At 63.3% G+C, this 53548-nt stretch carries 62 protein-coding genes and 1 pseudogene (1 of these 63 cut by a window edge); 39 read left to right on the top strand and 24 right to left on the bottom strand.

Annotated features, from left to right (window positions below):
- Positions 1 to 1004 carry the 3' portion of a 3-deoxy-7-phosphoheptulonate synthase gene (locus tag HDE76_RS08715; RefSeq protein WP_184506780.1) on the top strand. The gene continues 85 nt to the left of window position 1, outside the view, so only the last 1004 of its 1089 coding nucleotides appear in the window; its start codon lies off the left edge, out of view; the stop codon is at positions 1002 to 1004.
- 97 nt (positions 1005 to 1101) lie between these two features.
- On the opposite strand, the gene HDE76_RS08710 is transcribed toward HDE76_RS08715, so the two are convergent.
- The gene (locus HDE76_RS08710; RefSeq protein WP_184506778.1) at positions 1102 to 1524 is read right to left on the bottom strand and encodes an OsmC family protein; all 423 of its coding nucleotides are present in this window, start codon (positions 1522 to 1524) and stop codon (positions 1102 to 1104) included.
- 150 nt (positions 1525 to 1674) lie between these two features.
- Here HDE76_RS08710 and HDE76_RS08705 point away from each other — a divergent pair, with 150 nt between their 5' ends.
- From HDE76_RS08705 to HDE76_RS08675, 7 genes are all read left to right on the top strand, one after another.
- Entirely contained in the window at positions 1675 to 1962 is a 288-nt protein-coding gene (locus HDE76_RS08705; RefSeq protein ID WP_184506777.1) for a GNAT family N-acetyltransferase, read from the top strand.
- A gap of 313 nt (positions 1963 to 2275) precedes the next feature.
- Positions 2276 to 2878 (top strand): DUF1345 domain-containing protein, encoded by a 603-nt coding sequence (locus HDE76_RS08700; protein ID WP_255457765.1) that lies wholly within the window; start codon positions 2276 to 2278, stop codon positions 2876 to 2878.
- A 121-nt stretch (positions 2879 to 2999) separates the two neighbouring features.
- Complete coding sequence (locus HDE76_RS08695) at positions 3000 to 3296, top strand: pentapeptide MXKDX repeat protein (protein WP_184507680.1); 297 nt, start codon at positions 3000 to 3002, stop codon at positions 3294 to 3296.
- Between the two features lie 111 nt (positions 3297 to 3407).
- A complete protein-coding gene (locus HDE76_RS08690) occupies positions 3408 to 4502 on the top strand; it encodes a nitronate monooxygenase (RefSeq protein ID WP_343205697.1) in 1095 nt (364 codons plus the stop codon).
- Positions 4503 to 4576: 74 nt separating this feature from the next.
- A complete protein-coding gene (gene rsfS / locus HDE76_RS08685) occupies positions 4577 to 4963 on the top strand; it encodes a ribosome silencing factor (protein ID WP_179479612.1) in 387 nt (128 codons plus the stop codon).
- A 12-nt stretch (positions 4964 to 4975) separates the two neighbouring features.
- On the top strand, positions 4976 to 5446 hold the full coding sequence (rlmH, locus tag HDE76_RS08680) for a 23S rRNA (pseudouridine(1915)-N(3))-methyltransferase RlmH (RefSeq protein WP_179479614.1): 471 nt from the start codon (positions 4976 to 4978) through the stop codon (positions 5444 to 5446).
- 134 nt (positions 5447 to 5580) lie between these two features.
- Positions 5581 to 6150: a Maf family protein gene (locus HDE76_RS08675; protein WP_184506771.1), complete on the top strand. Its 570-nt coding sequence runs from the start codon at positions 5581 to 5583 to the stop codon at positions 6148 to 6150.
- Between the two features lie 23 nt (positions 6151 to 6173).
- On the opposite strand, the gene HDE76_RS08670 is transcribed toward HDE76_RS08675, so the two are convergent.
- Positions 6174 to 6995, bottom strand: coding sequence for a CPBP family intramembrane glutamic endopeptidase (locus HDE76_RS08670; protein WP_184506769.1), 822 nt, complete (start codon positions 6993 to 6995; stop codon positions 6174 to 6176).
- A gap of 31 nt (positions 6996 to 7026) precedes the next feature.
- A complete protein-coding gene (locus HDE76_RS08665; RefSeq protein ID WP_184506768.1) occupies positions 7027 to 7422 on the bottom strand; it encodes an MAPEG family protein in 396 nt (131 codons plus the stop codon).
- A gap of 122 nt (positions 7423 to 7544) precedes the next feature.
- Between HDE76_RS08665 and HDE76_RS08660 the strand changes: the two genes are divergently transcribed.
- Both HDE76_RS08660 and HDE76_RS08655 read left to right on the top strand, forming a co-directional pair.
- A complete protein-coding gene (locus HDE76_RS08660) occupies positions 7545 to 8402 on the top strand; it encodes a neutral zinc metallopeptidase (RefSeq protein WP_184506766.1) in 858 nt (285 codons plus the stop codon).
- A 70-nt stretch (positions 8403 to 8472) separates the two neighbouring features.
- The gene (locus HDE76_RS08655) at positions 8473 to 8847 is read left to right on the top strand and encodes a YkgJ family cysteine cluster protein (protein ID WP_179479622.1); all 375 of its coding nucleotides are present in this window, start codon (positions 8473 to 8475) and stop codon (positions 8845 to 8847) included.
- A 27-nt stretch (positions 8848 to 8874) separates the two neighbouring features.
- Here HDE76_RS08655 and HDE76_RS08650 read toward each other — a convergent pair whose 3' ends face one another.
- Positions 8875 to 9657, bottom strand: coding sequence for a class III extradiol ring-cleavage dioxygenase (locus tag HDE76_RS08650; protein ID WP_184506765.1), 783 nt, complete (start codon positions 9655 to 9657; stop codon positions 8875 to 8877).
- A gap of 178 nt (positions 9658 to 9835) precedes the next feature.
- Entirely contained in the window at positions 9836 to 11815 is a 1980-nt protein-coding gene (locus HDE76_RS08645) for a DEAD/DEAH box helicase (protein ID WP_184506763.1), read from the bottom strand.
- 153 nt (positions 11816 to 11968) lie between these two features.
- On the opposite strand from HDE76_RS08645, the gene HDE76_RS08640 reads away from it, so the two are divergent.
- From HDE76_RS08640 to HDE76_RS08630, 3 genes are read left to right on the top strand one after another with little or no spacing between them, the layout of a single operon-like run.
- Positions 11969 to 12226 (top strand): hypothetical protein, encoded by a 258-nt coding sequence (locus tag HDE76_RS08640; protein ID WP_255481514.1) that lies wholly within the window; start codon positions 11969 to 11971, stop codon positions 12224 to 12226.
- A gap of 5 nt (positions 12227 to 12231) precedes the next feature.
- Positions 12232 to 13080, top strand: a complete 849-nt coding sequence (gene fghA / locus HDE76_RS08635; RefSeq protein WP_184506761.1) for an S-formylglutathione hydrolase — start codon at positions 12232 to 12234, stop codon at positions 13078 to 13080.
- A complete protein-coding gene (locus HDE76_RS08630; RefSeq protein WP_179479630.1) occupies positions 13077 to 13631 on the top strand; it encodes a GNAT family N-acetyltransferase in 555 nt (184 codons plus the stop codon). The genes fghA and HDE76_RS08630 overlap by 4 nt, the downstream gene beginning before the upstream one ends.
- A gap of 76 nt (positions 13632 to 13707) precedes the next feature.
- Here HDE76_RS08630 and HDE76_RS08625 read toward each other — a convergent pair whose 3' ends face one another.
- Complete coding sequence (locus HDE76_RS08625; RefSeq protein ID WP_179479632.1) at positions 13708 to 15036, bottom strand: DEAD/DEAH box helicase; 1329 nt, start codon at positions 15034 to 15036, stop codon at positions 13708 to 13710.
- 300 nt (positions 15037 to 15336) lie between these two features.
- Between HDE76_RS08625 and HDE76_RS08620 the strand changes: the two genes are divergently transcribed.
- Positions 15337 to 16569 carry an MFS transporter gene (locus tag HDE76_RS08620; protein ID WP_184507678.1) on the top strand — a complete coding sequence of 411 codons (1233 nt, stop codon included), beginning with the start codon at positions 15337 to 15339 and terminating at the stop codon, positions 16567 to 16569.
- A gap of 36 nt (positions 16570 to 16605) precedes the next feature.
- Complete coding sequence (locus HDE76_RS08615; RefSeq protein ID WP_184506759.1) at positions 16606 to 17091, top strand: peptidylprolyl isomerase; 486 nt, start codon at positions 16606 to 16608, stop codon at positions 17089 to 17091.
- A gap of 69 nt (positions 17092 to 17160) precedes the next feature.
- Here HDE76_RS08615 and HDE76_RS08610 read toward each other — a convergent pair whose 3' ends face one another.
- From HDE76_RS08610 to HDE76_RS08595, 4 genes are all read right to left on the bottom strand, one after another.
- Positions 17161 to 17736, bottom strand: a complete 576-nt coding sequence (locus HDE76_RS08610) for a C40 family peptidase (RefSeq protein ID WP_179479636.1) — start codon at positions 17734 to 17736, stop codon at positions 17161 to 17163.
- A gap of 61 nt (positions 17737 to 17797) precedes the next feature.
- Positions 17798 to 19054: a M56 family metallopeptidase gene (locus tag HDE76_RS08605; protein ID WP_184506757.1), complete on the bottom strand. Its 1257-nt coding sequence runs from the start codon at positions 19052 to 19054 to the stop codon at positions 17798 to 17800.
- Positions 19051 to 19443, bottom strand: coding sequence for a BlaI/MecI/CopY family transcriptional regulator (locus HDE76_RS08600; protein WP_179479640.1), 393 nt, complete (start codon positions 19441 to 19443; stop codon positions 19051 to 19053). Before HDE76_RS08600 ends, HDE76_RS08605 begins: the two co-directional genes overlap by 4 nt.
- A gap of 129 nt (positions 19444 to 19572) precedes the next feature.
- Positions 19573 to 20901, bottom strand: a complete 1329-nt coding sequence (locus tag HDE76_RS08595) for a hypothetical protein (RefSeq protein WP_184507675.1) — start codon at positions 20899 to 20901, stop codon at positions 19573 to 19575.
- A 96-nt stretch (positions 20902 to 20997) separates the two neighbouring features.
- Here HDE76_RS08595 and HDE76_RS08590 point away from each other — a divergent pair, with 96 nt between their 5' ends.
- From HDE76_RS08590 to HDE76_RS08575, 4 genes are all read left to right on the top strand, one after another.
- Positions 20998 to 22257 (top strand): FAD-dependent oxidoreductase, encoded by a 1260-nt coding sequence (locus tag HDE76_RS08590; RefSeq protein ID WP_184506756.1) that lies wholly within the window; start codon positions 20998 to 21000, stop codon positions 22255 to 22257.
- Positions 22258 to 22351: 94 nt separating this feature from the next.
- Positions 22352 to 23701: a glutathione-disulfide reductase gene (gene gorA / locus HDE76_RS08585; RefSeq protein ID WP_184506754.1), complete on the top strand. Its 1350-nt coding sequence runs from the start codon at positions 22352 to 22354 to the stop codon at positions 23699 to 23701.
- Positions 23702 to 23754: 53 nt separating this feature from the next.
- Positions 23755 to 24534: an N-formylglutamate deformylase gene (hutG, locus tag HDE76_RS08580; RefSeq protein WP_184506752.1), complete on the top strand. Its 780-nt coding sequence runs from the start codon at positions 23755 to 23757 to the stop codon at positions 24532 to 24534.
- A 185-nt stretch (positions 24535 to 24719) separates the two neighbouring features.
- Positions 24720 to 24917: a hypothetical protein gene (locus HDE76_RS08575; RefSeq protein WP_218862292.1), complete on the top strand. Its 198-nt coding sequence runs from the start codon at positions 24720 to 24722 to the stop codon at positions 24915 to 24917.
- Positions 24918 to 25070: 153 nt separating this feature from the next.
- On the opposite strand, the gene can is transcribed toward HDE76_RS08575, so the two are convergent.
- The 6 genes from can to asnS are packed head-to-tail and all read right to left on the bottom strand — an operon-like array spanning position 25071 to position 30018.
- Positions 25071 to 25742 (bottom strand): carbonate dehydratase, encoded by a 672-nt coding sequence (gene can, locus HDE76_RS08570; protein ID WP_255481512.1) that lies wholly within the window; start codon positions 25740 to 25742, stop codon positions 25071 to 25073.
- Positions 25743 to 25798: 56 nt separating this feature from the next.
- A complete protein-coding gene (gene nei, locus HDE76_RS08565; RefSeq protein ID WP_184506749.1) occupies positions 25799 to 26590 on the bottom strand; it encodes an endonuclease VIII in 792 nt (263 codons plus the stop codon).
- A gap of 6 nt (positions 26591 to 26596) precedes the next feature.
- A complete protein-coding gene (locus HDE76_RS08560; RefSeq protein WP_184506747.1) occupies positions 26597 to 27388 on the bottom strand; it encodes an SDR family oxidoreductase in 792 nt (263 codons plus the stop codon).
- A 19-nt stretch (positions 27389 to 27407) separates the two neighbouring features.
- Positions 27408 to 27719: a hypothetical protein gene (locus HDE76_RS08555; protein WP_184506745.1), complete on the bottom strand. Its 312-nt coding sequence runs from the start codon at positions 27717 to 27719 to the stop codon at positions 27408 to 27410.
- A complete protein-coding gene (locus HDE76_RS08550; protein WP_179479657.1) occupies positions 27716 to 28588 on the bottom strand; it encodes a MalM family protein in 873 nt (290 codons plus the stop codon). Before HDE76_RS08550 ends, HDE76_RS08555 begins: the two co-directional genes overlap by 4 nt.
- Before the next feature lie 14 nt (positions 28589 to 28602).
- Positions 28603 to 30018 (bottom strand): asparagine--tRNA ligase, encoded by a 1416-nt coding sequence (gene asnS / locus HDE76_RS08545; RefSeq protein ID WP_184506743.1) that lies wholly within the window; start codon positions 30016 to 30018, stop codon positions 28603 to 28605.
- A 210-nt stretch (positions 30019 to 30228) separates the two neighbouring features.
- Here asnS and HDE76_RS08540 point away from each other — a divergent pair, with 210 nt between their 5' ends.
- The 7 genes from HDE76_RS08540 to radA all read left to right on the top strand — a co-directional run bounded on the left by HDE76_RS08540 (position 30229) and on the right by radA (position 36482).
- A complete protein-coding gene (locus tag HDE76_RS08540; RefSeq protein WP_179479661.1) occupies positions 30229 to 30555 on the top strand; it encodes an iron-sulfur cluster assembly accessory protein in 327 nt (108 codons plus the stop codon).
- A 254-nt stretch (positions 30556 to 30809) separates the two neighbouring features.
- Complete coding sequence (gene rpsF / locus HDE76_RS08535) at positions 30810 to 31220, top strand: 30S ribosomal protein S6 (protein WP_179479663.1); 411 nt, start codon at positions 30810 to 30812, stop codon at positions 31218 to 31220.
- A 15-nt stretch (positions 31221 to 31235) separates the two neighbouring features.
- Positions 31236 to 31466 (top strand): 30S ribosomal protein S18, encoded by a 231-nt coding sequence (rpsR, locus tag HDE76_RS08530; RefSeq protein WP_007081973.1) that lies wholly within the window; start codon positions 31236 to 31238, stop codon positions 31464 to 31466.
- Positions 31467 to 31601: 135 nt separating this feature from the next.
- Positions 31602 to 32051, top strand: coding sequence for a 50S ribosomal protein L9 (gene rplI, locus HDE76_RS08525; protein WP_179479665.1), 450 nt, complete (start codon positions 31602 to 31604; stop codon positions 32049 to 32051).
- Positions 32052 to 32288: 237 nt separating this feature from the next.
- Positions 32289 to 33683, top strand: a complete 1395-nt coding sequence (locus tag HDE76_RS08520; RefSeq protein WP_179479667.1) for a replicative DNA helicase — start codon at positions 32289 to 32291, stop codon at positions 33681 to 33683.
- 214 nt (positions 33684 to 33897) lie between these two features.
- Positions 33898 to 34986 (top strand): alanine racemase, encoded by a 1089-nt coding sequence (alr, locus tag HDE76_RS08515; RefSeq protein WP_184506741.1) that lies wholly within the window; start codon positions 33898 to 33900, stop codon positions 34984 to 34986.
- Between the two features lie 110 nt (positions 34987 to 35096).
- The gene (gene radA, locus HDE76_RS08510; protein WP_184506739.1) at positions 35097 to 36482 is read left to right on the top strand and encodes a DNA repair protein RadA; all 1386 of its coding nucleotides are present in this window, start codon (positions 35097 to 35099) and stop codon (positions 36480 to 36482) included.
- Here the strand turns inward: radA and ccsA are convergent, their stop codons facing one another.
- Complete coding sequence (gene ccsA / locus HDE76_RS08505; protein ID WP_184506737.1) at positions 36483 to 37286, bottom strand: cytochrome c biogenesis protein CcsA; 804 nt, start codon at positions 37284 to 37286, stop codon at positions 36483 to 36485.
- A 96-nt stretch (positions 37287 to 37382) separates the two neighbouring features.
- On the opposite strand from ccsA, the gene ffh reads away from it, so the two are divergent.
- From ffh to rplS, 5 genes are all read left to right on the top strand, one after another.
- The gene (ffh, locus tag HDE76_RS08500; protein WP_179479681.1) at positions 37383 to 38777 is read left to right on the top strand and encodes a signal recognition particle protein; all 1395 of its coding nucleotides are present in this window, start codon (positions 37383 to 37385) and stop codon (positions 38775 to 38777) included.
- A gap of 245 nt (positions 38778 to 39022) precedes the next feature.
- Positions 39023 to 39277, top strand: coding sequence for a 30S ribosomal protein S16 (gene rpsP, locus HDE76_RS08495; RefSeq protein ID WP_179479683.1), 255 nt, complete (start codon positions 39023 to 39025; stop codon positions 39275 to 39277).
- A 2-nt stretch (positions 39278 to 39279) separates the two neighbouring features.
- A complete protein-coding gene (rimM, locus tag HDE76_RS08490; RefSeq protein WP_179479685.1) occupies positions 39280 to 39795 on the top strand; it encodes a ribosome maturation factor RimM in 516 nt (171 codons plus the stop codon).
- 61 nt (positions 39796 to 39856) lie between these two features.
- On the top strand, positions 39857 to 40606 hold the full coding sequence (gene trmD, locus HDE76_RS08485) for a tRNA (guanosine(37)-N1)-methyltransferase TrmD (protein WP_184506735.1): 750 nt from the start codon (positions 39857 to 39859) through the stop codon (positions 40604 to 40606).
- 71 nt (positions 40607 to 40677) lie between these two features.
- On the top strand, positions 40678 to 41088 hold the full coding sequence (gene rplS, locus HDE76_RS08480; protein WP_179479689.1) for a 50S ribosomal protein L19: 411 nt from the start codon (positions 40678 to 40680) through the stop codon (positions 41086 to 41088).
- A 99-nt stretch (positions 41089 to 41187) separates the two neighbouring features.
- Here the strand turns inward: rplS and HDE76_RS08475 are convergent, their stop codons facing one another.
- Complete coding sequence (locus HDE76_RS08475) at positions 41188 to 43266, bottom strand: EAL domain-containing protein (RefSeq protein ID WP_184506733.1); 2079 nt, start codon at positions 43264 to 43266, stop codon at positions 41188 to 41190.
- 145 nt (positions 43267 to 43411) lie between these two features.
- Positions 43412 to 44434, bottom strand: a complete 1023-nt coding sequence (epmB, locus tag HDE76_RS08470; RefSeq protein WP_184506731.1) for an EF-P beta-lysylation protein EpmB — start codon at positions 44432 to 44434, stop codon at positions 43412 to 43414.
- Between the two features lie 98 nt (positions 44435 to 44532).
- On the opposite strand from epmB, the gene efp reads away from it, so the two are divergent.
- The 7 genes from efp (at position 44533) to folE2 (ending at position 50269) form a co-directional block, all read left to right on the top strand.
- Entirely contained in the window at positions 44533 to 45111 is a 579-nt protein-coding gene (gene efp, locus HDE76_RS08465) for an elongation factor P (RefSeq protein ID WP_179479695.1), read from the top strand.
- 119 nt (positions 45112 to 45230) lie between these two features.
- Complete coding sequence (locus HDE76_RS08460) at positions 45231 to 46562, top strand: TRZ/ATZ family hydrolase (RefSeq protein ID WP_179479697.1); 1332 nt, start codon at positions 45231 to 45233, stop codon at positions 46560 to 46562.
- Positions 46563 to 46585: 23 nt separating this feature from the next.
- Entirely contained in the window at positions 46586 to 46840 is a 255-nt protein-coding gene (locus HDE76_RS08455; protein WP_184506729.1) for a YciI family protein, read from the top strand.
- Between the two features lie 26 nt (positions 46841 to 46866).
- Positions 46867 to 47589 carry a bifunctional 2-polyprenyl-6-hydroxyphenol methylase/3-demethylubiquinol 3-O-methyltransferase UbiG gene (ubiG, locus tag HDE76_RS08450; protein ID WP_255481511.1) on the top strand — a complete coding sequence of 241 codons (723 nt, stop codon included), beginning with the start codon at positions 46867 to 46869 and terminating at the stop codon, positions 47587 to 47589.
- Positions 47586 to 48272, top strand: a complete 687-nt coding sequence (gene gph, locus HDE76_RS08445; RefSeq protein ID WP_179479708.1) for a phosphoglycolate phosphatase — start codon at positions 47586 to 47588, stop codon at positions 48270 to 48272. Before ubiG ends, gph begins: the two co-directional genes overlap by 4 nt.
- Before the next feature lies 1 nt (position 48273).
- The gene (locus tag HDE76_RS08440; protein ID WP_184506727.1) at positions 48274 to 49128 is read left to right on the top strand and encodes a squalene/phytoene synthase family protein; all 855 of its coding nucleotides are present in this window, start codon (positions 48274 to 48276) and stop codon (positions 49126 to 49128) included.
- A 193-nt stretch (positions 49129 to 49321) separates the two neighbouring features.
- Complete coding sequence (folE2, locus tag HDE76_RS08435) at positions 49322 to 50269, top strand: GTP cyclohydrolase FolE2 (protein ID WP_184506725.1); 948 nt, start codon at positions 49322 to 49324, stop codon at positions 50267 to 50269.
- Between the two features lie 26 nt (positions 50270 to 50295).
- Here folE2 and HDE76_RS08430 read toward each other — a convergent pair whose 3' ends face one another.
- The 4 genes from HDE76_RS08430 to HDE76_RS20570 all read right to left on the bottom strand — a co-directional run bounded on the left by HDE76_RS08430 (position 50296) and on the right by HDE76_RS20570 (position 52144).
- Positions 50296 to 51141, bottom strand: coding sequence for a M23 family metallopeptidase (locus HDE76_RS08430; protein WP_179479714.1), 846 nt, complete (start codon positions 51139 to 51141; stop codon positions 50296 to 50298).
- Positions 51131 to 51403, bottom strand: coding sequence for a membrane protein insertion efficiency factor YidD (yidD, locus tag HDE76_RS08425; protein ID WP_179479716.1), 273 nt, complete (start codon positions 51401 to 51403; stop codon positions 51131 to 51133). The genes HDE76_RS08430 and yidD overlap by 11 nt, the downstream gene beginning before the upstream one ends.
- Before the next feature lie 213 nt (positions 51404 to 51616).
- The gene (locus HDE76_RS20575) at positions 51617 to 51973 is read right to left on the bottom strand and encodes a hypothetical protein (RefSeq protein WP_179479718.1); all 357 of its coding nucleotides are present in this window, start codon (positions 51971 to 51973) and stop codon (positions 51617 to 51619) included.
- Positions 51974 to 51994: 21 nt separating this feature from the next.
- Positions 51995 to 52144, bottom strand: a complete 150-nt coding sequence (locus HDE76_RS20570; protein ID WP_179479719.1) for a hypothetical protein — start codon at positions 52142 to 52144, stop codon at positions 51995 to 51997.
- A gap of 76 nt (positions 52145 to 52220) precedes the next feature.
- Between HDE76_RS20570 and dksA the strand changes: the two genes are divergently transcribed.
- Positions 52221 to 52709 carry an RNA polymerase-binding protein DksA gene (gene dksA, locus HDE76_RS08420; RefSeq protein WP_179479725.1) on the top strand — a complete coding sequence of 163 codons (489 nt, stop codon included), beginning with the start codon at positions 52221 to 52223 and terminating at the stop codon, positions 52707 to 52709.
- A gap of 53 nt (positions 52710 to 52762) precedes the next feature.
- On the opposite strand, the pseudogene HDE76_RS08415 reads toward dksA, so the two are convergent.
- Positions 52763 to 53548, bottom strand: a pseudogene (locus tag HDE76_RS08415) (IS4 family transposase); the annotation flags it as partial.

Genomic DNA, 53548 nt, shown 5'->3' with positions numbered 1-53548 from the left:
GCGACTGCGGCAGCAGCGAGTCGGCCAGCGCCACCGTGGCCGCAACGCGCAGCAAACTGCACGCTATTCTTGCGGGAAAGGACGATCGCCTTGCGGTGGTGATCGGCCCCTGTTCGATCCACGATACCCGCGCAGCGCTCGAATACGCCGAGCTTTTGCGCCAGCAGCGCGAGCTGCATGCCGACACGTTGGAAATCGTGATGCGCGTGTATTTCGAAAAGCCGCGCACCACGGTGGGCTGGAAGGGTCTGATCAACGATCCCGCCTTGGATGGTAGCTTCCGCATCGATCGCGGTCTGAGGCTGGCGCGCGGTCTGCTGATCGGCATCAACGCGATCGGCGTGCCGGCCGGCTGCGAATTTCTCGACATGATCACGCCGCAGTACATCGCCGACATGGTGAGCTGGGGCGCGATCGGCGCGCGCACCACCGAAAGCCAGGTGCATCGCGAGCTGGCGTCGGGGTTGTCCTGCCCGGTGGGCTTCAAGAACGGCACCGACGGCAACGTGAGAATTGCGGCGGACGCGGTGCAGGCGGCGTCGCAACCGCATCATTTCCTGGCCGTGACCAAGGACGGCCGCACCGCGATCGCGGCCACCGCGGGCAACGAGGATTGTCACGTGATCCTGCGCGGCGGCAGCGCGCCGAATTACGACGCCGCCAGCGTCGACGCGGCCTGCGCCGTGTTGGTCAAGGCGGGCCTGACGCCGCGGCTGATGATCGACGCGAGCCACGCCAACAGCAGCAAAAAGCCGGAGAATCAGCCGGCCGTGATCGACGATATCGCCGGCCAGGTCGGCGCAGGCGACACGCGCATACTCGGCGTGATGGTCGAGAGCCATCTCGTGGCCGGCAGGCAGGATATCGAATCAGGCAAGCCGCTGGTCTACGGCCAGAGCATTACCGACGGCTGCATCGACTGGGACAGCTCGGTCGCCGTGCTGCAGCGCCTCGCCGATGCGGTGACCGAGCGCCGTCGTCAGCGCGCCAGACAGGCGGCTTGAGGCCATTGCCGTTTCAGGCAAAAGTGACGCTCGCGCGTAGCGCCACCCTTTGTCACTGCGCGATCAGCCCGGCCGCATCGGATGATGGCGCAAATCGTCATGCCAGCGAAGCGTCCAACGTGATCGTGGCCTTCAACACCTTCGATACCGGGCAGCCTTCCTTGGTGGCCTGCGCGATCTTTGCGAACGCATCGGCGTCGGCGCCTGGGACCTTGGCCTTGCAGGTCAGGTGCACGGCGGTAATCGAAAAGCCATCGCCGTCCTTGTCGAGCGTCACCACGGCCTTGGTGTCGATGCTGTCGGCGGTGAGGTTGGCCTTGCCCAGTTCCAGCGACAGCGCCATCGAATAACAGCCGGCGTGCGCGGCCCCGATCAGCTCTTCCGGATTGGTGCCCGGACCGTCTTCGAAACGCGACTTGAAACCGTACGGTGCGTCGCGCAGCACGCCGGTTTCGGTCGAAATGCTGCCCTGGCCGGTCTTGATGTCCCCGGACCAGTGCGCGGATGCGGATTTCTTCATGCTGTTCTCCTTCGGTTTTGGCAGCGTTGAAAGCCAAGGTTGTCAGACCAATCATGCAGATGGCGCGAAAGAGTGGGCGGTGGAACTTAACGCGATGTTTCGACCGGCCGGACGTATGCTCGAATGCCCACACGCAGCGCAGAGATTTTCATGTCGTACGATATTCAGCATGACCAGAGCGCGCGACGCTTCGAAACAACGGTCGACGGCGAGCACTGCCTGCTCGACTACACCCTGGCCGACGGCGTGGCCAATTGCGTCATGACGATTACGCATACCGAGGTACCCGCTGAAGTTGGCGGCCGTGGCGTGGCGTCGGCGCTGGTGCAGGCGGCGTTGGACGCGGCGCGAAAGCATGGCTGGAAGGTGATACCCGCGTGCTCGTACGCGGATGCGTGGATGAAGCGTCACGCCGGTTACGACGATTTACGCCTCTGACGCGCGCACTGCCGCAGGACCCCGCTATCATCTGGCCGATGCCAGCCATCGGGCTGCAAATGCGGAGGCTTCCCTTGCCTGTATCTTCAGAGGACGTATTTTTTCATCCGGCGAGCCGCTGGTCGATCAGTCTCTCGGCGCGGACTGCGGCATGAGCGCGTCGTCGTCAAAAAACGCAAAGCAGTCGCCGGCGAAGACTGAGTCCGCGGGTGCGAATGGGGCCTCGCCGTCATCGCCAAAAACCGGTGGAGATAGCGGTCACCGGGGAAAGCACCGCTGGCGACCTATCCACTTCTTGCGAGCGCGGCCGCGGATGGTCGTTGCACTGGTCATTTTTCTGCTGACCAGCGGCACGCTGATAGCGACCGGTACACGCTTTTCAAACGCCGTACTGCTGGGCTTCGATCTTGCTGCCATTGTGTTTCTCGGCATCATCGCGCGGATGTTCGCCAAGTCACCGCCGACTCGCATGCGACGACAGGCGCGTGCTCAGGATACCGGTCGCTGGGGCATTCTCTGGAGCGGCATCGCGCTGTCCTCTGTGGTACTGGTCGCGTTGAGCAACGAGCTGCACGCAGCGAAAGGCGGCGGCTTGCCAGCGCTGGTGATCGGTGTGGTCAGCGTGGTGCTGACTTGGCTGTTCTTGAACACGATGTTTGCCATGCACTATGCGCACGGCTTTTACGGCGATTTTGGCGAGAAGCATACCGGCCTGGATTTTCCTGAGACGCCGGAGCCGGACTATTGGGACTTTGCCTATTTTTCACTGGTGATCGGCATGTGTTTTCAGGTGTCGGACGTGCAGATCACCAGCCGATACCTGCGCCGCGTGGTGTTGTTGCACAGCGTCATCGCGTTTTTCTTCAACGTGTTCATTATCGCGATCACGGTGAATATCGTAGCGGGACAAAATTAAGGGAGTAGGGCAGAGGCCTCGAAACACTTTCGCGGGCGAGGTAACCGCCAATGAGCGATCGGCGAATAAGGTTATGGAGACATGACAAATGTCTTCATCCCTCTTACTTAAGGACACTCCCATGAACGTACGTCTTGCAAGCCTCCTTGTCGCCGCCATGACCTGCGGTTTCGCGACCACTTCTGCGTTTGCGCAGGACGCTATGGCGCACAGCTCGAGCTCGGCCATGTCGCACGATGCGATGAAGGGTGACGCCATGAAAGGCGACTCCATGAAACATGATTCGATGAAGCACGACTCGATGAAACACGACTCCATGAAAAAGGGCGATTCGATGAAGCATGACTCCATGTCGCATGACGCGATGAAGTCCGACTCCATGAAGGCTCCCACCAGCGGCAGCAGCGCGGGCCACTGAGCGACCGGCGGATTTGTCGAGGAGGCGCGCGATCACGACGCGCCCTATCGATGACGTACGATATGCACAGTGACGCACTCAACAACCGGGTGTTTTGCGCATAATTGGCCGGTGTTCAATCACCGGCCATCCGCTTTGCATGACTCGTTTGTCCGTAAGCTTGGTATTCAACATTCCCTGATCCAGGCGCCCATGGCCGGTTGTACCACACCGGATCTGGTCGCTGCCGTATCGGGTGCCGGCGCATTGGGGTCGCTTGGGGCGGGTTATCTGGAGCCGCAGTCCATGTTGGATCAGGCGGCGCAGGTTCGGCGCCTTACCGATCGCCCGTATGCCATCGGTTTGTTCGTTCTGCCGGATGAATTCGCTGTCGATATGGCGGCGGTAAGCAAGGCCCGCGAGCAGCTTGATGCGCTGATGGAGCGAGAAGGTTTGGCGGTGCGCACGCGTCTGCCGGCGCGCTGGGCGCCGCGATTTTCAGATCAGTTCGCCGCGCTGTGTGAGGCGCGACCCGCGGCTGCGATTTTCGCGTTTGGTCTGATCGATACCGCGCAGGTACGAGAGCTGAAACAGCGTCACATCACCGTGATCGGCACGGCGACCACGGTGGCCGAAGCGCGCGCCTGGGCCGAGCGCGGCGCCGATGCCGTAAGCCTTCAGGGTGCCGAGGCCGGCGGCCATCGCGGCACGTTTCTGCATGATGCCGATGACGCGATGATCGGCCTTTTCGCGCTGCTGCCCCTGGCGGTGCGCGCGATAAACATTCCCGTCGTTGCCGCGGGCGGGATTATGGACGGTCGCGGCATGCTGGCCGCGGAAATTCTCGGGGCATCTGCCAGCCAGTTGGGAACGGCGTTTCTGGGCTGCCCTGAAAGCTCGGCCGCCGAAGCATGGAAGCAGGATCTTTCGCAGGCCGTAGAGCATCGCGTCACCACCATCCGCAGCTTCTCCGGCCGTGCCGCGCGCGGTTTGCGCAATCGCTATGTAGAGGCGATGGAGCCTGGGGCGTCGAATTTGCCGGCATACCCTGCCCTGAACGCACTCACCGCGCCCCTGCGCCGCGTCGCCGCCGAGGCGGGTCGGGGCGATTTGCTGTCGGAATGGTGCGGGCAGGCGGCAATGCTGGTGCGGCCAATGCCGGCCGCGCAGCTGGTTGGCGTGCTGATGGACGAATACCGGGCCGCCAGGCGCTCCCTGACGGTTTGACCTGCCGCCGGGGCAGGCCGGTTATACTGCGGCCGCGCCATTCCGCGCGGTTATCTGTATCGAGGCTCCCCCTCTTGAGTACTGCCCGTACCAACAAGGCCGTCACCACGGCCACTTTGCGCAAGTCGGTCATCGACGCGCTGGAAGAATTGAAGGCCAAGGACGTCCGCGAAATCGACGTTCGCGGCAAGACCTCCATCGCCGATCTGCTGGTCATCGCTTCCGGTACTTCGGCCCGCCACGTCAAGTCCATCGCCAACGAAGTGACCAAGTTCGCCAAGCAGGCGGGCGTCGCCCCGCTGGGCGTGGAAGGCGAGGTCGAAGGCGAGTGGGTGCTGGTGGATCTGGGCGATGTCATCGTCCACGTGATGCTGCCGCGCATCCGCGAGTTCTACGGCCTCGAGCGCCTGTGGACCGTCGGCGATCACGGTCACGACTTCGACGCCGCGCAAGCCGGCTGAGCAAGCGCTGGCATGCGCGCGCGCCTGATCGCCGTGGGCGAACGCATGCCCGGCTGGGTGGCGGAGGGTTTTGCCGAATACCGCAAGCGCCTCTCGCACGACCTGCCGCTGGAACTGATCGAACTCAAGCCCGGCACGCGCGGCAAGGGTCGAGACGATGCCCGCGCCATGCAGGACGAAGGCGCTGCCATCCTGGCCGCGCTGCCGCGCGACACGCACGTGATCGCTCTCGACGGCCGCGGCAAGACCTGGTCCAGCGAAGAACTCGCCGAACAGCTCGCGCGCTGGCGTATGAGCGGGCGCGACCTGGCTTTTCTTATCGGCGGCCCTGACGGGCACGCGCCCGAGGTGCTGGCGCGCGCCGAGCAGAGCTGGTCGCTCGGGCCGCTGACCCTGCCGCATATGCTGGTGCGTCTGGTCGTGGCCGAGCAGCTGTATCGCGCTACCACGCTGCTTGCCGGGCATCCCTACCATCGGGCCTAAGAGTCTGTTGAATATCTCCTTGTGGCCCGCGCCGGAAGCTATTGGCACTCAGGCCAAGGAAGTGGGCATCGCTGCACTGTCTCGCGCCATCGGCGCCGCTATGCTTGCGGCTCTACCTTTCGCCGGACCCATCAATGCTCTATCTCGCCTCGCAATCACCGCGCCGTCGCCAGTTGCTGGAGCAATTAGGCGCCGATTTCGTCGTGATCGATGTCGAGGTGCCCGAACAGCGAGAGCCCGGCGAATCACCGCAGGATTACGTCAATCGGGTAGCGCTTGAAAAGGCCCGCGCTGGCTTGAAGGCCCTCGGCGGCGCCACCGACGCGTGGGTGCTCGGCGCGGATACCGAAGTCGTGCTCGACGATGAAGTTTTCGGCAAGCCGCGCGATGCCGAGGATGCCGTCGTCATGCTGCGTCGTCTTTCGGGCAAAACCCACGCGGTGATTTCCGCGGTCTGGCTGGTCGAGGCAAATCGCGAACGGTCGGAGACCAGCGTGTCGCAGGTGCGTTTCGCGACGCTGGACGACGCGACCATCGCGGCCTATGTCGCCACCGGCGAGCCGTTCGGCAAGGCCGGCGCGTATGCCATCCAGGGCCGCGGCGCGAGCTTGATCGAGCATCTGGACGGCAGCTATTCCGGCGTGATGGGCCTGCCGGTCTTTGAAACCGCGCGACTGCTGCGCGGCTTTGACGCGTGGCCCTAGTCATCGAGTTCGGGTCGTCCGACTCAGACGGAGCCCGACGCCGCGAACCAGGCCGCGACCGCCAGCAGGTTGTTGACGCCGTGGGCGAGCACCGCCGGCCACAGCGATCCCGCACGCAGGCGTAGCCATGCCAGGGCGCATGCCAGCAGGGCGAGGTCGGGCAGCGCGTACCATTGCCACTGCATGCTGGGCAGGTGAGACACGGCAAACAGCAACGCGCTGATGAGCACGCTCCAGCCGACGCGCCATCGTTTCATCAGTGCCGACAACAGCACGCCGCGAAACAGGATTTCCTCGACCAGCGGACCGAGACTTGTCACCACCACGACCAGCGCCAGCCGCAGCTGCGTCGGCGTGTGCGACCCCAGGCTCTGGATGTCCTGCGTTACCGTGTTGCCGTGCGCCAGCAGCGAGGTCAGCAGGCCGCCCAGCAGCGGTGCGGCCAAGCCGACAGCGATGGCCAGCATGAAGAACACCGGATTCACCGGCAGCACCATGCCCAAACCCGGAGGCCGCGCCATCGGCCACAGCGCATGCCACTTCCGGCGAACCAGCGGTACAACCACCGCGGCCGCCAGGCCCAGCGTCAGCATCACCAGAATCGCCGGCATGCCCGGCTGTTCGAGCATGGCGCGAATTTCCGCGCCGATCGGTTGGCTGCGCCGATCGATTTGCACAAACCCGGTGGCGACGGCCATGAGCAGCGCGATGAGGCCGCCGGCAACGGCCTGCAGCAGAAAATACAGCGCGATCAGGCCGATTGCGGCGGACAGGCCGGGAGGCTCGGCCGGACTAGGCCGTGCCTCAGGCCGCGGGCGCAGCGAATCCGGGGGAAGGGCGGTCATCGAAGAGCGCCGTCGAGCACGGTCGCCTGCCTCAGCCGATCATCATCGCCCGCACGACGCCGATGCCCGCCATCACTACCAGTGCGGCCCAGCCCAGCATGCTCACGACGAAGCCGCCGCCGCGGCTGGTCGGGTCGTTGAGATAGGCCAGCGCGTACCAACTGCGGCCAACCAGCCAGACCAAGCCGGCCACGCCGGCCCACAGCCCGCCGAACCCGTGCGTCGCCGCCAGCCAAAGCACTGGCAGAAACATCACCGTGTTCTCGATAGTGTTCATCTGCACCCGGTAGGCGCGCTCGAAACCGGGGTGCCCGCTGATCGCCGGCGCCTTGATGTCGTATCTGCCGCGCGCCTTGCCGGTAACGAACATGGTGCCGAACAGCAGCAGTACGGTCAGCAGGGTTACCAGGGCGGGCAGCTCGATCATGGTTTCGGCTCGTGGGTTAAAACGCTGACTGTAACCGCAGCGCCTGCGTGGCGCTAACCGTCGCAAGAAGTTATTGTCAGCGCCCTGGATAGCGCGGCGACGCATCGGTCACGGGGTGGCGTATGGATTGGCAGAAGGGCGAGAGCAGCAACAACGTCGAGGTCGACAGCGGAAACGGCGGCGGCCCACGTTTCGGCGGCGGCCGCATGGGCATCGGCGGGATCGTGGTGCTGGCGATCCTGGGCTGGATCTTCTTCAAGAATCCGCTGGCTCTGCTGGATCAGGGCGGTGGCCAGACCGGAGCGCCGACGCAGAGCTCGCAGCCGGCACAGGTCGATCCGCAGCAAGAGGATTTCGTCAGGCGTATTCTCGGCTCGACCGAAAAAACCTGGGGCGATATTTTTGCCGCGCAGGGCAACGCCTATGTCGACCCAAAGCTCAAGCTGTTCAGCGGCGGCGTCGACACCGCTTGCGGCGCGGCATCGACCGCGGTGGGCCCGTTCTACTGCCCGGGCGATCAGAAGGTGTATCTGGATCTCGCGTTTTTCCAGGAGCTGCAGAATCGCTTTCACGCGTCCGGCGATTTCGCCCGCGCCTATGTCATCGCGCACGAAGTCGGCCATCACGTGCAGAAGCTCACCGGCGTGTTCGATCAGGTAGACGCCGCGCGTCGTCGCGGCGCACCGATGGACGGCGCCGATGGACTCTCGGTGCGTCAGGAGCTGCAGGCGGACTGCTATGCCGGCGTGTGGGCCAATCGCACCCAGGCCCGCCTGCAATGGTTGCATCCGGGTGACGTGGAGTCGGCACTCAATGCGGCCAGCCAGATCGGCGACGACACACTGCAGCAACAGGCGCAGGGCCGGGTGGTGCCCGATTCGTTCACGCACGGCACCTCGGCGCAGCGGGTGAAGTGGTTCAAGACTGGCCTCAACAGCGGCGATATGGCTCAGTGCAATACCTTCGCCGGCGAGCCTTAAGGTTGATCTATGCGGCCTAGGCGTATATTCCAGGTCGCTGCTTTGCGCGTTGCCGAGTTTGACTGACCCGATGGACCATCCCTGCCTGTGCTGCGGCGCCTGCTGCGCATTTTTCCGCGTGGCCTTCCACTGGTCCGAAGCGGAGGGCGTGACCGGCGGCAGCGTGCCGCTGGAGTTGACCGAGAAACTCGATCCGCATCGGCTGGCGATGCGCGGCACCAATGCGGCCAAACCGCGCTGCGTCGCCCTGCTTGGCGTGGTGGGCCACGCGGCGCATTGCGGCATCTACGAGCAGCGCCCGTCGGTATGCCGCGAAGTGGAGCCGTCGTGGGAATTTGGCAGGGTGAGCGCACAGTGCGACAAGGCGCGTCTGGGACATGGCTTGCCGCTGCTGACGCCAGCGGACTGGCCAGCCACATCGCACGTGTCGTCGTCGAACGATTGATTTGCTGCGTTTACTCGTCGCGTTGAATCAGTTGAAGCGATAGATATCCATCGCCAGAAAGCCGAGGTCGATGCCTGCATCGATGCGCTGCGCGTGAGCGTTCGGGCCGGCTGCGCCCAGCGCGACGAACAACGGCAGCAGATGCTCGTCGGTGGGATGGGCGCGTTCGGCGCCGGGTGCCTGGCGACGGTAGTCGAGCAGGGCGTCGATATCGCCGACGGCCAGCCGCTGTTCGATCCATTCGATGAAAGGCTGCACGTAAGGCGCCAGCCGCTGCTCGCTATAACCGGCGCCAAAATCATGCAGGTTGTGCGTGATGCTGCCTGAGCCGATGACCAGGATGCCCTCGTCGCGCAGCGACGCCAGGGCGCGGCCGACGGCGTATTGATGGGCCGGCCCTAGCTCAGGCTGAATGGTGATCGGTACCACCGGAATATCGGCGTCCGGATAAAGCAGGCGCAGGGGCACCCAGGCACCGTGATCGAGGCCTCGCGAGGGATCAATCGTGGCGGATAGATCTGCCCGCGCCAGCAGTTCAGCCACCTTTACGGCCAAATCGGGTGCGCCCGGTGCGGGATACCGCAGCGCATAAAGCTCGGCCGGGAAGCCGCGAAAATCGTGGATGGTTTCCGGCATTGCCGCGCCGCCGACCTGCGGCTTGCGCGACAGCCAGTGGGCGCTGGCCATGACGATGGCGCGCGGCTTCGGCAGCAGTGCAGCCAGCTCGACCAACCGCTGGCCGGTAAGCCCCGGCTGTAGAGCAGTCATCGGCGAGCCGTGGGAGATGTAGAGACTGGGCAAGGAGGTCATAACGACAGTATTTCGGTGGGATATACCAAAGATAGGGTCAATCCTGTCATTTGCATGACCAGCGGAGCGCGCTGCGCGGAAACGATGTGTCGCAAGATCGGAACAATCTCAATGCGAGTGCCGCTGACGAAATAAAAAAAGCCGCAGCGTGGGCTGCGGCTTTCGGTCGAGCTTCAGGTTACGGCTTGCGGTGCGGGGGCTTGCCGCCGCCCGGCTTGAAGCTGCCGGGCTTCGGTCCACCGGGTTTGAAACCTGGCTTGCCCGAACCGCCCGGCTTGCGCGCTGGCGGCGCGCTGCTGGATGCCGTGTCGTTGCCGTCCCACTCGTGGATGCGCAGCTGCTGCTGCACCACCCAGACCTTTTTCAGATGCTCGAACACTTCCTTCGGCATGCCGTCCGGCAGATCGATCAGGCTGTAGTGGTCGCGGATACTGAGGCGGCCGATGAACTGGCTTTCCAGCCCGGCTTCGTTGGCGATGGCGCCGATGATGTTACCCGGCTTCACGCCGTGCTCGTGACCGACTTCGACGCGATACGTGCGCTTGCCCTCTTCGGTGGCATGCGCGCGAACCGGCCGGTTGCCGAACTCGCCGCGCGGCGGCGCGCCGTCGTGCGACGCGGACTCGCGCGGCTTGAAGTCGCGCGCGGGACGACTGCTGGCACTGTCGCGATCCGCCGGCGGACGACGCTCGCCGGTCGGCCGGTCGCGCGACGGACGATCCGACGAGGCACGGTCATGTCTGCCGTTATCGTGCGTGGGCCTCTCGCGCGACGAATGCTCGCGCGGCGACGACTCGTACTTTTCGCGCTTCGGCGGCGGCGCCAGCAGCAGTGGCTGATCGCCCTGGGCGATGCGCGCCAGCGCGGCGGCGATTTCGATCGCCGGCACGTTGTGCTCCTGCTCGTACTGCTCTATCAGTTTCTGGAATTCGCCCAGGTCGCCCTGCGCCAGCATGTCGCTGATGCGCTGCTTGAATTTGCCGATACGCACATCGTTGACCACGTCGACCGACGGCAGCTGCATTTGCTCGATCGGCTGGCGCGTGGCGCGCTCGATGGCGCCGAGCATGCCGCGCTCGCGCGGGCTGACGAACAGGATCGCCTCGCCGCTGCGGCCGGCGCGTCCTGTGCGGCCGATGCGATGCACGTAGCTTTCGGTGTCGTAAGGGATGTCGTAATTGAACACATGACTGATGCGGTCCACATCGAGTCCGCGCGCGGCGACGTCGGTAGCGACCAGGATGTCGAGCTTGCCGTCTTTCAGCTGCTGCACGACCCGCTCGCGCTGCGCCTGCGCAATGTCGCCGTTGATCGCGGCGGCCGCCAGGCCACGCGCCTGCAGCTTGCCGGCAAGCTCTTCGGTGGCCTGCTTGGTGCGCGCGAAGATGATCATCGCGTCGAACGGCTCGGCCTCGAGGATGCGCGTCAACGCATCGAGCTTGTGCATGCCGCTGACAAACCAGTAACGCTGGCGAATATTCGGCGCCGTGGTGGTCGAGGACTTGATCGTGACCTCGACCGGATCCTTCAGGTGCTTCTGCGCGATCTTGCGGATCACCGAGGGCATGGTCGCCGAGAACAGCGCGACCTGGCGCTCCGGCGGTGTGGCCTGCAGCACTTTCTCGACGTCGTCGATAAAGCCCATGCGCAGCATTTCATCGGCTTCGTCCAGCACCAGAAAGCGCAGCTCGGACAGATCCAGCGTGCCCTTGTCCAGATGATCGATCACGCGACCCGGCGTACCGACGACGACGTGTACGCCGCGCTTGAGCGAATGCAGCTGCGGGCCGTAGCTCTGGCCGCCGTAAATCGGCAGTACCTGGAAACCGGGAATGTGCGCGGCGTAGCGCTGAAATGCTTCGGCCACCTGGATGGCCAATTCGCGCGTAGGTGCGAGCACCAGCGCCTGCGGCTTGCCGGCGCGCGCATGGATGCGCGACAGGATCGGCAGGGCGAACGCGGCGGTCTTGCCGGTGCCGGTCTGGGCCTGGCCGAGCACGTCGCGGCCTTCCATCAGCGGTGGAATGGTGGCGGCCTGAATCGGCGAGGGCGACTCGTAGCCGACGTCGCTGAGAACTCGGATCACCTCGGGGGGAAGACCGAGAGTGCTGAAACCGGCAGCGGTAGCCGGGGTGGAATCGGGGGACGCGGGGGACATGGGAGCCTTCGATGTCATGCAGAGGGCATGCAAGGGTGTAAGAAGAGCACTATTGTAACAGCCCCGTGCGTCAAGGCCCGCCGCAACATGCGTCCTGACACGGCTTTGTGCTAATCCAGTCGCTCATGATCTGGCCGTTACCCGGGAGAAAGCGTGTCTCATCGACTTAAAGACCGCGTGGCCCTCAGTGCCGGTGTCTTCTCCGATATCGGCGAAACCACCGCCCTTGCGCCCGGACTGCGCGATCACATCGGCCACGCCGAGGTGAAAAAGACGATCAATGCCTGTGCCGACAGCCTGCGCCAGCTGCAGCCGGAAGATGTCGCGCATGCCATCGTGTTCTGCGTCAGTCAGCCAGCGCACGTCAATATCAACGAAATACTGATGCGACCCACCGACCAGGAGCGATAGCCGCCATGAGCACCCTCGAGAAAATCTCCGAACAGCGCAGCTTCGATGGCGTGCAGGGCAGTTACCGGCATACCTCGACAACGTGCGCGGGGCCGATGCGTTTCGCGGTGTACCAGCCGCCGCAGGCCGAAAAAGGGCGTTGCCCGGTGCTGTATTACCTGGCGGGGCTCACCTGTACCGAAGAAACGGCCACGATCAAGGCCGGCGCGCAGCGGCTCGCCTCGGAGCTGGGGCTGATCCTGGTGATGCCCGACACCAGCCCGCGCGGCACAAATATCGACGGCGCAACCGGCGACTGGGAGTTCGGTGAAGGCGCCGGTTTTTATCTGGACGCGACGCAGGCGCCCTGGTCGAAGAATTTTCGGATGTACAGCTACATCGTCGACGAGCTGCCGGCCCTTATCGCGGAAAACTTTCCGATCGATGCTGCACGCAGCAGCATCTTCGGCCATTCGATGGGCGGACATGGTGCCTTGACCATCGCACTGAAAAACCCGCATCGATATCGCTCGGTGTCCGCGTTTGCCCCTATCGTTGCGCCCAGCCAGGTGCCGTGGGGGCTCAAGGCACTGCCGCGCTATCTCGGCGAGGACACGCCGACCTGGGCCGATTACGACGCCTGCGAGTTGGTCCGCAAGCAAACCTTCCCAGGCACCATCCTGATCGATCAGGGCGAGGCCGATCAGTTTCTTGAGGGTCAGCTCAAGCCGGAGCTGTTCGACCAGGCCTGTGCCGAGGCCGGGCAGGAGCTGTTGCTGCGCCGGCAGGCGGGCTACGACCACAGCTACTGGTTTATCTCTACGTTTATGGAAGACCACCTTCGTCATCACGCGGCGGCACTAGCGTTGGCATGACGGCGCTGCCGATTTTGCGGACGCCGCGCTGCTTGATCCGTTTAGCCGTGCCGGCCGATGCACCGCAGCTGCTTGCTTATCGCTTGGAGAACCGCGAGCACTTGAGCCCGTGGGAGCCCATGCGCGAAGCCAGCTACTACACGCTGTCGGAGTGCAGCAGGATTATCGCCGAAGCCGAGGCGGCCGCTCGCGCAGATCGCGGTTATTCATTGCTCTTATTCAACACCGACGCAGTCGAGATAATCGGCAGCATTACTTTGTCCAACGTGGCGCGCGGGCCTTTTCAGGCTTGCATCCTGGGCTATGGTGTCGGCGCTCGATGGCAAGGTTTTGGTTTGATGAAAGAAGCGCTGGAGGCAACGCTGGCCTGGGCGTTCGGTGCTCTGGGCCTGCATCGGGTGATGGCCAATCATCTACCCGACAACGAGCGCAGCGCGCGGTTGCTCGAGCGCCTAGGGTTCGAGCGCGAAGGGTATGCGCGCGCGTACCTGAAGATCGCCGGGTCCTGGCGAGACCATGTGCTCACCGCGAAGATTCGTTCAGAGGACTGAGTCTATCGAGGGATCCCACAAACGAGGATGGCGGCCCGAAGGCCGCCATCTTTGGCATTGCTCAAATCAAATCGGCTCAGGCCTTGGCGGCCGGCCGCTGGTTCGAGCGACGGCGCTGGTTACCGGCGGCATGGTCGCCACGGCCCTGCGGCGCGTAGCCGGTGGGTCGTGCGGAACCGGCCGGCTTGCCCTGCCGCGGCGCGCGTGACTGGCGCTGACCACCGCCACCACCCTGCTTCGGCCGCGGTGCGCCCGCATCCAGTCGCAGCGGTGCGGAAGGCTCGTAGCCGGGCACCGGGTTGATCGCGATGTCCTGCTTCAGCAGCTTGCGGATGTCGTGCAGCAATCCGCTCTCGTCGTGGCTGACCAGCGAAATCGCCAGGCCTTCCATGCCGGCGCGACCGGTGCGGCCGATGCGATGCACATAGTCCTCGGCCACCGACGGCAGATCGAAGTTGATCACGATCGGCAGCTGGTCGATATCGATGCCGCGCGCGGCGATATCGGTCGCCACGAGTACGGTGATGCGGCCGCTCTTGAAATCGCTCAGGGCGCGGGTGCGTGCGTTCTGGCTCTTGTTGCCGTGGATCGCGGCTGAGCGCAGGCCCGAGGCATTGAGAAAGGTGACCAGCTTGTCGGCGCCATGCTTGGTGCGGCTGAACACCAGCGACTGGCGACGGCTGTCGACCGACAGCAGATGCAGCAGCAGGTCACGCTTTTTCGCGGCGTCGACCGGATGCACCTGGTGGCTGACCAGGGTGGTGACGGTGTTAGGTGCGGAGACCGAAATCTCTTTCGGGTTGTGCATGAACTCCATCGCCAGCGCCTTGATCGCCGGAGCGAACGTGGCCGAGAACAGCATCGTGTGACGCTTTTTCGGCAGCGCCACGAGAATGCGCTTCAGCGCAGGCAGGAAGCCCATGTCGAGCATGCGGTCGGCTTCGTCCAGGATCAGCGTCTCGACGCCGGACAGATCCAGCGTGCGCTGCTGCATGTGATCCATCAAACGACCCGGCGTGGCGATGACCACGTCGACGCCGCGGCGCAGCGCGTTGATCTGCGGGCCCATGCTGACACCGCCGAAGATCGTGGTGGCGCTGACCTGGATGTGCTTGCCGTAGTCGCGCAGGTTCTCGTGAACCTGGGCCGCCAGCTCGCGCGTCGGGGTGAGAATGAGCGCACGCGGACGGCGCGTCATGGTCTGGCCGCTGGTCGACAGACGCTGCAGCAGGGGAAGTACAAAGGCGGCAGTCTTGCCGGTACCGGTTTGCGCGGCAGCGAGCAGGTCGTGGCCTTCCAGCGCGGCGGGGATCGCGGCGGCCTGGATCGGGGTGGGTTTGGTGTAGCCGTAATCGGCAAGCGCACGCAACAACGCGGGCGCAAGGCCCAGCGAATCGAAAGACATGAGTAACACTCCTGAGCAACCCGGAGTGTTCATACCGTGTTGCAGACTTGGGGATAGATGCGGCGGCTGCCGCTGAAGTCAGAACGACTTCGCCGCCAAGTATAGCGCGATAACCATCGTTGCGCTTGTTTTTGTTGCAGCGAAGCAAAAGAGTTGCCGGCCAACGTCTGCGCATATCGCCGGCTTGCGCTCGCAGGCTTGCAATGACTTGTGCGAAATCTTCATCTTCGGCGTTGCCAACGAGACGTCCGTCCGACATACGATAAAGGTTATTCGTCGATGCAATTCAAGGAAAGCCAGATGTCGCTGCTTGCGCCCTTGCGGGAACTCAACCACACCCAGCGGCATACCGTGCTCGCCAGTTTTCTCGGATGGACGCTCGATGCGTTCGACTATTTTCTGCTGACCTTTGTCATCGTTGGCGTCGCCAAAGAGTTCGGTGTCGACAACAAGGCGGTGACCTACGGCTTGTTCCTGACTCTGGCGGCGCGCCCGATCGGCGCGCTGCTGTTCGGACGGCTGGCCGACCGTTTCGGCCGCCGGCCGATTCTGATGCTCGACATCATCCTGTTCTCGGTGTTCGAACTGGCGACCGCGTTTTCGCCCTCGCTAACCGTGCTGCTGGTGCTGCGTTTTCTGTTCGGCGTGGCGATGGGTGGCGAATGGGGTATCGGCGCCTCGCTGGCGATGGAGTCGATTCCGGCCAAGTCGCGGGGCCTGATCTCGGGGCTGCTGCAAAGCGGCTATCCCTGCGGCTTTTTTCTCGCGGCGCTGGCGAACTGGTTGCTGGTCGATCACATCGGCTGGCGCGGGTTGTTCATCGTCGGCGCGGTGCCGGCGCTGCTCGTGCTGTATATCCGCCGCAGCGTGCCGGAGTCGCCGGTGTGGGAAAAGGGCAAGGCCACGCGGCAAAAGCAGACGCTGCGCGAATCCATGCGCGGGCACTGGAAGCTCGGCATTTATCTGATGCTGCTGATGGCTGCGTTCAACATGTTCAGCCATGGCTCGCAGGACATGTACCACACCTTCGAAGAGGTCAATCTTCATCTGGACACCAGTTCGGGCACAGCCTTCATGCTGGTGGCGCTGCTCAATCTCGGCGCCCTGGTCGGTGGGCTGTTCTTCGGCGTGCTGTCCGAACGCATCGGTCGGCGCAAGGCGATGATCATCGCTGCGCTGCTGGCGATTCCGGTGGTTCCACTGTGGGCGTATGGCGGCTCGCTGCTCTTGCTGGGCCTGGGTGCGTTCCTGATTCAGGTGATGGTGCAGGGTGCATGGGGCGTGGTGCCCACCCATCTCAACGAACTGTCGCCCGGGCCGATGCGCGCCACTTTGCCGGGCTTTGCCTACCAGATGGGCAACCTGCTGGCGGCGGGCACGGCAACGGCGCAGACCTGGATTGCCGAGTGGCACGGCCACGACTTTGCCTTTGCCATGTCGCTATGGATCGGCGTGGTGGCGATGATTCTGGCGCTGCTGGTCTGGCTGGGGCCCGAAGCGCGCGGGCTGGATTTCGAGAAAGAGCCCACCTGATAGAATCGCCGTCTTTCATCATTCGAGAGACAGGCAATGAAGGCTGGCAAGGACAAGGTCATCGCACTCCACTACACGCTGACGGTCGACGGTGAGAAGGTCGAGAGTTCGCACGATCGCGAACAGCAGCTGTGGGTGCTGCTGGGCCATGGTCAGCTGATTCCGGGCCTGGAAAACGCGCTGGAAGGCCACGAGGCCGGCGACACGCTGGAAGTCGACGTCGCGGCCGCCGACGGCTACGGTGCGCGTCAGGAAGACCAGATCCAGCGCATGTCGAAAAAATATTTTCCGCAGGCCAACCGTCTGAAGCCCGGCATGGTCACGATCCTGCAGCTGAAGGAAGGCGGCCAGCGTGCGGTAACCGTGCACAAGGTCGGCATGAGCACGATCGACGTCGATCTCAACCATCCGATGGCTGGCAAGGACCTGCATTTCGACGTCAGCGTGACCGACGTGCGCGATGCGACCGAAGAAGAGCTGCAGCATGGCCACGCGCATGCGCCGGACGCCGCCGCACACTGATCGTTTGTATTCGAGCATCATAAAAAACGGCGCCGTTGAGCGCCGTTTTTTATGGGCCCCAATGCGGGTTCAATCCAGCAGCCGCTTGCCGTAAATGAAGTGATCGCGCCAGTACGGGCCGTCGATGTCATCCAGCCGCACCGTGCCGCCGCTGTTCGGCGCGTGCACGAAACGCCCCTTGCCGACGTACACGCCAACGTGGCTGACGCCGCCGCTCCCGCCGAAAAACACCAGGTCGCCGCTGGCCAGATCGGTCATTTGCCGAACCTTTTCGCCGTTCATCGCGGCCATCTCGCGCGAGCTGTGCGGCAGCAGCAGGTCGGCGGCGTTGCGGTAGATGTAGTCCACCAGACCGCTGCAATCGAAGCCGCCGGCCGGCGTATTGCCACCCCAGCGATACGGCGTACCGACCAGGGCGATGGCGCGAAACAGCACGTCGTTGGCCGTACCGACATTGGCCGTCGACGGGGCGCGGGCCGGCAGATCCGCGAGCGACGAGTGCGAGTCCTTGAACGTCGCTTCGCGCCGATGCGGCGTACTAGAGCAGGCGGCCAGCAGCAGAATCACACCCGCGAGAACCAGGCGGCGGGCGGTCCGCCATGACGGCAGCGCATGCGCAAAACGGATGGCAGGATCCTGGCGCATAAAAAAACCTCGGCGAGCGACGGCGCCGAGGTTATCAAATCAATAGCTTATAAGGAAGTTCTCAGATACTGGACGAGGCATGTGACGGGGCCGGCGGCGGTGGAGGTGGCAGTGTTGCGGGTTTGGCGGGTTTTAACGCCGGCTCGGACATAGCAAAGTTGACCGGAACCCTGGCGTAAGCTTCGACCGGCTTGCCGTTTTTTATGGCCGGATTGAAGTGCCACTTACTCACTGCGTCCGTCGTCGCCTTGACCAAGGCGGGCGAAGCCTGTGTCGCTGGATCGACTTTGATGGAATGCACCTTGCCGTCAATACCAACCAGCACATTGACAAGCACGGTTCCCTGCTCGTGATTCTTCACCGAATCAGCAGGATATGACGGTTGAACAGTCGCGTTGTAGCTGAGGTTGGCGTCGGCGTTCTTGTCGACGCTAGTACTCCCTGCGGCCTGGGCCACGATGGCACTGGCCAGCATCAGCGAAGCCAGCCCGATAAAGCCCACACGCCGACGCAGCGCGCCGGGACGAAGTCGTTGAATCATGGTCAGTCGCTCCTTCAGTTGGGGCTCGGCGAGCCAGGGAATAAGCACAGGCGTGGAGTCCATGCCGATGCTGTGCAGCAGCGTGTTGGCATAGGCGGTTTCGTCCTGCGGCGACTGGCGCAATACCTGTTCGTCGCAGGCCAGCTCCTGATCCAGTCGAAAGCGCGGCATGGCCAGCCATGCCAGCGGATGAAACCAGAGCAGGGCAAACGCCAATTCCGCGATCAGGTTCCACCAGGTATCGCCGCGGCGTAGATGAGCCGCTTCATGCCGCAGCACCAGGCGACGCTCGGCGCTGTCGAAGCGATCGAGAAAATCCGGCGGCAGCAACAGCAGGCTGCGCGGCGCCCAGAGAACCGCAGGGCCATTCGGATGCAGACGCAGCCGTCGGGTGTCGATACCGACCCGATCGGGTTGCAGCGCTTGTGCCATGGCCGGCGGCAGCGGCCGCGTTTGACGCATCAGTTGCCGGCAATGAACGATCAGGCGGATGACGCAGAGCGATGCGCCTGCTGCCCAAGCTATGAAGGCCCAGCGCGCAGCCGATAACGAAGGCGCGGCCTGCGCTATTAGAGTTCGCGCAGCAGGCAGTACCAGGATCGTCGGCGTTGTCGCCCAGGTTGATGGCACGGCAGGCCAATACGGCAGCGTCGCCAGCAGTAGCGGCAACAGCCATAGGGTGAATGCCGGACCTGCCCCAAACAACCGTCGGGCGGGCTTGCGGCAGACCAGCGCAAGCAGCAAACCCATGTTGACGTATAGCAGCGTATCGATCATGTCCTGCGTCCTTTCTTGTCGATGGCATCGATCAGCTTGCGCAGCTCGGCGACGTCCTTCGCCGTCAGCTTTTCGTGCTGGCTGAAATGCGCCAGCAGCGGCGCCACCTTGCCGCCGAACACACGGTCGAGCAGGCTACGGCTTTCGCGCTGCTGCCAGTCCTCGCGTCGCAGCAGCGCCGAATACAAATAACGCCGTCCGTCCTTTTCGGCGCTGATGGCGCCCTTGCCCAGCAGACGATTGATCAGGGTCTTGATGGTCTTTTCGTGCCAACCGGTGGGTTCAAGCAACGCCGCGACCATTTCTTCAGAGGTCTGTGGCGATTGCTGCCACAGTAACTCCATGACCCGACTTTCGGCCTCGCTGATGACAATCGTCTTATCCGACATGTTGGGGCTCATGTTGGTAGTTCTGTGAGATTACTAGCGTAATCAATTTAACTATTACATGTGTAATTCATGAATGCAAGGGTTCCCTTGGCGCAAATGGTCAGCTGCTGGCCATGCGCTGGCGAGCTCCTACTTCGATGCCTGAATGGTCTGTTCGGATAGAACTTCGCTGTCACTGTCCATCGTGCGTAACCGGTAACGGCCTGGGCGCAAATACAGTCTGCTATCGGTAAGCGGCTCAAAAAAGACATACCTGTCAGCGGCTATGGCGTCGTCCGATTCATCGACGTAGCGCGCCTCGATGATGCAAGGAAAATGTTTCCTACAAAGATCGGCGCTGATGGGCATGGCGGAGCGATCGCCGGAAAGCGTCAGCCAATTCGGCCGATGCATGTCGCGCGAATTCATCAAATCGTGCGAGAGACGAGACGAGTCGCCCTCGTGTTTGTCTTCACTGGCGACACCGAAGGACTTCAGGCTCACGGAAAGAGGCAGGATGACGTTGACGTCGTACAGTGTCGGCGCTGCGCTCCATGGGCTGCCACTTGTTCGGTTGACTAAAATTATCGGGCTCTTCGGATGAAAGCTGGCTATCAGCTGATGATAGGCGTCGGTTCTATCCGCCAAGACTTCGAGAAATTGAGTCTGGTCGATCGACAGCGGATCGAAGCCGGTCAATTTTTTCAGACCCATAGCCATGGGCTTGATATCACCCAGTCGTCCCTCGGCTTTATCGATATGGGCATAACCGCAGTGCACGAATAGCCGAGCACCGGAATCTTTGGCAAACACTCTCTGGTAGAGATTGTTTTCTTGTTCGGCTTCGCGTGCCTTGCCGCTCGCACTGGAGTCGTAAGGTACGATGATGAAACCGAGTCGGATCGCCTCGCGCACCATATCGCCGTAAAGCGGCTCGTGCAGATATTCCGTGCCGCTTTGTTGCACGGGATAACCGCGCCGCATCAGCTCGGGATCCTTGTCGCTCAAAGCCTCGGTAGCGAAATAGTTGAACCCGAGCGCCCGCAAGCGAGGCAGCAATGCCAGCGTCAGTACGCGAGTATTGGCGTCGTGATGCGCCTCGTTGATAAGAACGATGCGGCGGCGGCTGCTCAGCGCCGTGATGGCGTCGGTGGCATCTGCCGCCTGCCAGTCCGCAGTTGTCGGAAGAGGAAGGTTTGGGATGGCCTCACTTCGGAGGGGGAATCCAAGAATGGCCTGGTCGTAGAGGCCGAGTTCGCTTTCCGATGAGGAGAGCAGTTGCTCTCCCAGAATTTGCTCAGAGATGGATAGATGCGGTACTGCGTGCGACAAGTAAATGAAGCGCGCCCAGTCGCTGGGCTGCCGCGCGATGTTTTGGAAAAGCACCAGTTCGTCGTGGTCGTATGACTGAGCGGTTGCCATCATCGGCGTCAGTAACGCAGCAAGATAAATCCCGGTGAGGAGAATTTTAGCCGTCATACTAAAGCCCGAGTGGACGATTGCGGCCAGCGTGCGCGCGAAATGTTGGGTGTGCAAGATAGGAAGGGCCGGACGTCGTAACGGAGGGGGAGGCGAGTGGACACTCATCGCAGCGATGTGCTGATTCTCGGCGGTGGCGTCATCGGGCTGGCGTGCGCGCTGTATCTGCTGAAAGCGGGCGCGAGCGTGCGTGTGCTGGAGCAGGGCATGCCGGGATGCGGCAGCTCGCACGGCAACTGCGGCACCATTACGCCGAGCCATGCGCCGCCGCTGGCGATGCCGGGAATGATCGGCGTGGCGCTGCGCTCCATGCTGAAAGCCGATGCGCCGCTGTATCTCAATCCGCGTTTGGATGGACCGCGATTGCGCTGGCTGCTGGGCTTTGCGAGGCGCTGCAACTGGCGCGATTTCCATCATGCCGCGTCCGCGCGCCTGGCCATCTTGCAGCGCTCGCGCCAACTGCTGGCCGAGCTGGTGCGCGATGAAAAACTCGAGTGCGAATTCGCCGAATCCGGCGTGCTCTACGCTTATCGCACGGCCGCGAAGCAGGTGGCCGATGAGCGTCATCATGCGACGGTGCTCGATCGTCTCGGCATCGAGGTGCAGCGTCTGCGCGGCGGCGATGTCGAGGCGATCGAGCCGGCACTGAAACCGGGTATCGTTGGCGGCCTTTTTCATCCAGGCGACGCGCGACTGCGGCCGGATCGTTACGCGGCGGAGTTGGCCCGGCGCGTGATCGAGCTAGGCGGCGTCATCGAAACGGGCGCGCGCATCGACGACTTCACGACCGGAGAAGGCCGCATCCGCCGGGTCATGACGAGCCGGGGAGCATTCACAGGCGACAGCGTGCTGCTCGCACTCGGTGCCTGGTCACCGTTGCTGTCGAAAAAGTTGGATATGTGTCTGCCGATGCAGCCGGGCAAAGGTTATTCCCTCACGTATTCCAGGCCTGTGCTCGCCCCGCGTCATGCGCTGGTGCTGCGCGAGGCTTCGGTTTGCGTCACCACGTGGAACAGCGGTTACCGGCTGGGCAGCACGATGGAATTTTCCGGTTACGCCGAAGGCATCAACCGCACGCGCATCGACGCACTGCGACGCGGTGCGGCAGAAGGACTGCGCGAGCCGGAAGGTCCGGCATTGCTGGAAGAGTGGTGGGGCTGGCGACCGATGAGCGTGGACGAGCTGCCGATCATCGGCCGCAGCGCACGCTGGTCCAACCTGCTGCTGGCAACGGGGCACGGCATGCTCGGCGTCAGCATGTCGACGGGTACGGCCGAGCTGGCGGCATCCATGCTTGGCGGTCCGGTTTCGCCGGTCGATGCGTCGCCTTACGCGCCGGCGCGATTTGGACTCTAGCGAGTCGGCGATGTCTGGGGCAGGAAGATGTCGATCTGACATCGGTTTCGCGTACCGCGCGCTAGCGTGCGGAAATCAAACGGAGAGCGCGCCAATGAATGCAACTTATGACGTGATCGTATTGGGCGCAGGCTCGGGCGGACTGTCCGTCGCCTTTCGCGCGGCGCGTCACGGAGCCCGCGTTGTGTTGGTCGACCCTGCGCTGGCGTTGGGCGGTACCTGCGTCAATCGCGGCTGCGTGCCTAAAAAGAGCCTGTGGCTTTCCGCGCAGCTGGCGCACCAGCAAACGCTGGCGGTCGAATTCGGTTTTGACTCGACCCCGGGGTCACTGGACTTGGCGCATTTTCGTGGCCTGCGCGATCGCTATATCGCTGGTATCAACGAGCGTTACGCCAAGCGATTGAAGGAAAAGCATATCGATGTGGCTTATCAGACGGGCCGCTTCGTGGCGACCGATACCATCGAACTGGCGGACGGCAGCCGGCTGCAGGCGGCGCATATCGTTATCGCCACCGGCGCACGTCCCCGAACGCTCGATCTGCCGGGTTTCGAGCTCGGGCTGGTATCGGACGACATGTTCGCGCTGGAGGCCATGCCGCGTCGCGTGGCGATTGTCGGCGGCGGCTACATCGCGGTGGAATTTGCCGGCTTGCTGAGGGCGCTCGGCGCGGATGTCGACATGTTGGCGGTCGAGCGGCTGCTGAAAAATTTCGATGCCGAGATGGTCGAGTCGCTGAGAGAAAAGATGGAAGCGCAAGGTATTTCCATCGATACCAAGAGCGAGATAAAAAGTGCCCGACGCACGGCCGAAGGCATCATTCTGGAAGACGCCAAGGCCGGATCGCGCGGCCCGTATGACGCCGTGCTGTGGGCCGTGGGCCGCGTGCCCAACAGTGAAAGGCTGGGGCTGGACGTGATCGGCGTGGAAACCGACAAACTCGGTCACGTGCAGGTCGATGCGCAGCAGAACACCAGCGTGACCGGTGTTTATGCGGTGGGCGATATCACCACGAACAAGGCGCTGACGCCGGTCGCCGTAGCCAACGGACGGCGGTTGGCCGATCGTCTGTTCGGTGATCGAATCGATAGCGGTATCGATGGCGACGCCATCCCCAGCGTGGTGTTTTCCGATCCTCCGTTGGGCAGCGTCGGGCTGAGCGAAGAGCAGGCGCGCCAACAGTACGGCGACGCCGTCAAAACATACCGCAGCCGTTTCACCCCGATGCAGTTCATGCTGGTGGAGCGCAAGGAGGCGAGCCTGATGAAGCTGGTGTGCGTCGGTGAGGATGCGCGCGTGGTCGGTATCCATCTGCTCGGTCCCGGGACCGACGAAATACTGCAGGGCTTTGCCGTCGCCTTGAGGCTGGGCTTGCGCAAACGCGATCTGGAGACCGCCGTGGCGATTCATCCGACGGTCGCCGAAGAGCTGCTGGCGATGGCCTGACAGTTGCGGGATAAGTCGCAGCGTCCATCGACAGTCGGCACTAGAATGCCGGGATGGAAAACTTCACTCTTCAGCGCGGCAGCGTACCTTTGTTGATCAGCCTGCCGCACGACGGCAGCTTTATCCCCGACGACATGGCTGCACGCATGCAGCCGGCCGCGCGCCGTTCGCCGGATACCGATTGGCATGTCGGTCGTCTGTACGAGCCGCTGGCGCGACAGCTTGGCGCCAGCGTGCTGAAGCCAAAGGCCTCGCGCTATGTGATCGATTTGAATCGGCCGGCGGACGGCCACGCGCTTTATCCCGGGCAGCGCGAAACCGGCCTGGTCTCGACCATCGGTTTCGACGGTGAAGCGATTTATCTCGACGGCTGCGAGCCTGATGGTGCCGAAGTGCAACAGCGCGTAAACGAGTTCTGGCAGCCTTATCATCAGGCGTTGTCGCAGGAAGTTGCGAGGTTGCACGATCGGCATGGACGCGTGGTGCTGTGGGAAGGGCATTCGATCCGCAGCCGCGTGCCGATGCTGTTCGATGGTCGGCTGCCCGATTTCAATCTGGGAACGGCGGCCGGTGCCAGCTGCACCGCGTCGCTGCAGAGCGAGCTCCAGCAGCGGCTAGACGCGCAGTCCCGCTTCAGTTTTGCCGTGAATGGGCGCTTCAAGGGTGGCTACATCACGCGGCACTACGGAAATCCTGTTGCCGGCGTGCAAGCGGTGCAGTTGGAGCTGGCCCAAGTCAACTACATGGACGAGCAAAGCTTTGCCTACGACACGGAAAAAGCTGCTCGGGTGCAGGAGCTTATTGCCCGGCTGCTCGAAGCGACGCTCGCTTAAACGCAAGTTGTTTCGCTTCAGATTAAGCCTTTGTAAAGTCAAGATTTCACGATCGGCACGCCGTGAATTTCCCGTGTTTTGTTCAGCATCGGTATCCCCCCGGTGCTGCTAAGGTCGTCTCGTCGCGCCACCCGAGACGCCGGGTTCCGGCCGGGCTCGCGACACTAATTTCGAGGCCCAACATCATGATGCGTAAACTTGCGATCGCTTCCCTGCTCGTGGCTGGCGTGGCTCTTTCCGGCTCTGTGTTCGCTCAGGCCGCGGCAAGCTCCGCCCCGGCCGCTGCTTCCAGCACCAAGGCTGCTCATACCACCAAGCACAAGGCCCACAAGAAGGCCGCCAAGAAGACGGCCGCTCCGGCGTCCGCTTCCACGGCCGGCTGATAGTTAGATTCGTCTAGCCTTCGCATCCTTACGAAAACGGAAAAGCCCGCCGGCATCCCGGCGGGCTTTTTTTTGAAATCGACGAGGCCCGATCAGCTCATGTTGTGCGAGGGCTCCCTGCGAGCGGCGCAGTGCGCCTGTCGACGTGTTCGTCTAGAGAGACATCGGCTCGACCTGCAGGCCCAGCCGACCCAGTGCATGCGTATACTTTTGAAATAATGCATCGCGCCCTTCAACGTGCAGGTCCAGGTCGTTCATATGACCGTTGTCGAGGCTGTAGCACCACGCGTGCACCGACAGGTTCTGGCCGCGCTCCCAGGCGTCCATCACCGTGGTGGTGTGGCAGACGTTGACCACCTGCTCGATCGCATTGAGTTCGCACAGGCGTACGTTGCGAAGCTTCATCGTGTCCAGCGCGGACAGCAGTCGGTCATGCTTCTGCGCGACATCGCCGACATGGCGCAGCCAGTTGTCCACCAGACCCAGCCGGCGCTTGTCGAGCACGGCCTGGATACCGCCGCAGCCGTAGTGGCCGACCACGATGATGTGCTCGACCTTCAGCACGTCGACGGCGAACTGGATCGCGCTGAGGCAGTTGAGATCGGTGTGCGCCACCACGTTGGCGACGTTGCGCTGCACGAAGATTTCGCCGGGGGGTAGATCGACAATCTGCGTGGCCGGCACGCGCGAGTCGGAGCAGCCGATCCACAGGTATTTCGGCGACTGCTGCTCGGCGAGGTTTTTGAAGAAATTCGGGTCGGTGTCGCGCACCGCGGCGGACCAGCGTCGGTTGCCGTCGATCAGGTCTTGCAGAGGAGTGGTCAACGCGAGAGTCTCCGGTGAGGCGTTCGGAAGGAATCCATCGCGCAGCATACGCGAGCTCAGCGCTGGCAGTCGGGGCAGAAGTAAAACGGGCGACTGGCCACCGTGCTTTTCTGCAGCACGGTTTTGCAACGCGGGCACGGTCGGCCTTCGCGCTCGTACGCGCGGAATTTGAACGGCGTGTCCTGCAGGTGGCCGGGGCCGCGGCGGCCGCGGGTCTGGTAAGAGCGTCGCGGCAGATCGAGCAGGGCATGGGTCAGCGCATGCCGTTCGGTATCGCTCAGATCCGCCGGCCGACGCGTCGGCAGCAGCTGCGCCTGCCAGAGAATTTCCACCCGCAGATAATTTCCCAATCCGGCGAGGAACGTCTGGTCGAGCAGCAGCGCGCCCAGCTGGCGTCGCGCAAATTGGCGGTCGACCAGTCGCGCTGCCACGCCGACTTCGTCGAGCGTCTCGTCGAGCACATCCGGCCCGATTCGCTGCAGAAACGGATGTTCGTGCACACGCTCGGTCGGCCAGATCGAGATATCGGAGGCGCTGTACAGAAGAATCGATTGTTCGGCGGTTTCAAGTGCGACGCGCAGCACGCGACTGGTTGTCGGGCGCTGGCCCGCCTTGGCGACGCGCCAGACGCCATAAAGCTGGTTGTGGCTGTACAGGGTCAGGCCGTTGTCGAAGCGGGTGAGCAGGGCTTTGCCCTGGGGCGTGATCGCTTCGATGCGACGACCCTGCAATGCCTTTTCGTACGACTTGAGCTCGGCATAGGCAAACCAGATCATGCGCAGCGGCTGTCCGACCACGGCGGCGGCCAGCGCATCGGCCGCTCGGCGGATTTCAGGACCTTCGGGCATCGTCGGTCAGCTCAGCGAACGGGTACGGCCGCCGTCGACGGCGATGCTGACGCCGTTGACGTAGGCCGCGGCCGGCGTACACAGAAAGGCGATAACGGCAGCCACTTCGCCGGCTTCGCCGAAGCGGCGCGCCGGTACGCCGGCAAGCAGGCTTTCCGCTATGTCGTGTTCGCTGCGCCCGCTGGATTTCGCCTGCGCCGCCAGCAGGCTGTCCAGCCGCTGCGTTCGGGTGTATCCCGGCAGCACGCTGTTGACGGTGATGCCGTCGGCCGCCAGCTCCCCGGCCAGCGTTTTGGCCCACGCCGCCACGGCGGCGCGCACGGTATTGGATACGCCAAGGCCGGCGATCGGCTCCTTGACCGAGGTGGAGATCACGTTGACCAGGCGCCCGTAACCGCTTGCGCGCATGCCCGGAAGCACCGCCTGCAGCAGCACCTGGCCGGCCAGCAGCTGCTGCCGGAAAGCGTGTTCGAATTCGGCCAGTGGCGCGTTCTGGATCGGTCCGCCGGCTGGCCCGCCGGTGTTATTGACGAGGATGTGCACGGGCGCTTGCGCCACAATTCCGTTCGTCGTTGTTTGCAGCGCGGCGGTGTCCTGCATGTCGACGGCGTGCCAGCGGTGCCGCTGCGTATCGTGAATACGCGGTAGGCTCTCAGCCACGGATTTCAGCGCATCGCTTGAACGCGCAAGCAAGGTGACGTCGGCACCGAGTTCGGCCAGTTCGACGGCGCTGGCGCGGCCGATGCCTTGCGACGCGCCGCAGACCAGCGCATGTCGTCCTTTCAGATCTAGTTGCATGGTGCGCTCCGTTCCAGGGTCAATGCAGCAGACGCATGGCGAGCGCGGCCAGCCAGCAGGTCCAGCCCAACCATGGGCTTGTCCGCCACACGCGCAGCCAGCGATTGATGGCCGCGTCTTCCAGCACGGCGATGGCGGGCGAGCGCATCGCGTGCTGCATGCGGACCCAGGTACGCAAACCCGAGGGCCTGCCCGACTCCGGCTCGGCGATGATTTTCCACTGCTGCGGATGGCGCTGCCGCATGAGCCCGGCAAGCCTGAACTGGGCGACGTACGAGAGCACGAATGCGATGACGCCAATGAGCAGCAGCGCCAGATAGAGAGCGATCATTGCGTGCTCTTGTTGTCGTCGGACTTGTTGCTGCTGTCGGTGGTGTCCTTACTGCCGTTGATCCATGGAATCGGCAGATCGGCGCGCAGCGTATTGAGCACGCCGCTGCCTGGCGGCGGCTTTTTGCAGATCGCCTTGTCCACGGCCTTGGCATAGGTCTTGTCCATCATGCCGATCCAAAGCGTACCGTCGGGGCCGTGCGGCACGCTGAAGGTACCGCTGGCATTCATGGCCAGCGAAGGCGTGGAGCCGCTGGTGCTCGTGGTCGCGGCTGCGGGAGACTGCTCCCAATAGGTTTTGCCCGACTGCTGCGCCGCCGAGCTGTACACCAACAGATAGCGCGCCTTTTCGTCCTTGATCGACATCGCACCGAAGGCCCCGGTGGTTTCGCTGCTCCAGCCTACGTGCTCGCACAAGGTGATATCGCTGGTGCCGATCGGCTGAAAGCCGTCATCCAGCGTGACGACGGTGGGCGCAAAGAGATAGCTCGAACTCAACCAGCGACCGTTCAATTCCGACTTTATCGCCACGCGATAAGGCAGCTTGATGCCGGTAGGCAGGCGAAAGGCCAGAAAGTAGCTATGCGCGCCGTTCAAGTTGGCCACCATGGCATCGCTGCCAAGCACAAACTTTTGAGGCTGCCACGGCAGAATGGTCTGGTAGGAAAAATCGGCGAAGCTGCTGCAGCATGGCGATGCGTCCTGCAGCTTTTTCTGCGCCAGCTTCAACGCGTCGCCGTCTTTCTCGGATGGTGGTCGGAGGTTCGGTGGAATCAGCGTGTCCGGTATCAGGCTCTTGGCGGTATGGCAGCCACCCAGCAGGACAATGGATATCAGCGCGACGGACAGTGCGGGTAATCGATACGTCATTGCCTTGGCGTTACTCAGAATTCGGCCGTGCCGGCGGCGCGAGGGAAGGGGATGGCATCGCGGATGTTCGACAGCCCGCATACGTACACCAGCAGACGTTCGAAGCCCAGACCGAAACCAGCATGCGGCACCGTGCCGTAGCGGCGCAGATCACGGTACCAACCGTAAGTGGCCATATCGAGACCGAACTGGGTCATCCGGCGGTCCAGATAGTCCAGCCGTTCCTCGCGCTGTGCACCGCCGATGATTTCGCCGATGCCGGGCGCCAGCACGTCCATCGCGGCCACCGTTTTTTCGTCGTCGTTCAAGCGCATGTAGAAAGCCTTGATCGCTTCGGGGTAGTTCATTACGACCACAGGCCGGCCGATATGTTTCTCGGCCAGATAACGCTCGTGCTCGGTCTGCAGGTCGATACCCCAGGCTACGGGGTAGTCGAACTTTTGACCGGACTTCTGCAGGATGGTAATCGCATCGGTGTAATCAATGCGTTCGAATGGTTTGGCGATAAAAGCTTCTAGACGGCTGATTGCGTCGCTCTGCACGCGCTCGGCAAAAAATGCCATGTCATCGGCACGTTCGTCGAGAATGGTTTTGAAGATGGCTTTGAGCAACGCTTCGGCTTCGTCCGCGTTGACGCTGAGGTCGGCGAAGGCTATTTCCGGCTCCACCATCCAGAACTCGGCCAGATGTCGCGGCGTGTTGGAGTTTTCCGCGCGGAAGGTCGGTCCAAATGTGTAGACCTTGCTCATCGCCATGCAGTACGACTCGACGTTGAGTTGGCCCGACACCGTCAGAAACGCTTCGCGGCCGAAGAAATCCTTGCGGAAGTCGATCTTGCCCTTGTCGTCGCGCGGCAGGTTGGCCAGGTCCAGCGTGGACAGGCGGAACATGTCGCCGGCGCCCTCGGCGTCGGAGGTGGTGATGATCGGCGTGTTGATCCAGAAGTAGCCGCGCTCGGTGAGATGGCGATGAATCGCCATCATCATCGTATGGCGCACGCGGGTCACCGCGCCGAACAGGTTGGTGCGCGGGCGCAGGTGGGCGACCTCGCGCAGGAATTCCATCGAGTGCTGCTTGGGTTGGATCGGATAGGTTTCCGGATCATCGACCAGGCCGGTCACTTCGACCGATGTGGCCTGCAGCTCGAAGCTCTGGCCCTTGCCCTGCGAGGGCACCAGAGTGCCGCTGACGATCACGCCGGCACCGGCCGTGAGGTGCTTCACTTCGGTGTCGTAATTGGCCAGCGTGGCCGGTACCACGGCCTGGATCGGATCGAAACAGGAGCCGTCGGTGACGTTGACGAAGGACAGGCCTGCCTTGGAATCGCGCCGCGTCCGCACCCAGCCACGCACGGTGACGCTGCTGCCGGCCTCGATGGCACCGGATAGGGCCTGTTTCACGCTGCAAACCGTCGGGCTGACCACTGCCATGAATTGAAACTCCTGCTTGGACGCCTTATCTAGACAGGGCGACCGAAAATGGAAGCGCACGCCGCGCGTCGGGCATGCAAGTTGAGCCGCCATGATAATGTAGCTTTCACGGATGCCGCGACTTTGCAGCGGCCTTGCTTGTCCGATCGGCGCATCGGGCCCGTTTCGCCCTCCTGTTTCACGTTGCCGTTAGAGGTTGTACCTGCCGCCATGACCATCACGATCACTCCTGCCGCCAGCGACCGCATGCGCCATTTTCTGGCCCGCACGCCGACCGCTGCCGGTGTGCGTTTTGGCGTCAAGCGCACCGGCTGCTCGGGCTTCGCCTATGTGGTCGATCTGGCCGAGACCCTGGATGAGGGCGACAAAACGGTCGACGTGGATGGGCTGCCGCTGATCGTCAACGACAAGAGCCTGGCTCTGGTGGAAGGCACGGTGATCGATTTTCAGCGTCAGGGACTCAACGCGAGCTTCGTCTTCCACAACCCCAATGCCACCGGCGAATGCGGCTGCGGCGAGAGTTTTACGGTGGGGTAGGCAGAACAGGGGCGAGAGACGAGGGGTGAGCATTGTCGTCCCACCTGCAGTTTTCGCGCCGTTCGGTCTTTGCGCCCTCGCGGCTCCTCCCTCGCCCCTAAGCCCTTGCGCACCAACAACTTGCGCGATCTACCGCCGACACCGTACAATTCCGCTTCTGTCTGGACCTTACACGTCCGCGCGGGCACTTGCCTCACCGCAACGGCGGGAGGCTGCAAGGCCGTCAGGCCGCATCCATAAGGAGTCAAACCACAATGACCCTGCGTCATTACGAAATCGTGTTTCTGGTCCACCCTGATCAGAGCGAGCAGGTTCCGGCGATGATCGAGCGCTACAAGGCGCTGGTCGAGACCGACGGTGGCAAGCTGCATCGCCTGGAAGACTGGGGCCGTCGTCAGCTGGCCTATCCGATCGCGAATCTGGCCAAGGCCCATTACGTGATGCTCAACATCGAAGTGAGCCAGAACGCGCTGAACGAGCTGGAGTCGGGTTTCCGCTTCAACGACGCCGTGCTGCGCCATCTGGTGGTGCGTCGTGACGAGGCCGATACCGAGCCGTCCTTCATCATCAAGAGCAAAGAGAAAGATGATGCCAAGTCCTCGCGTCGCCGCGATGACGACGATGGCGGTCTCGACCGCGACAACGATCGCGACAGCGACGACTGATAGGAGCTCAAGACCATGTCCAAGTTTTTCCGCCGCCGCAAGTTCTGCCGCTTCACTGCCGAAGACGTCAAAGAGATCGACTACAAGGATCTCAATACGCTGCGTCAGTACGTAACCGAGAATGGCAAGATCGTGCCCAGCCGCATCACCGGAACCAAGGCGCGCTATCAGCGTCAGCTGGCCACGGCGATCAAGCGCGCGCGCTTCCTCTCGCTGCTGCCGTACACCGACAACCACGACGTCTGATCGTGTCGGCGGGCGACCTTCGGGCCGCCTGCCATCGGTTTCGCCCGGCTATGTCCGGGCGGGACCTTCAGATATTTCGGACAGCCGTCCACGGCTGCGTCGGGCCACACCGGCGCTAACGAATAGGGATACACCATGGAACTCATTCTTCTGCAGAAAGTCCGCAATCTCGGCACGCTCGGCGACAAGGTCGTCGTAAAGCCGGGTTACGGCCGCAACTTCCTCCTGCCGCAGGGCAAGGCGGTTCGCGTCAATGCCGCCAATCTGGCCGCGTTCGAGCAGCGCCGTGCCGAGTACGAAGCCAAGGCGGACAGCCTGCTGGCCGATGCCCAGAGCCGTCAGACCAAGCTGGCCGATGCGTCCGTTACCATCTCGGCACACGCCAGTGCCGAAGGCAAGCTGTTCGGTTCGGTCGGTCCTCGCGATATCGCCGAGGCGTTGTCAGCTGCCGGCTTCGCGGTGAACAAGAACGAAGTGATTCTCGGCGAAGGCCCGCTGCGCAACACCGGCGAGTACGACGTCGCCGTGCATCTGCACGCGGACATCCACACCACCGTCAAGGTGATCGTGGTCGGCGACAAGTAAGCTTCAGAGCTGGCTTCGATGCCATGAAAAGGGCGCCTTCGGGCGCCCTTTTCTTTGGGTAGATATGTACGATGGATCGAGGTTCTCGGGCCATCCGGCCTACTTCTATCCACAGCAACACACAGCTTATCCACAGAGTTATTGTCTCGGTGGTTGAGATGACGCCGCGTATGATGATGGCCAGAGCTGCCATGCCTTCGGCGTCGGCGCAGGCTCGTTTCTCCGTGAGGTAAATCCATGTCCTTCGTGCCCGACCGCAAGTCTTCTTCCTCGGCGATCGAGGCGTTGCGCGTGCCGCCGCATTCGATCGACGCGGAGCAGGCCGTGCTGGGCGGCCTCATGCTGGCGCCAGACGCGCTGGACAAGGTGGCCGACAAACTTTCCGAGCTGGATTTCTATCGCAAGGATCACCGGTTGATCTGGCGCGCCATCAACGAGCTGGCCAACAAGGGTATGCCGTGCGACGCGGTGACCCTGGGCGATTGGTTCGAGAGCAACGGCCTTGCTGAGATGGTTGGCGGCGCGGGCTATTTGATCGAGTTGGCCAACAGCACGCCCAGTGCAGCCAACATCACCGCGTATGCCGGCATCGTGCGCGAGAAGTCGGTGATGCGTCAGCTGATCGACGCGGGTACGTCGATCACCGAAGACGGCTATCGACCGGAAGGCAAGAGCATGCAGGAGGTGCTGGAAAGCGCCGAGCAGCGCGTGTTCCACATCGCCGAATCCGGCGCGCGCGGCAAGAAGGATTCCGTCTCCATGCGCGAGGCGGTGAAGGACGCCTTCCGCCTGCTGACCGAGCGCTACGAAAACCGCGGCCAGCTCACCGGCATCACTACCGGCTTCACCGATCTGGACAACCTCACCTCGGGTTTGCAGCCGTCGGATTTGATCATCGTGGCGGCGCGTCCCTCGATGGGCAAGACCGCGTTCGCACTGAATATCGCCGAGACCGCAGCCATCCGCAGCAAGAAGGCGGTGGTGGTGTTCTCGATGGAAATGTCCGCCTCGCAGCTGGCATTCCGCCTGATCTCCTCGGTCGGGCGCATCCATCAGCAGCATCTGCGCAACGGCGACCTGCAGGAGGAAGACTGGCCGCGCGTCTCCAACGCCATTCAGATCCTGTCCGAGGCGAAAATCTTCATCGACGACACGCCCAGCCTGTCGCCGGTCGAGATGCGCTCGCGCGCGCGCCGACTGCATCGCGAGCACGGCGGTCTGGGCCTGATCGTGATCGATTATCTGCAGCTGATGCAGGTGCCCGGCAACAAGGAGAATCGCGCCACCGAAATTTCAGAAATTTCGCGTTCACTCAAGGGCCTAGCCAAGGAGTTGAACGTACCCGTGATCGCACTCTCTCAGTTGAACCGCTCGCTCGAGCAGCGCGCCGACAAGCGGCCGATGATGTCCGATCTGCGCGAATCCGGCGCTATCGAGCAGGACGCGGACGTGATCATGTTCATCTACCGCGACGATTACTACAACAAGGAATCGCCGGACAAGGGCATGGCCGAAATCATCATCGGCAAGCAGCGTAACGGCCCCACCGACACCTGCAAGCTGACCTTCCTCGGCCACTACACCAAGTTCGAGAACTACGCCTCCGATTCGTTCGGCGGGACGTTCGATTGAGAGCGGGGATAAGGGAACAGGGAACAGGGAACACGCAGCGCGTGTGTGGCATTTGTTCGCTGCGCCACGGTGAAAATTCGGTAGGGCAGAGAACGACACGCGGGCAAGAACTTCGCGTTTCCCATTACTCGCGGCTTCGCCACTCGCCCTTCGGGCCGCCTTTGGCGTTCGCGCTGCGCGCGTCCCCATTCCCCATTCCCCGCTCCAAACAGTCATGAGCCGCACCACCGTCGCCACCATCCATCTCGGTGCGCTGCGCCACAACCTGGCGCGGCTGAAGGCGATCGCTGCGCCGGCGAAAGTGATGGCCGTGGTCAAAGCCGACGCTTACGGCCACGGGCTGGAGCGCGTGGCGCGCGCGCTGGCCGCCGATGCCGACATGTTTGCCGTGGCGGCGATCGGCGATGGGCTGCGCCTGCGCGCGGCGGGGCACCAGCAGCGCATCGTGGTGCTGTCCGGACCCGACAACGCCAGTGACATCACTGAGATGCAGCGGCTGATGCTGGAGGCGGCGATTCATCACGAATCGCAGCTGCAGTGGTTGGCACACACCACGCCCGAGCGCGGCAAGCTGCGCGTGTGGCTGAAGATCGACAGCGGCATGCATCGGCTGGGCTTCGCGCCCGAGCGCGTGGCCGAGGTGCATGCACGGTTGCTGGCGATGCCGGGCGTTGATCCCGAGATCGGGCTGATGACGCACTTTTCCGAGTCGGAAGTCACCGATGGCGAGCAGACGCCGCTGCAGATGGCGCGTTTTAGTGAGGCGACCCAGGGCCTGCCCGGTCCGCGATCGTTGTCCAATTCCGCCGCCGCGATCGGCTGGCCCGACGCGCGCGCCGACTGGGTGCGCACCGGCGGTTTGCTCTACGGCCTGTCCGTGGTGGACGGCAAGACTGGCGCGGATTTCGGCTTTCGTCCAGCGATGAGCTTGAGCACGCGGCTGATCGCGATCAATCCGATCAAGCGCGGCGAACGGATCGGCTACAACGGCACCTGGACTTGCCCCGAAGACATGAATGTCGGCGTGGCCGCCGTCGGATACGGTGATGGATACCCACGCAGCGCGCCGGCGGGCACGCCGGTCTTGATTGGCGAGCAGCCGGTTCCGCTGATAGGACGTGTGTCGATGGACCTGATCACGCTGGATCTGCGTAGTGCGCCGCAGGCCAGGGTAGGTGATCGCGTCACGCTGTGGGGACCGTCGCTTCCGGTCGAGCGCATTGCAGCCCAGGCGGGCACGATCTCCTACGATCTCACCTGCGGCATGACGCGCCGTGTCCTGGTTGTCGAAGACGACAATTAGCGATGTAGGCTGTCGATGAAAGCCGACAGCCGCATCGTCCCTTCGTCTCGCGATTTGCGACCGCGGCAGGCTAAGCTCACGCATTGATTGCATCGCGTAACGAGAGTCCGATGGCCAAAGCCAAAACCGCCTATGTCTGCACCGAGTGCGGTGGCGAGCACAGCAAGTGGCAGGGCCAGTGCATCGAGTGCGGCGTGTGGAACACGCTGAGCGAGATCGTGCTGACGCCGTCGTCGGTAGCCAAGGCGTCGGTCGGCGCGCAGCGTTCCAGCTATGCCGGCAATGCGGAAGGCAGCGCTCGCATCACGCCGCTGACCGAAGTGGCATTGACGACAGAGGCGCGCACGCATACCGGCATCGGCGAGCTTGATCGCGTGCTCGGCGGCGGCCTGGTGCAGGGTTCGGTAGTTCTGATCGGCGGTGATCCCGGTATCGGCAAATCTACCTTGCTGCTGCAGGTATTGGGCACGCTGGGCGCGCAGCTTTCCAGCGTCTATGTCACCGGCGAGGAATCGCTGTCGCAGGTCGCTTCGCGCGCGCAACGGCTGGGTCTGCCCCTGGAGCCGCTGCAGGCGCTGGCGGAAACCTGCATCGAGCGGATTCTGGAGCAGGCCCTCGCCACCCGACCGCGCGTGCTGGTGATCGACTCGATCCAGACCATCTGGACCGAACTCTTGACCGCCGCGCCCGGCTCGGTGAGTCAGGTGCGCGAGTCCGCGGCCAAGCTGACCCGTTTTGCCAAGGAGACCGGTACCTCGGTCTTCCTGGTCGGCCACGTGACGAAAGAGGGCGGCATCGCCGGGCCGCGCGTGCTCGAACACATGGTCGATGCGGTGCTGTATTTCGAGGGCGAATCGGGCAGCCGGTTTCGCATCCTGCGCGCGTTCAAGAACCGCTTCGGCGCGGTCAACGAGCTGGGCGTGTTCGCGATGTCGGACAAGGGCCTGCGCGAGGTGCCCAATCCGTCGGCCATCTTCCTTTCCGCACATACCGGGCCGACCTCCGGCAGTGCGGTGATGGTCACGCGTGAAGGTTCGCGGCCGCTGCTGGTCGAGGTGCAGGCCTTGGTCGATCAGTCGTCGCTGGGCAATCCGCGCCGCGTAGCGCTGGGTCTGGATCAGAATCGACTGGCCATGCTGCTGGCCGTGCTGCATCGCCACGGCGGCGTCGCGGCGTACGATCAGGATGTGTTCGTCAACGTGGTTGGCGGTATCCGCGTGCAGGAAACGGCCGCCGATCTGCCGGTGCTGCTGGCGGTGCTGTCATCACTGCGCGATCGGCCTTTGCCTGATCAGACCGTCACCTTCGGCGAAGTGGGACTTTCCGGCGAAATTCGTCCGATACCCAACGGCGAGGAACGCCTCAAGGAAGCGGCAACGCATGGTTTCAAGCGCGCCATCGTGCCGAAGGCGAACGCGCCGAAGAAAGGCCGCGTTGGGGAGATGGAAGTGATCGGGGTAGAGCGCCTGTCGGACGCAATCGACGCCTGCCGCTGATTAGCTATCGATGCCGCGATGCAGGATGAGTTCCAGCACGAACTTCGAGCCGAAGAAAGCCAGCAGCAGCACGGCCATGCCGATCAAGGTGAGATTAACAGCGCGCTGGCCACGCCAGCCGTGACGCCAGCGGCCGTAAAGCAGCACGCCGAACACCAGCCACGCGATGATCGATAGCACGGTCTTGTGGGCCAGGTGCTGGCTGAAGAGGTTGTCGACAAACAGCGCACCGGTGATCAAGGTCAGCGTCAGCAGCAGGAAACCCGCGGCAATCAGCCGGAACAGCAACGTTTCGGTCAAGGTCAGCGGCGGCAGCGCGCGCATCCACGGACTGAACTGGCGATGGCGCAGCGCCCGTTCCTGCACCGCCAGTAGAATCGCCAGCACGGCCGCCATCGAGAGCACGCTGAAGGCGATGAGGGCCACCGTCACGTGCAGCTTGATCTGCCAATCCATCGGGTGGGGCAGGGTCGGCGGCGCGATAAAGCTGTCGACAAAAACCAGCAGCGCCGTCAGCGGAAACACGATCACGCCCAGCGCGGCGACCGGGCGCGAAATGTTCACCAGCAGGGTCAGCGTCGCCACGACAAACGCCACCAGCGAAAGCGCGGCAAAAAAGTGCAGATCCAGCGCACCGCGGTGGGCGCCGAGAAGAATGGCCGCATGCAGCACTACGGCGCTACCGGCGAGCCCCAGCGCCAGCTTGTTCAGCGGCTGGCCGCCGGTAAACAACGGCCGCGCTAGCGCGGCTGAGGCGGCGAGATAAAGCACGATGGCGAACGCTGCAAGGGTGTGAATGAGCATAGACCGGAAGTGTCGCACAGGCTTCGCGGGGCGTGCAGGCGGCGGCCATCGATCCGTCCGCTATAATCGGATACTTTCCTGTTCGCCGGTCCCGTCATGTTCGAGTCGCTCAGCCAACGCCTTTCCACCACTGTCAATCGCCTGCGCGGCCGCGGCCGTCTGACCGAGGAAAACATCCGCGAGTCGCTGCGCGAAGTGCGCATTGCCCTGCTCGAAGCGGACGTGGCGCTGCCCGTGGTGCAGGCGCTGATCCAGCGGATCAAGGTGCGCGCGGTGGGTCAGGACGTCATCAAGAGCCTGAGCCCAGGCCAGGCCCTGGTAAAAGTCGTCAGTGACGAGCTGACCACGGTGATGGGTACCGCCAATACCGAACTGAATCTCGCCCAGCAGCCGCCGGCCGTCGTTTTGCTGGCGGGCCTTCAGGGCGCCGGTAAAACCACCACGGTGGCCAAGCTGGCGCGCCTGCTGACCGAGCGCAAGAAGAAAAAGGTCATGGTGGTGAGCTGCGACGTCTACCGTCCGGCCGCGATTGAGCAGCTGCGCACGCTGGCCGAGCAGGTCGGCGTGAAGTTCTTCCCGTCGGACGCGTCGCAGAGCCCGGTCGACATCGCCAAGGCCGCGATCGCTGCGGCCAAGCGCGAAGTGATCGACGTGCTGCTGGTCGATACCGCCGGCCGCCTGGCCGTCGACGAAGCGATGATGGCCGAGATCAAGGCGCTGCACGCCGCGATCAATCCGATCGAAACTTTGTTCGTGGTCGATTCGATGACCGGCCAGGATGCTGCCACCACGGCCAAGGCGTTCAGCGAGGCCCTGCCGTTGACCGGCGTGATCCTGACCAAGACCGACGGCGACGCCCGCGGCGGCGCGGCGCTGTCGGTGCGTTACATCACCGGCCGGCCGATCAAGTTCCTCGGTGCGGGCGAAAAGACCGATGCGCTCGAGCCGTTCCATCCCGATCGTCTGGCCCAGCGCATCCTCGGCATGGGCGACGTGCTGTCGCTGGTCGAGGAAGTCGAGCGCAAGGTCGATCAGGAAAAAGCGCAGAAGCTCGCCCAGAAGGTGATGAAGGGCAAGCGCTTCGACCTGAACGACATGAAGGATCAGCTCGAGCAGATGGGCAATATGGGTGGGTTGGCCGGATTGATGGACAAGCTGCCCGGCGTTTCCAGCCTGCCGGACAGCGTGAAGTCCAAGGTCAACGACGGCGAGATGAAGCGCATGATCGCCATCATCAGCTCGATGACCAAGAAAGAGCGCAGGCATCCCGACCTGCTGAACGGCTCGCGCCGCGCCCGCGTGGCGCGCGGCTCCGGCACCCAGCCGGCCGACGTCAACCGCCTGCTCAAGCAGTACATGCAGATGGAAAAAATGATGTCCAAGCTGTCCAAGGGCGGCACCAAGGGCCTGATGCGCCAGATGCGCGGTGCGATGAAGGGCATGGGCGGAATGGGGGGCATGGGCGGTGGCGGCTTGCCGCCGATGCGCTGATCAATCTTGGGGTTGAGGGACGAGAGGCGAGGGTCGAGCGCGCCAAAAATCAATTTCCAGCACGAACGGAAGAAAAAAGACCTCCGGATCGCCATAGCATTCAGTATTTCGCCCTCGCTACTCGCTGCTCGTCCCTCGTCCCTCGTAGCAACTCTTCCCTTTTCCCCAAAAACCGCTAAAATGCCCCGTTTACCGCGCACGTCTCTCGTGCGCCTGCCGATATCCGGCAATTCTGGAGCTTTACTATGGTCAAGATTCGTCTTTCGCGCGGCGGCGCCAAGGGCCGTCCGTTCTACCACGTTGTTGTCACCGATCAGCGCAACAAGCGCGACGGCCGCAACATCGAGAACATCGGCTATTACAACCCGGTGGCGTCAGGCAAGGACAAGCGCCTTGAGCTGAACGTCGATCGCGTCAAGGAATGGGTCGGCAAGGGCGCCCAGCTGAGCGACAAAGTTGCTGCGCTGGTGAAGGAAGCCGGTAAGCAGCAGGCTGCCTGAGCGTGAGTGAATCCGGTCGGCGCGTCCTTATCGGGCGCATCGTCGGACTGTACGGCGTGCAAGGCTGGCTCAAGATCGAATCCTGGGCCGAGCCACGCATGAAGATCTTCGATTACCAGCCGTGGCTGCTCAGCACGGAGTCCGGCGCGGAAACGCAGATCGCGGGTGCAAAAGGTCGTCAGCAGGGCAAGGGCATGGTGGCCCAACTGCCCGGCATCGACGATCGCGAACAGGCCGCAGCGCTGATCGGCATGGATATCCACGTCGCTCGCGAGCAGCTGCCGCCGCCCGGCAAGGATGAGTATTACTGGGTCGATCTCGAGGGTCTTGAGGTCGTCACCACGGAAGATGTGCCGCTGGGTCGGGTCAGTCACCTGTTTGCGACCGGTGCCAATGATGTCGTGGTAGTTCGGGATGGCGCGCGCGAGCGGCTCATTCCTTTTATCCAGGGTTCGTACGTGCGTTCGGTGGACGTGTCCGCAAAACGCATGGTGGTGGATTGGGATCCTGAATTCTGAGGTCGCCGGACAGCGACAATAGAGTCGGGAACGCAAGAAGCCGATACCGAGGTCAAGCATCGTGCGCATCGACGTCGTTACTCTGTTTCCCGACTTCGTGCGCGAGTGTGCTGCGGTAGGTGTGGTGGGACGCGCGCAGCAACGCAAGCTGCTGCAGGTGGAAACCTGGAACCCGCGCGACTACACGACCGACAGGCACCGTACGGTGGACAGCAGCTCCTACGGCGGCGGTCCGGGTATGGTGATGTTGATCGAACCATTGCGTAAAACCCTTGAGGTCGTACGCAATGCGGCGCCGGAGCCGGCGCACGTGATTTATCTCAGTCCGCAAGGAGCGCGGCTGACGCAGGGTAGGGTAGAAGCGCTGGCGAAGCTGCCGCGCATCGCTCTGCTTTGCGGACGTTATGAAGGTGTGGACGAACGTCTGCTGGCGCACGAGGTCGACGAAGAGCTGTCGATCGGCGATTATGTGTTGTCGGGTGGCGAGCTGGCAGCGGCGGTGATCATCGACGCCGTGGGCCGCTTGCAGGACGGCGCATTGAACGATGCGCAGTCGGCCGAACAGGACTCATTTTCCGATGGCCTGCTCGATTGTCCGCACTATGCGAAACCGGTGCACGATGCGCTGGGTTCCGTGCCGGAGGTACTGCTTTCCGGTGACCACGCGGCGATTGCCCGCTGGCGCCACAAGCAGTCGCTGGGACGAACCTGGTTGCGCCGTCCGGAGCTGTTGGCGCAACGCGCGCTGGATGCTGAATCCCGTGCGCTGCTAGATGAATTCCGCCGCGAATACGTGACGGCTCGAAATTAAATAGTGCGGCCACGGATGGTCGCTGATTGATTCTTGCGGTCAGGGATGAACGCAAAAACCCAGAGGTTGCCATGAACAAGATCATTGAACAGTTCGAAGCCGAGCAGATCACCCGCCAGCTGCCGGAGTTCGGCCCCGGCGATACCGTGGTCGTCAACGTCAAGGTGAAGGAAGGCAACCGCGAGCGCGTGCAGGCGTTCGAGGGTATCGTCATCGCCCGTCGCAGCCGCGGCCTGCATTCGGCCTTCACCGTGCGCAAGATTTCGCACGGCACTGGCGTGGAGCGCGTGTTCCAGTCGCATAGCCAGGCGATCGATTCGGTCACCGTGAAGCGCAAGGGCAAGGTCCGCGGCGCCAAGCTGTATTACCTGCGTGGTCTGGAAGGCAAGGCCGCCCGCATCAAGGAAGACGTCGCCGCCGCGGCGGCTGCCAAGGCCGCCAACAAGGCCAAGGCTGCATCTGCTGCTTCCAGCGCCGAGTAAAACGGTCGGACTATCTCGCAGGGGATGGTCTGGCACGACAAAAAGCCCGCGGATCGCTCCGCGGGCTTTTTGTGTTTCGAAAAGAGCGCGGCTTAGATACTAGTTGCCGACCGCCTGCATGACGACGCTGCCGGAGGATGTCAGCAGCTGCGGTATCTGCAGGAAATTGCCCTGCACGAAGTCCACGCCGTAGGCGAACAATAGCGAGGTGCTGGTGGCATCCTCGACCCACTCGGCGATGGTCTGTCGATTGAGCGCCTTGGCCTGTTCGCAAATCTCGGCGATCTTTTTCTGGCTTTCCGCGTGCTGCGGCAGATCGGCCATGTAGCTGCGGTCGATCTTCAGGTAATCCGCATCGATATGATTGAGCAATTGGAACGAGTTCAGGCCGGAGCCGAACTGCTCCAGCGCAAATTTGCCACCCAGTTTTTTCCAGCCATTGACGAATTCCTGCGCTGGCCGAAGCATTGTCATGATCTTGCTTTCAGTCATTTCCAGCACGATGCGCCCATGTTTGAGCGCCGCCCGCTTGAGCCGCTCGGCCAGCCACGGCAGCAAGGTCTCGTCGCTGATCGAGTCGGCGGTGAGCTTGACGAAAAACGTGGTTTGCATGCCGTGGCTTTCTCGGATCTGCAGCGCGCTGATGATACGGTGCAGTACCCAGCGGTCGATGGCGCTGTTGAGCTTGTTCTTTTCGGCGATCGGCATGAAGAAGGCCGGCATCACTTCGCCCTTCGGCCCGTTCATGCGCAGCAGGATTTCGGAATATTCGCCTTCGGCGTCCTGCAGGCTGACGATCTGCTGGTGATACAGCACCAGACCGTTTTTCTGCAGCGATTCCTTGAGCAGGTCCAGCCAGTAGAGATCGCGCTCTCGATCGGCTTTTTCGCCGGCCGCGGGGTCGTTCAATTCGATCTTGTTGCCGCCCAGGCTCTGCGCCATGCGCAGGGCCTGGGCAGCTTCGTTGAGCAGCTGATCGGCATTGGCGTTCTTTTCGCCCAGCAGGCTGCCGCCGATGCTGGCGGTGAGGCTCATCGAACGCTCGCCCACGTCGAAAATATCGGCGCTGATGCTCTGCTGCAGTTTGGCGATCCATTCCCTGGTGGTGGCGTCCTCGCGCGAATCCAGCATGATACCGAAGGTGTGCTCCGCCAGCATGCCGGCGACATCGTCGGTATCGAGCAGCATGCGCACGCGGCCGGCGAAGGCGGCGAGCAGTTCGTCGGCCCTGCTCAGACCGATGCCCGCAACCAGGGTTTTCCAGTTGTCCGGCTCCACCAGCAGCAGGGCCTGACCTTTCTTGCCATTGGTGGCGCCGGCTACCGCGTTGCCGACGCACTCGAGCATGCGTGAGCGGTTGAACAGGCCGGTCACGGGATCACGCTGCAGCTGCTCGAGAACGGCCGGATCGACCTGCTGCCGGCGGAACACGATCTGCAGGCAGGGCTCGCCTTCGAACGTGGCGGGGGCAAATTCCACGGTGGCGTCGAACAGGCTGCCGTCGGCGCGGCGTGCGTGCAGTGCAATCCGCGATGCCACTTTTTCGTGGCGCGCGTGACCCTTCAGCAGCAGCTTGAATTCATCCGCGTTGGCCGCGTCCACCATGTCCATCACGGGCAGGCCGAGCAGGTCGTCGAAGCTCTGATAGCCGAAGTTGTCCAGATAGGCCTGATTGGCCCGCACATGCATACCTTCGTGCACGTAGGCAATGGCATCGTTGGACGAGTCCAGCAGTGCATCGCAGCGACGCTCGGACTCGCGCAGCGAGGTTTCCAGGCGGCGTACCTGCCGGCGCGTCTGCAAGGCCTCGAATTCGCGCTGCAACACGATGATCAGCTGCTTGGGCTGGTTGCGCGGCGCGACTCCGCGGGCGCCGTCCACGAACAGGTCGGCTACCTGCTGCCCGTCCACTTTGTCCAGCAGTCCGATCACCGAATAGTCGCGACCGTTCGCGTCCAGCGCCTGCACGACATCGCGCAGCGTCAGGACTTTGATCGACGGATCGAACATCACGATGTCCGGCTCCAGTTCGTCGATCGCTTTCTGCAGCTGCTCGGCGTTGGTGGCGCGGGCCGGACGCACGGCGATGCCGCTGTTGCGCATTAGACTGATGATCTGTTCAGCCTCTTCGAGCGAGTTCTCGATGAAGAGGATCTTGATGACGTAATCTTTTTTCATGAGGCGTCGAACTGTCCGTTGGGCACCGCTGACTTTACCTGGCTGGTTTCCGGCGTGTCGGGCCGACCACATTCGTGCCTATGTTTGTAGCGGATTCTTGCGGCAGCCGCCAGCAAAAGCGTCGCCGTAGAAAGTGGCAGAGAAACTACAGCGGCAGCTTGGAGGCCGCGCCGCCCACTTCGCGAACCAGCGTGGGAACCAGGTAACCGGGCAACCTGGCGCGCAGGTCCTTCACCAGGTCGAGCGCGCGGACGTCATCCACCTCGAAATGCGCCGCTCCCTGCACCCGATCGAGCTGGTGCAGGTAATACGGCAGCACGCCTGCGGCAAACAGCCGCTCGGAGAGTTCCGCCAGTGCATCGGTGCCGTCGTTGATCCCGCGCAGGAGTACCGACTGATTGAGCAATGTGACGCCCGCCTCGCGCAGTTGTGCGCAGGCGCGGTCGACGTCGGCGTCGAATTCGTTGGCGTGGTTGGCGTGCAGCACGATGACTTTCTGCAACGGCAACGCGGCCAGCCACGCCAGCAGGGTCGCGTCGACTCGCTCGGGCAGTACCACCGGCAGCCGCGTGTGGATACGCAGTCGGGTGACGTGAGGAATGTCGGCCAGTCCGGCGCTCAACGCTTCCAGCTTGGAGGTCGCCAGCGCCAGCGGATCGCCCCCGGAGAGAATCAGTTCGGTAATCGAGCTGTCGCCGTGCAGATGGGCCAGCGCCTGCCGCCACTGGCTGGCGGCGGCCATTTCCTCGGCGTAGGGAAAATGCCGGCGGAAGCAGTAGCGGCAGTTGATCGCACAGCTGCCGCTGGCGATCAGCAGCGCGCGGCCGTGGTATTTGTGCAGCACGCCGTGGGCGGCGCGGGCGTCCATGTCGCCGACGGCGTCCGTGACGAAGCCGGGGACGCGATCGAGTTCGGCCAGCTGCGGCAGTACCTGCAGCAGCAGCGGATCGCGTGCGTCGCCGTGGCGCATGCGCCGCACGAAGCCGCGCGGCACACGCAGCGCAAAGCCGGCATCCTCCGCAGGCAGCTGGGTCGACAGATGCTGCAGACCGAGCAGGGCGAGCAGTTCGGCGGGATCCGTGAGCGCATCGCGCCAGTGGAGGCGCCAGTCGCCGCCCTCGGGGCCGGTGGCTGAGGTTAGGCGGGCGGCGGTGCTTGCAGGTATCATGTGCGGCCTCGGTACGGGCGTGCTGCCCGACTGACCTCTTATTTTAGCCGCTGACGGCAGCGGTTTGATGTCACTTCTTATATTTCGGAGCGAAATGCATGGCGACCCTTGGCCTCAATGATGTCAAAACGGGCAAGAAGATTCTTCACAACGGTGATCCGTGGATCATCACCGAAGCTGACTTCGTCAAGCCGGGCAAGGGTCAGGCCTTCACCCGCATCCGCATCCGTAACCTGAAGGACGGTCGCACCACCGAGCAGACGCTGAAGTCCAGCGACTCCTTCGAGGAAGCCGACGTCGCCGATACCGATATGCAGCTGTCCTTTATCGACGGCATCGGCAAGGACCGCGTGTGGAACTTCATGCAGATGGAGACCTTCGAAATGGCACAGGCTCCGCTGACCGCGATGGGCGATGCGTGGAAGTGGCTCAAGGGTGAGGAAGAGTGCGTGGTCACCCTGTTCAACGGCCAGATCGTTGCCGTGCAGCCGCCGAAGTTCGTCGAGCTGAAGATCGTGCAGACCGATCCGGGCGTGCGCGGCGACACCTCCGGCGGTGGCGGCAAGCCGGCTACGCTGGAGACCGGCGCCGTGGTGCGCGTGCCGTTGTTCGTCAATCAGGACGAAATCATCAAGGTCGATACCCGCACCGGCGAGTACGACAGCCGCGTCAAGTAAGCGCGTCAAGCTCCGGTCATGCCGGAGCGTCAGCATCCATGGGGCGGACGTCGCAAGGCGTGCCGCCTCTCGTTTAATCAGTCACGTCATCACCTACGGCCAATCAAAGCGAGCCCCCGATGAGCGAAACGTCATTGCAGCCGATCGACCTTCTGATCGAGGCCCGCTGGGTGGTGCCGGTGGAGCCGCACAACGTGGTCCTGGAAGATCACGCCGTCGCGGTGAACGGTGACCGGATCGTCGCACTGCTGCCGATTGCGCAGGCCCGCGCGCGCTATGCGCCGCGCGAACGCGTCGAACTTACCGAGCACGCGCTGATTCCCGGTCTGGTCAACAGCCACACGCACAATCCGATGACCCTGCTGCGCGGCCTGGCCGACGATCTGCCGCTGATGGTCTGGCTGCAGCAGCACATCTGGCCGGCCGAGGCCAAGGTGATAGGGCCGGAGTTCGTGCGCGACGGCGTGGAACTGGCCGTCGCCGAGATGCTGCGTGGCGGCACCACCTGCGTCAACGAGAACTATTTTTTCCCCGACGTGATCGGCGCGACCTACCGCCAGCTCGGCTTTCGGGCGGTGGTCGGGTTGCCGGTGATCGATTTTCCGACCGCCTGGGCAAAGAGCGACGACGAATATTTCGAGCGCGCAGGCGAAGTGCACGACAGTTTCCGCGGCGATCCGCTGATCGGCACTGCGTTTGCGCCGCACGCGCCGTATACGGTGTCCGACGAGAGCTTCGAGCGTATTCGCGTGCTTTCCGATCAGCTGGATATCCCGGTGCATCTGCATACGCATGAAACAGCGCACGAGGTCGAGGAAGAGAAAAAGAAAAGCGGCCTGCGCCCGTTCCAGCGGCTGCAGAAGCTGGGCCTGATCAACGACCGGCTGATTGCCGTGCATATGACCCAGCTGACCGACGGGGAGATCGCCGTGTGTGCCGAGTCGGGCGTCTCCGTTGTGCATTGCGCGGAGTCGAACATGAAGCTGGCCTCGGGTTTTTGTCCCGCGGAAAAGCTCCGGCGCGCCGGCGTCAACGTGGCGATCGGCACCGACGGCTGCGCCTCGAACAACGATCTGGACATGTTCGGCGAGATGCGCAGCGCAGCGCTTTTGGCCAAGGCCGTCGCCGAAGATGCCGCGGCTTTCGATGCGAGCTTCACCCTGCGCGCGGCCACGCTCAACGGTGCCAAGGCGATCGGCCTGGAGGCGAAGATCGGCTCGATCGAAGTCGGCAAGCAGGCCGATCTTGCGGCGGTACGGTTGAGCGATCTGGAAACGCAGCCGATGTTTCATGTGGTATCGCAGCTGGTCTACGCGGCTGGACGTCATCAGGTCACCGACGTGTGGATCGCCGGCCGGCGCAAGCTGGCCAATCGCGTCTTGCCGGATATCGATACCGACGCGGTGATGGCCAGGACGCGCGCATGGCGCGAGCGTATCGCTGCGCATTGAGCCAAGTAGACGTCGGAGCCCGCATGAATCGTTATCTCGTCCTCGCGATGCGCCGCGCCAGTTTCGATACTGCCGTGGTGCCGCTGCACCAGCAGTTTCTCGAGGATCTGCGCGCGCGGGGCCGGCTCGAATTGTCCGGTCCGTTCGGCGACAAGTCGGGTGGCGCGTACCTTTTGCTTGCCGATGATCTGGCGCAGGCGCAGACGATTGCCCATCGCGATCCGGCGCATACCAGCGGTGGCTGGGATATCACGCTGTACGAATGGGCCGCCCGCTAAACTCGCGCACCGTTCCGGAGAATTCGATGATGCAGACCGACCCGCACGCCGGCGCCAATGTAAGCGCCGAGGAAATTGCTCATTTCGACAAGCTCGCCGCGCGCTGGTGGGATCCGGACGGCGAATCGCGCCCGCTGCACGATCTGAATCCTGTGCGTGCGGCCTATGTGGCCAGGCACGTCGACCTGCGCGACGCGCGCGTGGCCGACGTGGGCTGCGGCGGCGGCCTGCTCAGCGAGGCGTTGGCGCGTGCCGGTGCCCAGGTGACCGGCATCGATCTCAGCCACAAGGTGATCGATATCGCCAAGCTGCATTTGTACGAGTCGAATCTCCGCGTCGATTACCGCGTGCAATCGTCATCCGAGCTGGCGGCCGCCGAGCCGGCCCGTTTCGACGCGGTGTGCTGCATGGAGCTGATCGAGCACGTGCCCGACCCGGCCGCCCTCGTGCACGATCTGTCCACACTGCTCAAACCCGGCGGCTGGCTGTTCATGTCCACCCTCAATCGCACGCCCGCCTCTTTCGGCGCTGCGATTCTCGGCGCCGAGTACGTGATGCGCATGCTGCCCAAAGGCACGCATCACTACGCGCAGTTTCTCAAGCCATCCGAGTTGGGGCGTTTGCTTCGGCATGCCGATCTGGCGCTGGAAGAAGTCTCCGGCCTCGCTTACAACCCGCTGAGCCGCAAGGCATGGCTGAGCCGGTTCACCGCGGTCAATTACATTCTCTGCGCGCAAAAGTCGTCATGAAAGCAAACGTGCCGACGTCGTTGCCCCACGCCATCGAGGGAGTGCTGTTCGATCTGGACGGCACCTTGCTGGACAGCGCGCCCGATCTCTACGCCGCGCTGGTCGTTCAATGCGGCGAAGAAAGCACGCCGGCGCCGCTCTATGCACCCGTACGCTCCGTGGTATCACGCGGCGCGCGGGCGGTACTGCGCTGCGCGTTTGAAGATCGCGGCGAGCCGGCGATCGAAGCGTTAGTGCCGCGCTATCTGGACATTTACCAGCGTGTGATGGGCGAGCAGACGACGACCTTCGACGGCATCGACGGTCTGCTGGAACGTATCGAGGCGCGCGGCATGCGCTGGGGCATCGTCACGAACAAGGCCGGTTTCCTGACCGACGAACTGCTGGTGCGCATCGGCTGGAGCGGCCGCGCGCATGCAGTGGTTTCCGGCGACACGCTGCCGTTGAAAAAACCCGATCCCGCCCCGGTGCTGCTGGCTTGCGAACGCGCGGGGTTGAAGCCAGCACACGGAGTGTTCGTCGGCGACGATCTGCGCGATATCCAGGCCGGCGCTGCCGCTGGCCTCTATACTGTAGCAGTGAGGTGGGGCTATCTGGACGGCGGCGATCCGCAGGCCTGGGGCGCCGATGCGGTGGTCGATCATCCGGACCAACTGGTCGACCTGCTGCGGCTGCAGGCGTGACATGGTCGAGCTGGTCGAACAAAGCGCCAAGCTGCAGAGCTTCATCGACAAGTGGCTGGCGGTGCAGCCGCAGCAGCGCGTCGCGCTCGCCTTCGTCGACGGGCGGCAATACCCGGGACATATCGCGCTGGCCGCGCTCGAGCAGGAACTGCTCGGCGCGGCTTACGGTATCCGCGAGCCGCAGGTCGCGGTGGCCAAACTCAACTGGTGGGCCGAGGAGTTGTCCGGCGCGGCCACCAGCGGCGGACGCCATCCGCTGACCCAGGTGATTTTCGACGACGAGCGGGCGCACGCGATCGCCGGCGAGCGCTGGCTGGCGCCCGTGCTGGCGGCGATGACGCAGCTGGAACAGGGCACCGCCGCCGACTTCGCCGCACAGCTGAGCGCCGCAGAGCCGCTGCACGGCGCGCTGGCCGCACTGGAAACGGCCTGGTGGTTCGGGCGCGACGCCTCTGCGGAGCGCGCTACGCGCGTCGCCGTGCTCAATCATCTGCTCTATGCGCTGCTGCGGATGGAGGCCGATGCCGAACGCGACCGGTTGCCGCTGCCGATGTCTCGGCTGGCACGGCACGGCCTGAGCCGCGCCCAGTTACGCGCGCCCAGCGACGCGCGCCAGCAGGCGGTGAAGGCGCAACTGGATGATTTGCTGGTCGGCTGGCGTGAGTCGGCCCGATTGCCCGGGCCGCTCAGCGTGTTTCGCGCGCTGGAGTTACGCCACGGCAGCCGGTTGACGCAAAATGCCACGCGCGTGCCGGATTCGCTCGCTGCGTTGCAGTCGGGGCAGCCGCGCAGCGGGCTTGCCACCACGCTGCAAGCCTGGTCCGCGGCGCGCGCCTGGCGGCGCTACGCCGGCTGAGTCCACCGATCATCCACGTCATCGAACGGGCAGACGTTGTCGTTATGATGGCCGGTGTGCGAAAGGCGGCGCGTCCCAATGCCGGACTCCGCGGGACGCACCGTTTCCGGCACGCCACTATTGCGCGACGCAGGGCATGCCCCAAGATTCATCGGTCTCGCGGCCATCTGCAGGCCGCTGTCAGGATTGATCCATGTCAAATCAGGAAAACACCGCCCGCCTGCTGCCCGACGTTGCCGTGCATGCGCAGCCCCATCTTGCCGGTGCGCTCGACTGGGTCGGTATGGCCGATATCCAGGTGCCCGTGCATTTCGACGCCGGCGACGGCGAGGTGCATCGCGCCAGCGCCAGAGTCGGGGCCTTCGTCAATCTGAAGCGACCGGACAAGCGCGGCATCCACATGTCGCGGCTGTATCTGCAGGTCGAGCAGGTGCTGAGCGCGCAGCCGCTCACTGTCGATACGCTGCAACAGCTGCTGCGCGGCTTTCTCGAGTCGCACAGGGATCTCTCCGACCGCGCCTGTCTCAGCATCAAGTTCGAGCAACTGGTGCGTCGCCCCGCGTTACGCAGCGACAACAGCGGCTGGCGCTCTTATCCGGTGACGATCGAGGCGAGCCTCACCGGCGACAGCTTTCTGCTGGAACTCGGCACCGAGGTGGTTTACTCCTCGACCTGTCCGGCCTCGGCGGCGCTCTCGCGTCAGCTGATTCAGGATCAGTTTTCGAAAGACTTCGACGCCGGCAAGCCGATCGATGCGGCCGCCGTGCTGGCGTGGCTTGGCAGCGAGCAGGGCATCGTCGCCACGCCGCATGCGCAGCGCAGCGTCGCCTGCCTGCGCGTGCGCCCCAGCGTTGGCGCAGGGCTGCACTTGATCGATCTGATCGACCGCGTCGAGCATGCGTTGGGCACGCCAGTGCAGACCGCGGTCAAGCGCGAGGATGAGCAGGCCTTCGCCCTGGCCAACGGCGGCAACCTGATGTTCTGCGAAGACGCCGCGCGGCGCATCCAGAAAGCGCTCGATGCCGATCCGCGGCTCAGCGATTTCCACGTTCGCGTCGAGCATCAGGAAAGCCTGCATCCGCACGACGCGGTGGCCTATGCCAGCAAGGGCGTGGAGGGCGGGTTCGGTTCGACGCCGTGATTCGCTTCGGGCCGCGCGTTACCGCCTCACGGCGATGCGATCCCGGGCAAGAGCAGCGGATCCAGCCTCACACCGAACCAGTTGAAGCCCCAGTGCAGGTGTGGGCCGGTTACGCGGCCGGTCATACCTGATAGGGCGATGATCTGACCCCGGCTGATGCGTTGGCCGACCGTAACCTCCAGTTTGGACAGGTGCAGGAAGTTGGAGCTGAGGCCGAAGCCGTGGTCGACCACGATGGTGCCACCGGTGAGGTAGAGGTCGGGTTGAGCGAAGGTGACGATGCCGGCGGCGGGCGCTCGTACCGGCGTGCCCTGCGGCACGGCGATGTCCATGCCCGAGTGGGGCGCTTTGGGGTCGCCGTTGTAGACGCGCTGGTTGCCGAACCGACCGCTGATGCGGCCCTGTACGGGCCAGATGAATCCGCTGAGGAAATCCTCTCGGTCATCGTCGCGGTTGCGAACCGCCGTCACCGCGGCCTGTTCGCGCTCGATGCGCGCGGCAAGCGCCGGCGGCGGATTCACAGTGGCCGGCGGCACGCCGTTGACGTATTCGATCGGCCAGTCGCGCGGTGCGATGGCGATGAGCGTGTCCCGACGCTGGCCGTCAGGCTCGACAATGGCGACCGCCAGCGGCCCGTGCTCATCGCGACCGGCGCCGAATACGGCCACGCCGTCGTCGCCCACATGCACGCTCTTGCCGGCGACGTCGAGCCGGCTGCCGGGTTTGAGTCTTACAACCACCAGACCACCCTGCGACAGCGTGCCTGGAAGGTCGGTGGAGACGGCGCCGGCGAGCGCAGGCCCGCACAGCAAAAGAAAAATCAATAGCGCGAGTCCGCCGGATGACGCCGGGCTCAACCAGTTACGGGGCATCGGGTGTGTCCTTCGGGTTGCTGCAGCGCGGATAGTGAAAGTGAGCGGGCACCGGGTCGTGCCCGCCGTGGCAAAACGGCTGGCAGCGCAGCAGTCGCCAGCCGGAGAGCAGGCTGCCACGCCATGGACCGAAGCGCAGAACCGCAATCCGTGCATAATCCGAACAGCTGGGATAGAAGCGGCAGCGTTTGCCAAGCAGTGGACTGATCCAGCGCTTGTACAGACGGAGCAACCACAGTATCAATCGGGTAGGGGAATTCACGTTGCCGGCACGAAGTACAGCGTCTAGTGGCGCGATTATTCCAGATGCGAGCTTGCTGGTGGTAAACACTTTGGGCTATAACACCCGGTCGTCACGGCCGAAACGGTGAAGGGATATGGCGAATACGACGCGTAGTTCAAACGCCGCCAAGGCGCAGAAAGGAACGATTTCGGCCAAGGCGCGTGCTGGCAAAGGCGGAGCGTCGAAGGCAGCTCAAAAAAAAGGAATAGCCGTGAAGAGCGCTAGCAAGGTACCTGCGAAGAAAACGCCGGCCGCGAAGCCGGTCAAGAAAGCGGCCGCGAAAAAAGTGGTGGCCAAACCGGTTGCTGCCAAGAAACCGGTTGCCAAGCCCGCCATGAAGAAAACCGTCGCCAAACCGCAACCGAAAAAAGCCATCCTTTCCAAAAAGCCCGTCGCCCAGAAAGCCGCACCGAAAAAGGTAACAGTGAAGACCCCAGCTCCCAAAGCCGCACCTGCCAAGAAAGCGCCGGCGACAAAGCCGGTTGCCAAGGCAGCACCGGCAAAAACCCATGCCGCGCCTCCCGCCAAAAAAGCGGCGGCGCCGGTCAAGCCGGCCCCCAAGCCGGCGGCTCAACCTGCCGTTGTCAGCAAAGCTGCCGCGGTGAAAGCGACGCCGGCGAAACCGGCAGAAAAGGCGGCCCCCGCTGCTACCTCCAAAAACACATCCACGGCCTCGGCGACCAACCTTTTCAAAGGCAAGGTCGCCAGCGCTACCGCCATGGTGAAACCTCGCGCCGACGAGGCCGATCAGCACCATGCTTCCCCCAACAAAAGTCAGAAAAACTCGTCATCATCAATGAATAAATTGGCTACGAAAAAACTCGACAACGGCGTCACCCGCGAAGACGGGCGTTACGCATTACCCGCGACCAGCGTGATCAATTTGCCGAAGGGCTACAAACCCTCCAGCAAAGAGGAGTACATGAATCCGGAGCACCTGGCCTACTTCCGCAACAAGCTTCGCGACTGGCGCGACCAGCTCGTGGAAGAGTCGCGCCAGACCATGGACAACCTGCGTGACGAAGTGCGCGACGTCGGCGACGAGGCCGAGCGCGCCACGCGCGAAACGGAAAATTCGCTTGAGCTGCGCACTCGCGATCGCTATCGCAAGCTGATCTCCAAAATCGACAAGGCGCTGCGCCGAATCGAAGACGGCAGCTACGGCTTCTGCGAAGAAACCGACGAGGAGATCGGCGTCGAGCGCCTCGACGCGCGTCCCATCGCTACCCTGTCGCTCGATGCGCAGGAGCGTCGCGAGCATTTGCAGAAGCAGATGGGCGACTGAGTTTCCTGCGATAGCCGTTCGTACGAAAAAGCCCGACAAATGCCTAATGCTGTTCACTTAAGCGGAGCGGCTTTTCGATTCACGGGGTAGCGAGTCTTGGATATTTTGACGGACCTCGGCCTGGAAGGCCGAGGTCGTCTATCCAGAAACAGGTTGCCGATTCCGGCCCTGAGTTCAGCCAGTCGCGCTCCGGTGCGTGATAGAGGTTGCGCCGCCGCCATGACAATGAGCTGGGCGGCGATGTATTGATAGGCGAACTTGAATCGCACTCGGGCTGGCTCTTGGCCGTGCGCCACGGCGGCCTGACTGGCCTCGCGACGGATCACGTTGTAGCCCAGGAGCAAACCCCAGACTTCCTGATAGATCAACGCGACGGTCTTGCTGCGCAGCGTGACGGCATTGTGTTGCAGGGAGCTCTTGATGTCCCGGAAGCCCAACTCGATTTCCCAGCGCTCCCGATACAACTGTGCAACGGCTTCGCTGGAGTAGTGCTCGGCTGGCAGCGAGGTGTAGACCGTTCTTCGCTGTCCTTTGTGCATGTAGCTCACGGCTCGCACTTCCCAGACCGCAGGAAGTTTGGGGTTACGTTTGCGTGCCTGCGGCGAGACCTTCATCTGCACCCACTGATCATCGGCGTGGTAAGTCTCCCGTGTCTCGCACACCAGATCTTTGCGAGCGGGAATCAGCCAATGCCGTTGTTGGCCGCCACCGGCCAGACGCAGCAGCAGATCAGCGCTCCAGAAGCCTTGTCCAACAGGGTGATTGAGCGGTCCGGTATGCGGTCGATGAACTCATCGGCCAAGCGAATTTCGCTGCGCCGATAAGGACTAAGCTGGGCA

The organism is Rhodanobacter sp. ANJX3 (assembly GCF_014200755.1).
In the GTDB taxonomy this organism is placed as follows: domain Bacteria; phylum Pseudomonadota; class Gammaproteobacteria; order Xanthomonadales; family Rhodanobacteraceae; genus Rhodanobacter.
Note: the sequence above shows the minus strand (reverse complement) of the source record. Positions and strands in the feature narration are given on the sequence as shown.

What these genes read in the sequence shown, in the direction of transcription:
- HDE76_RS08440 (WP_184506727.1), top strand. Translation starts at nt 48,274, where the DNA reads ATGGTCGAGCTGGTCGAACAAAGCGCCAAGCTGCAGAGCTTCATCGAC.
- efp (WP_179479695.1), top strand. Translation starts at nt 44,533, where the DNA reads ATGGCGACCCTTGGCCTCAATGATGTCAAAACGGGCAAGAAGATTCTT.
- fghA (WP_184506761.1), top strand. Translation starts at nt 12,232, where the DNA reads ATGAGCACCCTCGAGAAAATCTCCGAACAGCGCAGCTTCGATGGCGTG.
- HDE76_RS08655 (WP_179479622.1), top strand. Translation starts at nt 8,473, where the DNA reads ATGGACCATCCCTGCCTGTGCTGCGGCGCCTGCTGCGCATTTTTCCGC.
- HDE76_RS08575 (WP_218862292.1), top strand. Translation starts at nt 24,720, where the DNA reads ATGATGCGTAAACTTGCGATCGCTTCCCTGCTCGTGGCTGGCGTGGCT.
- gorA (WP_184506754.1), top strand. Translation starts at nt 22,352, where the DNA reads ATGAATGCAACTTATGACGTGATCGTATTGGGCGCAGGCTCGGGCGGA.
- HDE76_RS08615 (WP_184506759.1), top strand. Translation starts at nt 16,606, where the DNA reads ATGAAGGCTGGCAAGGACAAGGTCATCGCACTCCACTACACGCTGACG.
- HDE76_RS08620 (WP_184507678.1), top strand. Translation starts at nt 15,337, where the DNA reads ATGTCGCTGCTTGCGCCCTTGCGGGAACTCAACCACACCCAGCGGCAT.
- dksA (WP_179479725.1), top strand. Translation starts at nt 52,221, where the DNA reads ATGAATAAATTGGCTACGAAAAAACTCGACAACGGCGTCACCCGCGAA.
- gph (WP_179479708.1), top strand. Translation starts at nt 47,586, where the DNA reads ATGAAAGCAAACGTGCCGACGTCGTTGCCCCACGCCATCGAGGGAGTG.
- nei (WP_184506749.1), bottom strand. Translation starts at nt 26,590, where the DNA reads ATGCCCGAAGGTCCTGAAATCCGCCGAGCGGCCGATGCGCTGGCCGCC.
- HDE76_RS08705 (WP_184506777.1), top strand. Translation starts at nt 1,675, where the DNA reads ATGTCGTACGATATTCAGCATGACCAGAGCGCGCGACGCTTCGAAACA.
- HDE76_RS08460 (WP_179479697.1), top strand. Translation starts at nt 45,231, where the DNA reads ATGAGCGAAACGTCATTGCAGCCGATCGACCTTCTGATCGAGGCCCGC.
- rlmH (WP_179479614.1), top strand. Translation starts at nt 4,976, where the DNA reads ATGCGCGCGCGCCTGATCGCCGTGGGCGAACGCATGCCCGGCTGGGTG.
- radA (WP_184506739.1), top strand. Translation starts at nt 35,097, where the DNA reads ATGGCCAAAGCCAAAACCGCCTATGTCTGCACCGAGTGCGGTGGCGAG.
- HDE76_RS08560 (WP_184506747.1), bottom strand. Translation starts at nt 27,388, where the DNA reads ATGCAACTAGATCTGAAAGGACGACATGCGCTGGTCTGCGGCGCGTCG.
- ffh (WP_179479681.1), top strand. Translation starts at nt 37,383, where the DNA reads ATGTTCGAGTCGCTCAGCCAACGCCTTTCCACCACTGTCAATCGCCTG.
- HDE76_RS08600 (WP_179479640.1), bottom strand. Translation starts at nt 19,443, where the DNA reads ATGTCGGATAAGACGATTGTCATCAGCGAGGCCGAAAGTCGGGTCATG.
- HDE76_RS08700 (WP_255457765.1), top strand. Translation starts at nt 2,276, where the DNA reads ATGGTCGTTGCACTGGTCATTTTTCTGCTGACCAGCGGCACGCTGATA.
- HDE76_RS08675 (WP_184506771.1), top strand. Translation starts at nt 5,581, where the DNA reads ATGCTCTATCTCGCCTCGCAATCACCGCGCCGTCGCCAGTTGCTGGAG.
- HDE76_RS08475 (WP_184506733.1), bottom strand. Translation starts at nt 43,266, where the DNA reads ATGAAAAAAGATTACGTCATCAAGATCCTCTTCATCGAGAACTCGCTC.
- rpsF (WP_179479663.1), top strand. Translation starts at nt 30,810, where the DNA reads ATGACCCTGCGTCATTACGAAATCGTGTTTCTGGTCCACCCTGATCAG.
- HDE76_RS08650 (WP_184506765.1), bottom strand. Translation starts at nt 9,657, where the DNA reads ATGACCTCCTTGCCCAGTCTCTACATCTCCCACGGCTCGCCGATGACT.
- HDE76_RS08645 (WP_184506763.1), bottom strand. Translation starts at nt 11,815, where the DNA reads ATGTCCCCCGCGTCCCCCGATTCCACCCCGGCTACCGCTGCCGGTTTC.
- HDE76_RS08660 (WP_184506766.1), top strand. Translation starts at nt 7,545, where the DNA reads ATGGATTGGCAGAAGGGCGAGAGCAGCAACAACGTCGAGGTCGACAGC.
- HDE76_RS08520 (WP_179479667.1), top strand. Translation starts at nt 32,289, where the DNA reads ATGTCCTTCGTGCCCGACCGCAAGTCTTCTTCCTCGGCGATCGAGGCG.
- HDE76_RS20570 (WP_179479719.1), bottom strand. Translation starts at nt 52,144, where the DNA reads ATGGCGGTAGCGCTGGCGACCTTGCCTTTGAAAAGGTTGGTCGCCGAG.
- rplS (WP_179479689.1), top strand. Translation starts at nt 40,678, where the DNA reads ATGAACAAGATCATTGAACAGTTCGAAGCCGAGCAGATCACCCGCCAG.
- HDE76_RS08665 (WP_184506768.1), bottom strand. Translation starts at nt 7,422, where the DNA reads ATGATCGAGCTGCCCGCCCTGGTAACCCTGCTGACCGTACTGCTGCTG.
- HDE76_RS08605 (WP_184506757.1), bottom strand. Translation starts at nt 19,054, where the DNA reads ATGATCGATACGCTGCTATACGTCAACATGGGTTTGCTGCTTGCGCTG.
- alr (WP_184506741.1), top strand. Translation starts at nt 33,898, where the DNA reads ATGAGCCGCACCACCGTCGCCACCATCCATCTCGGTGCGCTGCGCCAC.
- rplI (WP_179479665.1), top strand. Translation starts at nt 31,602, where the DNA reads ATGGAACTCATTCTTCTGCAGAAAGTCCGCAATCTCGGCACGCTCGGC.
- ubiG (WP_255481511.1), top strand. Translation starts at nt 46,867, where the DNA reads ATGATGCAGACCGACCCGCACGCCGGCGCCAATGTAAGCGCCGAGGAA.
- rpsP (WP_179479683.1), top strand. Translation starts at nt 39,023, where the DNA reads ATGGTCAAGATTCGTCTTTCGCGCGGCGGCGCCAAGGGCCGTCCGTTC.
- HDE76_RS08625 (WP_179479632.1), bottom strand. Translation starts at nt 15,036, where the DNA reads ATGTCTTTCGATTCGCTGGGCCTTGCGCCCGCGTTGTTGCGTGCGCTT.
- HDE76_RS08455 (WP_184506729.1), top strand. Translation starts at nt 46,586, where the DNA reads ATGAATCGTTATCTCGTCCTCGCGATGCGCCGCGCCAGTTTCGATACT.
- HDE76_RS08430 (WP_179479714.1), bottom strand. Translation starts at nt 51,141, where the DNA reads ATGCCCCGTAACTGGTTGAGCCCGGCGTCATCCGGCGGACTCGCGCTA.
- HDE76_RS08610 (WP_179479636.1), bottom strand. Translation starts at nt 17,736, where the DNA reads ATGCGCCAGGATCCTGCCATCCGTTTTGCGCATGCGCTGCCGTCATGG.
- epmB (WP_184506731.1), bottom strand. Translation starts at nt 44,434, where the DNA reads ATGATACCTGCAAGCACCGCCGCCCGCCTAACCTCAGCCACCGGCCCC.
- HDE76_RS08710 (WP_184506778.1), bottom strand. Translation starts at nt 1,524, where the DNA reads ATGAAGAAATCCGCATCCGCGCACTGGTCCGGGGACATCAAGACCGGC.
- ccsA (WP_184506737.1), bottom strand. Translation starts at nt 37,286, where the DNA reads ATGCTCATTCACACCCTTGCAGCGTTCGCCATCGTGCTTTATCTCGCC.
- HDE76_RS08670 (WP_184506769.1), bottom strand. Translation starts at nt 6,995, where the DNA reads ATGACCGCCCTTCCCCCGGATTCGCTGCGCCCGCGGCCTGAGGCACGG.
- HDE76_RS08695 (WP_184507680.1), top strand. Translation starts at nt 3,000, where the DNA reads ATGAACGTACGTCTTGCAAGCCTCCTTGTCGCCGCCATGACCTGCGGT.
- HDE76_RS08595 (WP_184507675.1), bottom strand. Translation starts at nt 20,901, where the DNA reads ATGACGGCTAAAATTCTCCTCACCGGGATTTATCTTGCTGCGTTACTG.
- HDE76_RS08555 (WP_184506745.1), bottom strand. Translation starts at nt 27,719, where the DNA reads ATGATCGCTCTCTATCTGGCGCTGCTGCTCATTGGCGTCATCGCATTC.
- asnS (WP_184506743.1), bottom strand. Translation starts at nt 30,018, where the DNA reads ATGGCAGTGGTCAGCCCGACGGTTTGCAGCGTGAAACAGGCCCTATCC.
- HDE76_RS08630 (WP_179479630.1), top strand. Translation starts at nt 13,077, where the DNA reads ATGACGGCGCTGCCGATTTTGCGGACGCCGCGCTGCTTGATCCGTTTA.
- rpsR (WP_007081973.1), top strand. Translation starts at nt 31,236, where the DNA reads ATGTCCAAGTTTTTCCGCCGCCGCAAGTTCTGCCGCTTCACTGCCGAA.
- HDE76_RS08540 (WP_179479661.1), top strand. Translation starts at nt 30,229, where the DNA reads ATGACCATCACGATCACTCCTGCCGCCAGCGACCGCATGCGCCATTTT.
- hutG (WP_184506752.1), top strand. Translation starts at nt 23,755, where the DNA reads ATGGAAAACTTCACTCTTCAGCGCGGCAGCGTACCTTTGTTGATCAGC.
- HDE76_RS08550 (WP_179479657.1), bottom strand. Translation starts at nt 28,588, where the DNA reads ATGACGTATCGATTACCCGCACTGTCCGTCGCGCTGATATCCATTGTC.
- folE2 (WP_184506725.1), top strand. Translation starts at nt 49,322, where the DNA reads ATGTCAAATCAGGAAAACACCGCCCGCCTGCTGCCCGACGTTGCCGTG.